We start from the raw sequence: 41,380 nt of genomic DNA on the forward strand, positions 1-41,380 counted from the left end.
GGGTAAGGCATCAACCAATTCGTTAGAGAAACAGCAACCAGTCACAGAATTGTCTTCTATTTCTTCCCAAGAACACCACAGCACAGGTAACGAGTGCTGGTGATTGTCGAGTTTAGGTAGGTTTAGTTTCAACAACAGCTGCTTCTGTTGAGCAATCATTGCTGTTGCCTTTTCCACAATGATGTAATTTACCGCACCATAGCAATCTGGGTAGTGCTGGTGCAAGTAAACTAGAACATCTGCGGCTAGGAGTCCCTGTCCTGCTCCCATTTCCATCAAGGTAAAGGGATTAGGTTGTCCGAGGATATCCCACATTTGGGCAAACTGTTCAGCAAGTAACTCCCCGAAGTCTTTTCCTAGGTGGGGTGAGGTAAAAAAGTCTCCTGATGAACCAATGTTAACTGCACCACTGGCGTAGTAACCTAGCTGTGGATGGTATAGTGCTAAATCCATGTACTGGGCAAAGGTAATTCGCTGCTTAGGTGCTGTAGCAATGTGATTAGCAATTACCTTGGATAGGGGTTGAGTAGATGGAAGGTTTGAATTCAACAAATTACTGATTAGACTTCGCGGCAGTTGTTGGGAACAGGGAACAGGGAACAGGGAACAGGAAACAGGGAACAGTGAACAATAATTGACGGAAACACGATCAGAAAACTACTTTTGCAAGAGGTTTCTTATACATATATACCATTTCTGGTACTTATGAGGTACAGTCAATTTGTAAGCATTCAGCATTCAGCCGTCAGCCGTCAGCAGACGTAACAGAGATTAAACGAATGCTGACCTGTTTTATTCAAAAGCTGATAGCACCTCAAGTAGCGTGCGCATAGGCTGATAGCTGATACGCGACACGCTGATACGCGACACGCTGATAGCTTACGTCAATTTTATTCTCCCTACTCCCTACTCCCTACTCCCTACTCCCTTTGCTATAGCTTAGGTAGACACTTTTTTATTAGCCGTGAATACCCCATTGGGTTGAGTAATCACTGCTTGAGTCACAACCCCACCATTATCGGTAGTGAAGTTAATACTAAATCCTGATAAATCTTTAAGATTAAATTCGGTGCCTTGGTAAGGCACTAACTCTATCTCTGGCTGACCAGCTAATAACGCAACTAGTTTATTATCTTTGAGCAAGATAGTCAGAGATTGACCAGAAAAGTCATATTCACCCACAAATTTTTCCATAAAACTAGTGGTTAAAATGCTTTGGTCAGGCATCCGTTCAAATACAATATCCTTCACCTTCGGTTCTAGGGGTATGGACAGTCTCTGAATATTTCCTTTGGGGTCATTAAAGAAAGATAATAGTTCAAAATTACCCTCAAGCATTTCTGATAGTAATTCAAAACTATCATAGTGGTAGTGCTTTAGTTCGTAAACAATTGAATTATGAGTTGCCGTTAACTGCTGGTCTTTGAGCGCAATGGAAACTATTCCGTATCCGGGATGCTCAAAATCTCCTGTGTAATCTTCTAGGGGATGTGAAGGTTGAGTGCCAGTTTTACGCTGTGCTTCGGTGTTTTGTTTGCCTTGTTCAGCTGCTTGTTTAGCTTCCTCAACCTTACTCTTAATCCTTTCATTCCAAGGAACTTCGTCGAGACCGAGTAAGCGATCGCAAATGTGATAAGTGATAATACTTGGCAATGGGGTTCTTTCGAGATTGGTGAGAACTACCACACCAATTTTATCTTGAGGCATCAACGTTGTTAGGGCAGAAAATCCGTCAATACCACCCCCATGCTCAACGTGATTATGACCTCGGTAGGCAGTGAGCATCCATCCTAATCCATAAGAGGAATGCCAGATTTCCGGATATTTAAGGGATGACGGCATCACGATTTGTGGCGTATACATCTGAGTCAAAATACCAGGGTTGATAATCTGCTTATCTTCATAGTTTCCCTGGTTTTGATGGAGTAGAAGCCACTTCGCCATATCAGTAACATTAGAATTAATAGAGCCAGCAGGACCAATGGTGTCGATATTGCGAAATGGGATGGCTTTAACTACGTCATCTTTCTCTCGATAAGGAAGGGAAAAATTCTCAGTATCCTGGGATTTTACAACGGAAAAATTGCTGTCTCCCATCGACAAGGGATTAAAAATTTCCTGCTGAACAAATTCTTCCCAGCTGCTCTCGGCAATTTCACCAACTAAGTAGCCAGCCGTCATGTACATCAAATTTTGATACTGAAAGACACTTCGAAATTCATGATTAGGTTCTAGATATTGTAAGCGCTCAACTATTTCTTTACGAGTGAAAGGAGTATTATACCAGATAGCATCGTGACGGGGTAAGCCAGAACGATGAGTGACTAGGTCACGGAGAGTCATGTGTTCACTAGCATAGGCATCGTATAGTTTAAAGGTGGGCAGATAATGTCTAACTGGTTTATCCCAATCTAATTTTCCTCGCTCAGCCAAGATGCCCATAGCCATTGTGGTAAACCCTTTAGTGCAAGACCCAATGGCAAAGAGGGTTTTAGAGGTTACTTTTATGCCTTTTTCTACATCCCTAAAACCAAAGCCTTCACAAAAGATGATATCGCTATCGTGAACAATAGCGACAGCCAGCCCTGGGACTTTCCACTCTTCCATTCTCTCGTTGATAAAATCACTAAGACCTTCCATTAGTGGCTCTCCATTGATGTTTATTTCAGAAGTTTCGACGCCAGTTGCTCATCTGACTCCCCACACTTCCCACACTTCCCACACTTCCCACACTTCCCACACTTCCCACACTCCTCCCACTCGCCTTTCCCCAATTCCTCTTTGTCCGGTTTACTGATAATCTATTCATTCACTCATAGCAGATATCGTGAAGCGGTTCACCGTTGGCGGTAAAATTAGATAAGATAGGTATATCTACTAGAGAAAAATTACTTATGGCTAGTGGTAAATCCCAGACTACCGCAACTCTCTCTCAGCGGGAAGTGCAAATCATCGAACATGTAGCGGCTGGTTTAACCAATCTCGAGATTGCTCAGGAGCTGGCAATCAGTAAGCGCACTGTTGATAATCATATCAGTAACATTCTGACCAAAACCTGCACTGATAACCGGGTTGGTTTGGTTCGTTGGGCCTTATTGTGGGGCAAAGTTTGCTTGAATGATGTCAATTGCTGTCCTTTACCAGCCCCTGGTCAAACCAAGTGATACCAATCACTTATCCAGTCCCGGAGACTATTGAATCATTAACTTAACTGATAGTTTTCAGAGTCGGCTTGAAGCTAGGATTAGCCAGTTTTGCTCAGGTTGCTTTGGTCAAGTCACCAGTTCATTACATCGGTGCCACTCGCAACCGCCCAGCGACTGAGCAAGAAACCCATGATTATATAAGTCACACTGGCATAATTAGTTTACTTGTCCAGAGTGACTTCTAGGCTTTTGGCTGACTGCTGATCACTAAAAACTGATATCTAAAAGTTGATCACTCAAAGTTGACCGCTCAAGGTATATCTTAAGTATATCTTAAGATATTTTTAGCGATCGCGCGCAATCTTTCTCTAGGATCTCCCATAGCTGTTTAGGCGTTAGGGTAGATATCGTCGATATCTAGACCACTATTCCTTTCGTTCTACCACTACTTTCAATCGAGCCGCCAATGCCCCGATCGCTCCGAGGGCGAGTAACCAAGGAGCCAAGAAAATAGCAGTCACTCCTCCTAATACTCCAAAAGTTAGCGGAATCTCCAACAAAATCCGCTCCTGGTCATTTTTGATGATAATTCGGCGAATATTACCCTGATCAATTAGGTCTTTAACTTTGTCAATCAGGTCATTACCACTAATACTGAATTCTTCGACACTGACCTTTGGCTGAACATCTGGCTCTACAGAATTGGAGTGATTGTTAATTTGTTGATCAGTTGGTTCATTCATGGTAATCTACTTAGGCACCGACTTGGTCATTATGGTGATTACTTTTCTACATTAACTCAAAAATAATTGTTAATGTTGATACAAAATGCTTAAGGACTGGTGGTAAGGGATTTTGGGTTTTATAATAAATAGTCGAGATGTTCGTTCTAGAAATTGTGTAACACCGCTGTGACTAAAACACCCCTACCCCTTAGTATCGGTGACCAATTGGATCACCAGACCCAACAACCGGACGCTTTGGGACGTTTTGGGAAATTTGGTGGCAAGTATGTTCCAGAAACCCTGATGCCTGCTCTAAGTGAACTAGAGCAGTCTTTTGAACAATACCGTAATGACCCGGATTTCCAACAGGAACTACAACAACTGCTGCGAGACTATGTAGGACGTCCTAGTCCTCTCTATTTTGCTGAACGTCTGAGTAACTACTATACCAAATCTGATGGTAGTGGACCACGGATTTATTTAAAACGGGAAGATTTAAATCACACCGGTGCTCACAAAATTAATAACGCTCTCGCTCAGGTATTGCTAGCCCAGCGCATGGGTAAGCGGCGCATCATTGCTGAAACGGGAGCGGGTCAGCATGGTGTGGCTACCGCAACAGTATGTGCTCGATTTGGTCTAGAATGCGTCATTTATATGGGCGTTGAGGACATGGAACGGCAATCCCTGAATGTGTTTCGGATGCGGCTACTGGGAGCAACGGTGCAACCAGTATCGGCAGGGACGGGTACTCTCAAGGATGCCACCTCGGAAGCGATTCGAGACTGGGTGACAAATGTCGAAACTACTCACTATATCCTCGGGTCAGTGGCAGGTCCTCATCCTTACCCAAGGATGGTACGGGATTTCCATGCTGTGATTGGGCAAGAAACTCGCGCTCAATGCTTAGAAAAGTGGGGAGGTTTGCCGGATATATTGTTAGCTTGTGTTGGGGGTGGCTCCAATGCCATGGGCCTGTTCCATGAGTTTGTTAATGAACCCTCTGTGCGGTTGATTGGCGTGGAAGCAGCAGGCGCTGGTGTGGATTCTGCTAAACATGCGGCTACCCTAACTAAGGGACGACCAGGAGTGTTGCACGGGGCAATGAGTTATTTGCTGCAAGACCAGGATGGTCAGGTGCTCGAAGCTCACTCGATTAGTGCTGGCTTGGACTATCCTGGTGTCGGTCCTGAGCATAGCTATTTGAAGGATAGCAGTCGGGCAGAGTATTATAGTGTTACAGACCAAGAAGCGGTGGCTGCGTTTCAACGGTTGTCTGAGCTGGAGGGAATTATACCGGCACTGGAAACATCTCATGCGATCGCATATCTCGAAACTCTGTGTCCCCAACTCAGTGGTAATCCCCAGCTCGTGATTAACTGTTCGGGTCGGGGTGATAAGGATGTGCAAACTGTTGCTAAATTTATCTCAGATCAGACCTCGAAAGATTAAAAAAATAAAAAATAATTAGGACATGTGGAATGTCAAGGGTAAATTGTAAACTACGATACAGTAATTCCCAGAAATTATAAATTCCCAGACATTAGAGCCCAGCTTTTAGCCAGCCTGCTCATGCCAACACCATTGGTCAAGATTAGTTTGGGAATGCTGATCTTTACTGTGGAATTAACCCAAGTTTTTATCAAGGGTCGTTAACTATAGTAACCACTGTGATTTAGTTGCTAGTTATGGTGCTATAACATCACTTTAAAGCGATAACTAACACTACTAACTAACACTACTAACTAACACTACTAACTAACACTACCGGTAGTGGTTAGTCTCAGTGGTTACTCTCATCTTCACGAATAACTATGCCGTAGACTTTCTGATCATGGGAACAGAAACGGTACCCCATAGGAGCATCGAATAAACCAAATTCTGGGAGTTATCCCTAACAATACTATCCCATCAAAAATTATCCCATCAAAACTATCGCATCAAACACTATCCCATCCAACAAGCTTCTAGAAACAACAACCCATAACCTTTGAAACAATGACCAACACAACTGTAATCGAAGAATTGAAGGATTTTCAAGTTTGCGATCGCGATTTACCCGAATCTATATGTCAACAGTATCTAACCGCAGATTCCCTCGCCGTGGATACGGAAACCATGGGACTGATTTACCAACGCGATCGCTTATGTCTTGTACAGCTGTGTGATCCACGAGGACGAGTCACCTTTGTCCGTATTGACAAAGGACAAACAGAAGCACCCCGATTAAAACAGTTGTTAGAAGCGACTAATGTGCTCAAAGTCTTTCACTTTGCTCGGTTTGATGTCGCTATGCTTAGGCAAAATCTCGGTATTGAAGTCAATCCTGTCTTCTGCACCAAGATTGCTAGTAAATTAGCCCGCACCTATACTAGTAGCCATGGTCTCAAAGAATTGGTCAAAGAGCTAGAACGGATAGATTTGGATAAAAGTGCTCAGAGTTCTGACTGGGGTAATGTTGCTAACCTCTCCGATCAGCAGTTGGAATACGCTGCTAATGATGTACGCTACTTGTTAAATGTGCGGCAAAAACTGATCAATATGCTGGAACGGGAAGACCGTTGGGAACTAGCTCAACAGTGCTTTGAGGCGTTACCAACTATGGTATCTCTCGATTTGTTGCACTATCGAGATGTATTTGAACATTGAATAATCAGAGACTGTTTACAAAGTAAATCTAATCACCGCTTAAGTAGCTCAATATTGGTGGGTTACGGTGGACAGCTCTGTGAAAAGCTCAGCTTTTCTCTTGGTGCGCGTTCATGCTTGTCGGGAAACCCGACCGGGGTCGCACCGCTAAAGTACTCACCGCCTAATCCACCCTAAGCGGCTGATTTAAGCAAAGTTTAACAAACAGTTTCCAAGCTCTAAAATCCAACTTAAACTAGTAGAGGGGGGTGTGACCCATAGCCCCTCCAGGAGATACCAGTGAAACGTATGTTTAGTTGGAAACGTGCCCAAATCCTCTTGTGTTTGGGCGCTTTTTTGATATCAGTACTGATTAGCCTATTAACCATCGCACCTAGTCAAGCACAATCTCAGGCATCTAAAACCTTGCCGCCATTGGAGATTACCAAAGGATGGCACTATCTCTGGGGTGATGTTTCTATCAATAACCTCCGGAATGCCAAGCTTTGTACTAAGGTCGAGATTGCCAAGAGCGACCCTTGCTGGCAACCATTTACATTTCCAGAAAGACTATGGAAGTCACAGCAAGATCAACAGCAAAACAATGTTTGGTTAGGGGTTAGGTTACCAGAGGGTAAATGGCAATATCCCACTCTTTATCTCGGAGCAGTTCCGAATATACTAGAAGCTTATTTAGATCAGCAACTGATTTATACCCGATTATCCCCCAACTCATTGCCTCCAGCTAATGGTGACGGGTATCAATGGCCAATTGTTCCTCTTGATTCAAATTTTTCCGGCAAATCATTGTTCATTAATGTTTACGTCGGGACTGAACAGTCTATTTACATCGGATTTTTCGACCGGATAGTTATTGGTTCTAAATTTAACGTAATTCGGTGTTTGTTCAAAGACGAAATAAGCACCGTGTTAGGATGTATTTTTATTTTAATTGGCCTCTGGTTTAGTTTAACCTGTTTATTCCGGTCTCAAGATAAACGATTAATTCTAGCCTTTGGATTATTAGCCATAGCTGGTGGGGTTTACAACATTAGCCAATCAACCATTGTTCCCTTATTATTTAAGGATTCAATGAATTGGGAGCATACTCGATATACGGCTTTTTGTTTTCTTCCTATTCTCACCCTTATTGGTTTTGAACAAATATTTGGCTCAGGCTATTTTTCCATTATCCAGCGGTTATGGCAAATTCACCTAATTTATTCCGTAATTTCTTTAGGATTAATTGTTATCTACAACAGTTCCTGGTTGTATGACATATATATTGATCACTACCTGCTCCTGGCTAGTACAATAATTTTATTGCTCCATGCTATTCCTATAGCTATCACTCAGAAAAACTATTATGCGAAACTATTTATTTCAGGATTATCTATCCTGGTTTTAGGAGGAATGCATGATATTTTAGTTTATCGCTTTGAACTGGAAAATTGGTATCAGCGATTCTATCCTTGGGGAATGTTGCTGTTTATCTTATCCTTAGGATTAATTTTAGAACTACGATTTGCTGAAACCAGGCGACTGCTACAGGAATATAACCAGAAGCTAGAAACTAAGAACGCTGCTCTTCAGGAAATGGATCAGCTCAAAAATGAATTCTTAGCCAACACATCTCATGAACTTAAAACGCCTCTGAATGGGATTATTGGCATTGCTGAATCCTTGATTGATGGAGCAACAGGTGAGTTATCCCATTCAACAGCATCGAATCTTTCTCTGATTGTATCTAGTGGCAAACGGTTAACTCAGCTTGTTAACGATTTACTAGATTTTTCTGCCCTCAAGCATAAACAAATTAACCTTAAAATAAAGCCAGTGGGGATGCGAGAAATAACAGAAGTTGTTTTATTGCTATCTCGTCCCCTTCTTGCTAATAAAAACTTACAACTGATTAATCAAGTTTCCTCATCTATTCCCCCTGTGGATGCTGATGAAAACCGACTCCAACAGATTCTCTATAATTTAGTGGGTAATGCCATTAAATTTACTGAACGTGGTATGATTAAAGTGTCAGCAGAGGTGGTAACGTCTTATATTAAAATTACCGTTTATGATACAGGGATTGGTATACCACCTGATAAATTAGACCGAATTTTTGAAGCTTTTGAACAAGGAGATGGCTCCATTAATAGGAAATATGGAGGAGTGGGGTTAGGTTTAGCCGTTACTAAAAAACTGGTGCAGCTCCACGGCGGAGATATTGATGTGGAGTCTACCCCAAACCTTGGCTCACGGTTTAGTTTCACCCTACCGATATCAAAGGGTAAAGTAGAGAGGAAACAGCGAGAGGAAGTTTCCAAGGTTCAGAATTATTTGGCGATGGCAAGTGACTCTGAACATTTGATATCTGATCACCTGATGTCTAATCACCTGATGTCTAATCATCTGATGTCTGATCACCTGATGTCTAATCAGAACTTATCATCACCAACTATGAAAGCCTTGAAAATCTTGATTGTAGATGATGAACCAGTAAATCTTCAGGTTTTGGTCAACCATCTTTATCTGCAAAACTATAAGATTACTAAAGCAGTTAATGGCGAAGATGCATTCACAAAAATTACCCAAGGATACAAACCAGACTTGATTTTACTGGATATTATGATGCCGAAAATGACCGGCTATGAGTTCTGTAAAAAAATCCGTGAGAAATATCTACCGAATGAACTACCCGTAGTCTTGTTAACCGCTAAAAATCAGATTTCAGATTTAGTAGCTGGATTTGCAGCTGGAGCGAATGATTATTTAACTAAGCCCATATCCAAGAATGAATTGCTAGCACGAATTAAGACCCATCTTCAGTTAGCGAAAATTAATGTAGCTTATGGACGCTTTGTGCCTCGGGAGTTTCTGCAATTTTTAGAAAGGGAAAGTATTCTTGATGTCCAATTAGGGGACAATGTCCAAAAAGAGATGACGGTACTTTTTTCGGATATTCGCTCCTTTACTACTTTATCAGAGAGGATGTCACCGGAAGAAAATTTTAATTTTATCAATGGCTATTTAAGTCGAGTCAGCCCAGTGATTCGTAATTATAACGGCTTCATTGATAAATATATTGGTGATGCGGTGATGGCTTTGTTTCCCGACAAAGCTGATCATGCCCTAAAGGCAGCCATTGAGATGCAAAAGCAAGTTTATCTTTATAACTTCCATCGGCATAATAGTGGTTATGAAGCGATTGCGATTGGTATTGGTTTGCACAAGGGGAGTTTAATTTTAGGCACAGTGGGGGAATCTCAACGGATGGATACAACTGTAATTGCTGATACTGTAAATTTGGCATCCCGTTTGGAAAGTTTAAGCAAGATTTATGGAGCAGAAATTTTAATTAGTAAACCAACCTTGACTGATTTGGATAATCGAGACAGTTATCATTATCGGTGTCTAGGGCGAGTTAAGGTTAAGGGTAAAAGTCAACCAGTGGAAATCTTTGAAGTGTATGATGCTAATCCTGAGGATTTGATTGCTTTCAAGTCCGGCACGACTCCTCGCTTTGAGGAAGCAGTTGCCTATTATGTAGAAAAAAAGTTTGCTCAGGCGCAACGGATTTTTGAGGAACTTTTAGAGAGTAATCACCAAGACCGGGTGGTTGAACTTTATATTGAACGGTGTGTTAAAGCCCAGCGCTTTGGGGTCTCGGAATTGGATATTGTGATTACTTGAATTGGTATTAGAGGGAACAGGGAATAGGGAGTAGGGAGTAGGGAGTAGGGAACAGGGAACAGGGAACAGGGAGATGTAGGGTGGGCAGTAGATGTAGGGTGGGCAGTGCATCAGACAGATTGATGTGCTTACCATCGGCTGGCTCGGCACTGCCCACCAAGGATTAACCACAATAGATGTAGGGTGGGCAGTGCAGCAGACAGAGTGATGTGCTTACCATCGGCTGGCTCGGCACTGCCCACCAAGGATTAACCACAATAGATGTAGGGTGGGCAGTGGATCAGACAGAGTGATGTGCTTACCATCGTCTGGCTCGGCACTGCCCACCAAGGATTAACCACAATAGATGTAGGGTGGGCAGTGGATCAGACAGAGTGATGTGCTTACCATCGGCTGGCTCGGCACTGCCCACCAAGGATTAACCACAATAGATGTAGGGTGGGCAGTGGATCAGACAGAGTGATGTGCTTACCATCGTCTGGCTCGGCACTGCCCACCAAGGATTAACCACAATAGATGTAGGGTGGGCAGTGGATCAGACAGATTGATATGCTTACCATCGTCTGGCTCGGCACTGCCCACCAAGGATTAACCACAATAGATGTAGGGTGGGCAGTGCAGCAGACAGAGTGATGTGCTTACCATCGGCTGGCTCGGCACTGCCCACCAAGGATTAATCTAACCCAAAAAAAGTAGCCGCAGAAATACCTTCCACGGCTAGCAATTGTTACTTATGTCTTAACTTTGTAAACCTAATCAAACATAATCCGATCACACCGTCAGCTAATGCGCTACCTCACAGGCTAGAAGCCTGTGCCACACATGCTACACGAACAGATCTGATGCTTTTGCCAGGGGGCAAAGCCCCCTGAAATTTAAGCCCTTAACCCAGCATTAAGTATTTTGTCATTACCGTGATGAATTCGCCAGGAATGTCAGTCGGCTGAAGGGGGCTCCACTCATCAACTTGGGCGTAACCCCGCGCATAAAGGGTATGGATGGTGTTGGTTATTGCCCGGCGGGAGCCCTTCAAAATGTGCTTAATGGGGTATTTTTTTTTGAAAGGTTCTTGAGGAGTATTACTAGGAGTGATATCCTCAGGATTGTTTTCTGGATTAGGGCGAAAGTTGTCAGACATAGTAAAAAAAACGTTTTCAGTTTTACAGCTATAATTATAACGATTATTATTGATTTTGTCAAGGAATTTTAGAATTTTTTTTGAGAGGGATAATTGAAATAAATTGTACGGATTAAGGAAGGCGATCGCGTTTTTTTAGGGAGTAGTAAAAAGATGGAATTTTGGGAAGCGCTCGCGTAGCGTGACCATAGGTCAATCGCATAGATATATTTCAGATAATCGCATTTTTTTGGGATTAATTTTATCGATAGCGCTGGGAATATTAAATCAGGAAAGTAATAAATTATGATAATTTTTGTTCCCTGTTCCCTGTTCCCTATTCCCTACTCCCTGCTCCCTGGATTTTTTTGTTAGACTAAATCGAGATTGGGTTTCAAGCATCTACTGGTTAATGCTATATAATTAACTGGAGGCTAATCGGTGAGTGATTCAACGAGCTTGATCAAAATCTCAGGTCACGAGGACTCATTGCCCAGTGCAGATGTGGTGTTTGTTCACGGGCTGGGAGGGGATGCTAGAAGCACGTGGCATCCCCAGGGAAAACGGGATGATGATGACTGTTGGCTAGGATGGTTAGGAAACGATAATTTATGCGTTAATATCTGGTCTTTTAGGTATAGCGCTGAAGCGACAAAGTGGAAAAGCCACAGCAGTATGTCCCTTTTCGCTCAAGCTAGTAATTTATTAGATTGGTTAGATATCCGCGAGCTCGGCCAACGTCCATTAATCTTTATTACTCACAGTATGGGCGGACTTTTAGTCAAAAAAATGCTTAACAGTGCGTTGACGTTTCAAAAGCAAGCTATTCTTGAGCAGACTAAAGGGATTGTATTTCTGGCTACTCCCCACACTGGGTCTCATCTCGCTAATTTAATTGATAATATTAACCTTCTGACACGAACTACAATAAATGTAAAGGAACTAAAAGCTCATTCCCCTCAGTTACTGGAATTAAATGAGTGGTATCGAGAACATGTTCGGAGTCTAGGAATTGCCACAAAGGTCTACTATGAAACTCAGCCTGTCAAAGGGATTTTGGTGGTAGACCCAGTTAGTGCCAACCCAGGCATTGAAAAAGTGAAACCGGTTGCCATACCAAAGAATCACATTGACCTATGTAAACCAGAGTCTAAAAACAGTCAGGTCTATCTTGGTGTCAAGAAATTTATCAAGGAATGCCTCAAAACTCCTGTACGCCTAAAAGATGACAGCAACAGAACAGTTTATGTTGGCGAGATTTCTATTCATGAGCATTAGCTGAAGTCGTCCGACCGGGAACGGACAAAGCTAAATCCCCCCAATAAGACAATAAACCGACTACCTTGGGTATTAACTGGCCTAGGCTTATTAGCCCCTATTTTTTTACTTGTTGTTGTGCATAATCTCATGACTTCATTTAATACAGGAAGTAAACCGTCTGGCCAATCTCCAGAGACTTTTCGATTTCCTCCCCAAGAGTGGTGTCAAGGTTCCAATCATAGCCCAATTAAAGACAAATGGGGTTGCGACTGATATTAATAAAATTTCCTTGAGGCAAATGAGAGCTATCTTTACTTTTTCCAAAGTAACTGCTGGACTCACAGCTCTTACTAGACACTGGCCACCTAAGATTAATCACAATAGTAGTTCAGTTAGAGTTGGCAGTGAACCAGACAGATAAAATCAGCAAGCTAGTCAAGTTATTAGACACTGCCCACCAAAGGATAAATCCCAATAGAACAAATCTAAGATTAGCAAACAACCTTGACTTCCTCAACACCAAGACGATAAACATAAAGAGTTATTATCACTATAGTGTTGATCAAATTATATGAAATCCGGATGTAGAATAGATGCAAGTAAAACCAAGGTGCAATGGGAATTATGGGAAAACGTCTCACCATAGCTGACCATCTGACAGAAGAAGAAATTGAGCAGTACTATCGCATCTCAACAGACGGCATAGAAAGGTCTCAGTGGCAGATAATCTGGCTACTCAAGAAAGGAAAAAAGAGCGAAGAAGTAGCACAAGTTCACGTAATTAACGTAGGGTGGGCAGTGGTTGAGACAGATCAAATCAGCAAGTCAATCAAGTTACTAAACACTGCCCACCATTGATTCATCACAATAATTAACGTAGGGTGGGCAGTGGTTGAGACAAATCAAATCAGCAAGCCAATCAAATTACTAGACACTGCCCACCTAGTAATTCACGTAGGGTGGGCAGTGGTTGAGACAAATCAGATCAGCAAGCCAATCAAGTTACTAGACACTGCTCACCAAGGATTAATCCCAATAGAACCGGCAACAAATCTAGGATTAGCAAACAACCTTGGCCTTTGGCCACGCTACGCGAACAGCACAAAACCAGCTAAAACCGACTCACCACTAACAGTAGCAGGGTTGTCTAATTCCTCAACCTCAACACCAGGGCGATAAACATAAACCCGTCTATGGTTGCTGTCGATCAGCCAGCCTAACCTTACCCCATTGAATCTATACTCCTCCATTTTGTCCTGGAGATGCTATAACTTATCACTTTTATAGCGTTTCTCGCAGTGATGAGGTACAGTCTTCTTTGACTTTGATTACCTGTCTTGATCCAGCGCATCGCTATTCCCTATTCCCTATTCCCTATTCCCTATTCCCTATTCCCTAGGTGCGACCCGTGGCGAATTTAATTCTTAATGGGTGAAGCGCACCTTAAGATTTTCGTAACTGGTTTGCTCCTGATTGTTACTGTACTTCTTAGTTATGCAAACCGCCGTAAATTAACTTCACTTAATCTTTCTTAAGAAAAAGGTACCCTTAAGGGTACTATGAAGCCTAGATTCAATTAGATAGTCTATAAATGTGTTGGTCATCAAAACAGGGTGTGCCACACCGGAACTAGGATTAGATATCTATACACTGGCGGAAATTTGACCTCTACTGTGCTTGGTGACCTGTTGTGGCAAGTCAAATCCGTGAGCCAAAAATCACCCTTTTTTGAGAGCGGGGAGTATCAAAGTACGATTTCCGTACTATATTTAGCGTGTCAATCAGATGAAAGGAGTGCAAGTTAAATGTTTTCTCTAGGTTCAACAACTCAAGTCGGAGACTTTCGAGTCGATACTAAGTACTTAGTCACCGATGTAAATGGCGATGGTAACTCTGATCTAGTCGAGCTTTGGAATAATACAGATAAGTTCTTTGCTGCGACTTGGATTAGTGATGGTCAAGGTGGATTTAGCCTTGGGGGTAATACAGAAGTCGGGGACTTTCGAGTCGATACTAAGTACTTAGTCACCGATGTAAATGGCGATGGTAACTCTGATCTAGTCGAGCTTTGGAATAATACAGATAAGTTCTTTGCTGCGACTTGGATTAGTGATGGTCAAGGTGGATTGACCCTTGGCGGTAATACAGAAGTCGGGGACTTTCGAGTCGATACTGATTACTTAGTTACCGATGTAAATGGAGATGGTAACTCTGATCTAGTCGAGCTTTGGAATAATACAGATAAGTTCTTTGCTGCGACTTGGATTAGTGATGGTCAAGGTGGATTGACCCTTGGCGGTAATACACAAGTAGGGGACTTTCGAGTCGATACTGATTACTTAGTTACCGATGTAAATGGAGATGGTAACTCTGATCTAGTCGAGCTTTGGAATAATACAGATAAGTTCTTTGCTGCGACTTGGATTAGTGATGGTCAAGGTGGATTGACCCTCGGCAGTAATACACAAGTAGGGGACTTTCGAGTCGATACTGATTACTTAGTCACCGATGTAAATGGTGATGGTAACTCTGATCTAGTCGAGCTCTGGAATAATAATAATAATTTCTTTGCTGCGACTTGGATTAGTGATGGTCAGGGTGGATTTAGCCTCGGCAGTAATACACAAGTAGGGGACTTTCGAGTCGATACTGATTACTTAGTCACCGATGTAAATGGTGATGGTAACTCTGATCTAGTCGAGCTCTGGAATAATAATAATAATTTCTTTGCTGCGACTTGGATTAGTGATGGTCAGGGTGGATTTAGCCTCGGCAGTAATACACAAGTAGGGGACTTTCGAGTCGATACTGATTACTTAGTTACTGATGTCAATGGTGATTCTAAGTCTGATCTAGTTGAACTTTGGAATAATACAGATAACTTCTTTGCTACTACTTGGTTAAGCATTTAAGCTTAAACAATGTTTAAACACTAACGTAGTTCCAATGCTAAGTTACTAGACACTGTCCACCTAGGATTAATCACAATAGTTCACGTTTGCTGGGCAGTGCACCAGACAGATCAAATCAGCAAGCCAATCAAGTTAGTAGACGGGTGCATCTCAATGCATGCAATTAGACAAAAATTCTATAGGACTTACGCAAATCCCTCAATTTAACGCTACTTGTAGGGTTGGCAAAACCTTGCCCACCCTACCCATGGAGTCTGTGCGTAAGTCCTGTTCTAATAAAATTCCGACACTGCCTACACTACCCACTCTCCCTAAAATCCCCACGCTTCCGACACTTCCGGCACTTCCCTTCTTTTTTACAAAGATCAGATGCACCCTAGTAGATACTGCCCACCTAAGATTAATCCCAATAGAACTGGGAAGAAATCTAGGGTTGGCAAACAACATTTACTTCCTCAACACCAGGACGATAAACATAAAGAGTTATTCTAACTATAGTGTTGATCAAATTAGTCGGCGAAAATTCGATGGTCTAAAGAGACGCTACGAGATTCTCCCTAGGAGACGCTACGCGATCGCATGTTTCACTATCAAACCAGTGAATCGACTGGGTTCGTATGGCCACAGTAACCTCTTCGGTTTCCCACGTTAAATTATTCGGTAATAACGCCCGGATGCTTAGAGAGTCTGACCCTTTCACCCGAATACTAATTAAATTATGCATGCCTAGATTTTCCAGCAGGTAAATTCTACCCTCAATCCTATATTTATCCTCTGGTTGAGCTAGGGCTACATCTTCTGGACGGATACCTAGAACAATCTGTGGCGGCACTTGAGGCAAATTTGGCAAAGAAATTTTGACCTCACCCAAGAGGGCATAATTCCCCTGACAGTTAAGTGTCAGTAAGTTCATTTGGGGAGAACCGACAAAACTAGCTACAAACTGATTTGCTGGGTGGTTGTAAATGCCCTGGGGTGTATCTAGCTGTTGCAGCTTACCATCAGATAACACCGCAATCTTAGTTGAGAGGGTCATCGCTTCCGTTTGGTCATGAGTCACATAAACCACGGGTGCCTTTTGAGAAAGAAATAGCTGCTTCAAATCCGCCCTAACTTGCTCTCGCAGCAAAGCATCCAAGTTACTCAGAGGTTCGTCCAACAAAAATACAGCCGGTTGCCGCACCAATGCCCTGCCCAGAGCCACCCGCTGGCGCTGACCACCAGATAGCTGACTAGGCTTGCGGTCCATCAAATTTTCCAGTCCCAGTTTATTCGCTACCTCCTGCACCAGGCTCCGAATTTGCTCAGAAGGAACCTTATGGAGTTTTAGACTAGCAGCCATATTGTCATATACGGTCATATGAGGATAGAGAGCATAGCTTTGGAAAACCATAGCGATATTGCGATCGCCTGGTCTGACATCAGTAACATCCCGTCCATTGATAACTACTTTGCCATGGGTGGGTTGCTCTAACCCAGCAATTAGTCGCAGCATAGTAGATTTACCACATCCGGATGGCCCAAGTAAGGTCAGAAATTCTCCTTCATCGACTTCTAAGCTAATCTCTTTAACTGGGATTACATTACCCTTGTTAGTCTTGTAGATTTTATTAATATTATGTAGTTCTAGTTTTGGCATACTATTTGGAGGTTGAAGGTTGGGAGGTTGAAGGTTGAAGGTTGGGAGGTTGAAGCTTAGCTGGTTGAAGGTTGAAGGTTAGCTGGTTGAAGGTTGGGAGGTTGAAGGTTGAAGGTTAGCTGGTTGAAGGTTGAAGGTTGGGAGGTTGAAGGTTGAAGGTTAGCTGGTTGAAGGTTAGCTGGTTGAAGGTTAGCTGGTTGAGAGGTTGAAGGTTAGCTGGTTGAAGGTTGAAGGTTGAGAGGTTGAAGGTTGAGCGTGGAACTCACTGTCTTGATGCAGTGGCTGATGGTTTTGGAAGTATGTGGGGAAAAGCGCGATCGCATTACTTCCCCAATACGGCATTACCTCCCCAAGACCGCGCTAGATGGCTTTTGCAATTAGGCAAAATTCGCGGGAAAATTCTACTCTCCTTCCATCTACCCATCAATGTTTACAATTCAGATGCAAATAGAAACGATCTTAGGGGAGTCAAGTTTCAAAACTGTCAATCAATACGATAATCTCCTTCGTCCTCGCGGAGTCGGTTTTGATCAGGGTAGGTTTTCAGATATGCCATGAAGCCTGTAATTTGTCGGCTGCACTTCTGGCATAGATCAAATAGTTGTGTAAACTGAGATTGATGAATGTAACCAGCATCAAGAGCAACATAGGCTTGAGAACGTAGTTCACCCGCAGAGCCTCTAGCTCGACCTAAGAACTCAATAAAAAGACGTTGTGTCCGACTCTCAAAACCCTCAGCAATATTTGACATAATCGAAACCGCTGCACGACGCATCTGGTTACACAAACCCAAATCACGGGAAAACTCTCCCTCCTTTGACAGTGCGTAAAGCAACCTTGTTAACTCCCGTGCTGTCTGCCATCCCTGAATTTCTTCAAATCGTTTTATCGTTCCCATACTCTTCCAAACTGAAAAGATTCAATCTTAAAAAATTCAATCTTATACCGAGTTGCATTCAAAGAGAGTAGATTGGTTGGATAGGGAGATAGGGAGATAGGGAGATAGGGAGATGGGGAGATGGGGAGATGGGGAGATTGGCGGAAGAGAAAGTTGTAGGTTTGACCCCAACTTGGTATTAAAACCTACCCTACAAAGAACCCTAAGGGCGAACAACCTCCAACCCTCGAACCCTCCAACCCTCCACCCATCCACCCCTCCAACCTTAAACCTTAAACCTTAAACCTTAAACCTTAAACTTTACACATTAAACTTTACACATTAAACTTTACACATTAAACTTTACACATTAAACTTTACACCTCTAACCTCCAACCTTGGCCTATTGGCCACGCTACGCGAACAACCTTCAACCCTCCAAACCTTGGCCTATTGGCCACGCTACGCGAACAACCTTCAACCCTCCAAACCTTCAACCCCCAACGAGTCAACCCTTAACTGCTCCCGATGTTAAACCTTGGACAATTTTACCTTGGAAAAACATTACTAATACCACTAGGGGAAATGTTCCTATAACTGTCATAGCCGCAATGGAACCGTAGGGAATTTCTTTTCCCAGAGAACCACTTAACTGAGCCGCAGCAACCGGCAAAGTTTTCATAGATTCTTGGCTAATGAAAGTTAGGGCTAAAATAAATTCATTCCAAGCAAAAATAAAGGTAAGTATTCCTGTGGTTACTAAAGCTGGAACCGTTAGGGGTAACAGAATTTTGATTAGCATTTGCCAGGTGCTATAGCCATCGACTTTAGCAGCATCTTCTAGCTCTCGCGGTAGCTGTTGAAAAAAGCTGCGCATCACTAATACGGTGAGAGGAAGATTGATAGCTGTATAGGAAACAATCAGGCTTATATAATTATTTCCTAGTTTAAGAATTTGGATAATTTCCAGGAGTCCTAGGACAATCAAAATAAAGGGAAATAAGGTAATAATAATAATCCCAGCAAGGATGATTTTTTCTCCTCTTAGGGTTAACCGTGCTAAGGCGTAAGCAGCGGGAGTTCCTATCCCTAAACACAATAGTGTAGAAGTAATTGATACAAAGGCGCTGTTGAAAATATAGTGAACTAGGGGACGCAGGGTAAATAAATTTATATAGTGGTCAAGTGTATACCTTGTGGGGAAATAAATATTAGGAAGGGAAGAGATATCTTGGTTAACTTTGAGGGAGGTGAGGAATTGCCAGAGGAGTGGTGCTAGGCAGAAAATGACCAGTAAGATGATTCCTAAAGGCAGGATGATTGGTTTAATAATGTTAATTTGGTTAATTTGTTTTGTTTTTGGTTGAGGGGATGATGAGTTAGGAATAGTAGTCATTAGTCCCGTAAACCTAGCGCTATAATTACCACCGTGGTTACCAGTATCAAAAAGGTTACTACCACAAGGGCAGCACCATAACCGAAGTCTAGATAATCCATGACAGTGGTATAGATGTAGAGAGATACAACTTCTGTAGCTCCTCCCGGACCACCTCCAGTCATGACTTTGATCAGGTCGAAGACTCCGAAAGCTTGGGCAAAGCGGAACAGTAGGGAAATTAGGATTTGGGGCGTCAATAGCGGTAGAGTAATGTGCTTGAAACTTTGCCAGGGTGTAGCACCGTCTAGGGCATAGGCTTCGTATAGGTCTTGGGGAATAGACTGCAAGCCAGCTAGGAGCAAAATGCTGATGAAGGGTGTCGTTTTCCAAACGTCTGCGGCAATGACTGCCATCATTGCTGTTGTCGGGTATCCTAGCCAGTTGATTCCGTCTTGAATAATACCTAGACGCAGTAAGATATCATTCCAAACTCCAAACTGGTCATTAAACATCCAAGCCCAGACTAGACCAATCAAAGCAGTTGGCAAGGCCCAAGGCAGGATGGCGATGGTGCGCACAATACCCCGTCCTTTAAAGGTTTGATTTAAAATTAATGCGATCGCAATTCCTAACACCAGTTCCAGAGCAACAGATACTGAAGTGAAAATCACAGTATTCCAGAGACTGTGCCAGAAGCGACCATCCCCCATCATTCGCCCATAATTATTCAGACCAGAAAAGACCGGTTGTAGCTGTGTCCCTAGGTTCTTAGTGAACAAACTTAACCAGAACGAACGCAAAATAGGATAGCCATAGACTAGCAGGAGTAGTAACAACGCTGGTGTTACCAACAACCACCCTGTCCTTTGCTCCTGTGCTGCTATCGGATCAGTTTTCATTCTAAATTTTAAATTCTTAATTCTTAATTCTTCCTTCTTAATTCTTCCTTCTTAATTCTTAATTCTTAATTCTTAATTCTTAATTCTTCATTCTACCGACAACAGCCTACGGGTTTCATCAGCTGCTGCTTTCATCATTTTTTCAGGACTAAGTTTGGGATTAGTTAGCACAGCGTTGAGGTACCGTTGTAAAATATCAGATACCTGGGAATATTGGGCAACTGGTGGACGCAAGACAGCCCCCTCTAACACCTCTAGCAATTTTGGATAGTGGGGATATTTTGCAACAATGTCTGGGTCTGCAAACAGCTTCCGTCGGGTTGGCAGATAGCCAGTTTCCAGAGTATACCGACGCTGGGCTTTCTCACTGGTGAAATACTCAATAGCCCTCCAGGCTTCCTCAGGATGTTTGGAAGATTTAGCAATTCCCAAACCCCAACCTCCTAAGCAAGCACCAGCTTTGCCACCAGGACTATGAACCATAGGGCTAATGCCAATCTTGCCTTTCACCTTTGAAGCCTCTTGATTTGCTAATGACCAAACATAGGGCCAATTCCTCAGAAATACCGCATCCCCATTTTGAAACAACAGTCGTGTTTCTTCTTCCTGATAGGTAGTGACACCAGGGGGTGAAATCCCTTGTTTGATGGTGCTGCGCAGAAACTCTACAGCTTTAATCGCTTCCGGTTGATCCAAACCCACGTCCAAGGTTTCCGGGTCAACCCAGAAGCCACCAAAGCCTGCAAGTATCTCCACAAACATGGCTGACAAGCCTTCATATTGACGACCTTGCCAAAGATAGCCCCATTTGGAGTCATGATTTGCCTGCAATTGTTGGGAAATGTTGACCAACTGCTCAAAGGTTTTTGGGGCTTGGAATCCAGCTTGCTCTAGCAAATCCTGACGATAGTAGAGGATACCACCATCGGAACGGAATGGTATGCGGTATAGTTTCCTCTGGTAGCGTCCTGAATCAACTGCTTTATCCAGAAATTCCTTTAAATACTCCTTACTAACCCGGTCTGATAGGTCTAGTAACCACCCTGCAGCAGCAAATTTAGGAGCCCAAATCACGTCCATGTTAATCAGGTCATAGGGTGAGTCTCCTAAGATGAAAGCAGAGGTATAGAGGTCTTCTGTTAAGTCAGAGTTTAATGGTCCTTCGATCAGTTCGATTTGAATATCTGGATTCTCTAGCTCAAAATTCTTAACCAGTAGTTCCTGCCAATCAGAAAATTCCCCCGCTCCCATCAATAGGGTGAGTTTAACAGGGTGCTGGGTCAGTGCTGGTAATGCCCAAAACTGGGACAGGAGCACACTGGGAATCAGGATTCCCAAAAGAATCAGGATTATGACAGGTCTTAGCAGTTTCGTGAAACCTTAATCAGCGCGTCGCAGAATTTATCAGTTTACCATCAACTATCCGACTCTGTAGGAGATTCATACAGATCGGCTTTGCTCCGAGCAAAACTATGGGCAAGCTCAGAAGAGCAAAGATAATTGTTGATAACACGATTGGTGTCAGGAAAGATTTATCGAATGTAGATTGGTTCATGATTAAATGCTTACCTTAAACAAGTTATAGTACTGGTCGTGAACTCAATGGCTAGGTAAAATTACAGCTCCCGTAGCAGGTATTTTCCTGCTTTTTGCTCCGTACACAAATAATCTACCGATCTCACCAAGAGCAGTCGATAACTAAAAGTTAAGGAAAGTTATGGAGTTACCTTAGGATTCGACTTAAATCAAACATGAGGTATACCCAATCGCTCACATAACGCAAATGCGATCGCAAACCCCTGAGGTTCAAACTAGGACAAAACGCTGGCAATAAAGCTACCGTTCAAAACCAACGAAAAGCTGACATGATCAGCGTTTTTAAGTTGGCATTTTTAATTTGGCTATCAGCTATCAGTTATCAGTTATCAGTTATCAGCTTTTGAATAAGCGATGCAGCGCCGACCTGGGGGGGTTTCCCCCACTCGCGCTTTGCATGGCTGACAAGAGGTAAGCATTGGTTTAATCTGTGTTATCTCAGCTTATGGTATTTTACCCAGACTTTCAATTTTCATTAATCTCGAACTCTTAAATTCTCTCCTTAGAGGTTGATTTGAAGCTGACTGCTGACTGCTGACTGCTGACTGCTGACTGCTGACGGTACTAATCATTGAGTTTTAAGTAGCTATCCTAAGGGAGTAATTGTGAACGGCTCTACAATCCACAAATTAATCTTAGCACCAGTATTCATTTCCACTACACTCTTTTGTGTCTTCACCTTACCTGTAGCCATATTTGGTGAAGAGTCCCTCACCATCCGCATCCAAGATGAACTATTTTTCCATGGTAAGGTCAAGGATGCGGCAGCTCCTTACTTGGGACTAGCGATGTTAATCAGTTTGGGAGTAGGTATCTCTAATGCTACTTTAGCTGGGTGGCACGACTCTTCCCTGAAGTCAGCTACCATTGAGTCTGAGTTAGACACTATCGAGAAAGCTCTTCAGGAAAAGGAAAAGTTAATTCAACAACTACAAGTTTCAACATCTGAGCTGAACACACAGAAGCAACAGAAGCTAGATAATGTAGTCGCTTATGAAGAAGTAAAATTTGCTGAGGCTGCCAGCGTACCGATGGCAAAGGAGGTTTCTCGGACCGTGGTCATGGAGAAACCGATAACAGTTATGGAACCGTTAGTAATTACCGAGGAACCAGTGCTTGAAAACCTAGGGATGTCATGGCAACAGAGTAAGGTAAAAGCTGGAATCTATCAGTTTGCCTCTGCTCAAACTTTCTTAGGCTACACCAAGGGATGCAGTCGGCCAAAGGGTTGGAACCCCATTCGCGATGGCATCAAGAATACTTCTTCTGCTTCTGAACAATCCACAAGCATCAGAAATCCTCAAGTTCTGGCCAAAGAACTTGTGCTAGTTGAAGCACTCCAAAGTCAAATCCAAAACCTATCGGCTCAGTTAGAATCTGTCCAAACATCTCTAAAAGCAGCACCCCAAGTATCTGACCAAGCTCAAGTGGCAGCCTAGAAAATAAGTAAGCATTCAGCATTCAGCATTCAGCATTCAGCATTCAGCTATTTGGTATCAGCTATTTGGTATCAGCTATTGGCCAAGCTACGGAAACAGCTTTTTAATAAAAGAAGCTGACGGCTGACCACTGACGGCTGACCACTGACGGCACCTCAAGCAGGGTGCGCGTAGCGCGTAGCGCATAGGCTGATGGCTAACAAGCTATCAGCAGAACTTTATAGGCGGTCTTTACTTTAAAAAGACCGCCTATGACTATAAGAAGCATGTGATGTTAATTACAGTTAATCACTTTTCAAGTCAGTTATTTTATGACAGTTAATTGTTAATTAGTAATTGGCAATTTTATTTTTAGATATAGCGTTGATCATACTGTTGTTCATGCTTATGAGGTAAATTCAATTTATTTACCCCTACTCCCTACTCGCTACTCCCTGCTCCCTAAAACCCAGCATTTTGTACCTCACCCCATTGATAATTACTATATTAAACTTTGCTCAGAGGCATTTTACCATCCTTAAGCTCAAGCAGATGTGACCTAGAGGATTCCACTAGCTCAATTGCCAGACCTTCCCGCGCCATAACCGTATTAGAAAACTCCTTAACAGCCTGTTCTCCGATATGGTCCAAAAAATCATCATTATGCAGGGGATCATGATGGAAAATGACTAATTTTTTGGCATTAGCAGCTCGAGCAACTTTGATAGCTTCCTGCCAGGTAGAATGTCCCCAACCCATTTTGCTCGATATTTCAGAGTAGTATTCTTCATCGGTGTAGGCAGCATCGTAAATCATCACGTCCGCATTATGAGCCAGCTGCAGGACATTTTTATCGAAACCCTTTTCGAGATGTTCTGTGTCAGTGATGTAAGCAGCTGAATAGCCTCGCCAGTTAACTCGATAGCCAACGGCTTCACCTGGATGGTTCAAGGGTGCATTTTCTACCGTAATCTCACCAATGTTGACTGTTTCTCCAATCTCAAGGTCATGGAACTCCTTTTTTGATTGCATAATTTGCAAGGGAACCGGAAAATTTGGGTGGGTCATCTGATCAGTTAGACGATTCTCGATGGTGGCACCGTTAGGAGCACGGGTGCCATAAATATGAAAACAATTCCTTTTAATAAAGGCAGGGGTAAAGAAAGGGAAACCCTGAATATGGTCCCAATGGGAGTGGGTAAAAAATAGATGAGCTTCTACTGGCATCTCCTTGAGTAGGGACTGTCCCAAAACTCGCAACCCTGTACCACCATCAAAAATTAGACGCTCACTACCAACTCGCATCTCTATACAAGGTGTGTTGCCTCCATACCGAACTGTTTCTGGTCCTGGACAGGCAATACTACCTCTGACGCCCCAAAAACGAATAGTGAATAAGTTGTGGGTATTAGACATAATTTTTCCTTGCAGGCTTTTGCAGTTAGTTCATCAGTGAGGGTTTTCTGACGAAGAGGGTGTCAGTGTATGGTAATCCAGGAAGGGGCTTGCGGTAAAGCTAGAATAGTCAAGTACCCTTAGCCGAACTCCTATTTCCCCTTACCTTTTCTAGCTAGAATTCAAGCACTTTGCACAGCACACCTTAGCACAAGAGTCACACTAAAAATCACCAACGATCTCAGCTGGATTGTTACTGGTTAGAGGTGATTAGCTGACTGAATTCCTCTGTTGTTGTAGGGTGTGTCGATTATACAAAGTAGCTCAAGTTTACCAGTATAGTTCATCAATCTGGAACTATTATGGCTGCTAGCAAGTACTTCTTATTCCTAAGATTCCCAAAAGCGTAGCAATATTCACCTTAATGTCGTGTAAGTTACACAACCAAATCCTGTGATTTTGGTCACATACTTGGCAGTAGTACCAGAGGAAGACTACCCCTGACATTGATTCCCCCTCGGAGGTATGATCAACAGAAACCAGAGTAAAGACCAATGACCAATCAAAAGATAGTTGTCAAAGTCGGCACATCTAGTTTAACTCAACCAGCAACAGGTCAGTTGGCCTTATCTACCATTGCTGCCCTAGTGGAAACACTGACTCGGCTGCGTTCTGAAGGTCATCAAGTGGTACTGGTTACCTCTGGTGCTGTAGGGATTGGCTGTGGGCGACTGGGGTTAACATCACGACCGAATACACTCCCTCTCAAACAAGCGATCGCAGCGGTTGGTCAAGGACGGCTGATGCGGATATATGATGACTTATTTAGTAACCTCAACCAACCTATTGCTCAGATTCTCCTCAGCCGCCGAGATTTTGTTCAGCGTAGTTGCTATGTTAATGCCTATGCTACCTTTCGGGAACTACTTCAGCTGGGGGTGATCCCAGTGGTGAATGAAAATGATACTGTTGCCGTAGATGAACTGAAATTTGGGGATAACGATACCCTTAGCGCCCTAGTAGCTAGTTTGATTGAATCGGATTGGTTGTTTTTACTAACTGATGTGGATAGACTTTACTCAGCAGACCCCCGTAAGGTACCGGATGCTGAACCAATTATTTCAGTCAACAGCATTGAGGAGTTAACTGAACTAGAGGTACAAGCTGATGACTCAGACTCTGGTTGGGGGACTGGTGGGATGGTAACCAAAGTTGCTGCTGCCCGAATTGCTACCAATGCTGGGGTTAGAACTGTAATCACTGAAGGACGATGTCCGGATAACATTGAAAGAATTTTACAGGGTGAATCCCTGGGCACCCAGTTTGCCCCCCAAGCTCAAACCAATAAAGCCCGCAAGCACTGGATTGCTTACAGTTTAGTGCCAGCAGGGAAACTCTATCTTGATAATGGAGCGCTCAAGGCAATTTCTGATGGGGGCAAATCTCTATTAGCAGCTGGCATTACTGCTATAGAGGGGGATTTTCGCTCATCAGATGCTGTAGAGCTATGTGACAGCAATGGTACGGAAATTGCTAGGGGATTGGTGAACTACAACAGTAATGAATTACATAAGATTCGAGGGCATAAATCCGAACAAATCCTGACTATTTTGGGTTACAAGGGGGCCGAAACTGTGGTTCATCGGGATAATTTGGTATTGATGAATTAGGGAGTAGGGAGTAGGGAGTAGGGAGTAGGGAGTAGGGAGTAGGGAGTAGGGAATCGGGAATCGGGAATCGGGAATCGGGAATCGGGAATCGGGAAAAAATCTTGTTTACCTGATAACTATCAGAAACGCTATATAGCGGTGTTTTGAGGATAGTTTTAATTCGTGGCTGCCTCTTTGGCTGATTCTACCCAACTATCAAAGAGTTCCTGGTTTTTATTCACCCATTCTTCGGCATGGCGGCGAATATCTTTTGGGCTACTTTTACCATCTTGTACCAGTTTTTGTTGAGCATTCACATCGTCAATTGGAACCGTCATCAACTCAAACAGGCGTTTGGCAGCTGGATTGGCTGCTAAAAATTTCTTGTTTGCCATCACCCGAACTTGATCGACAGCAAAACCGACATTTTTTCCGTTAATAGTAGTATCTTTTTCTGTTATATTTTCCTGTTCTTTAGGTAGTGAAATAAAAGGAACCTCTAATCTAATGGTATCTTCTCCTGGCTTTAATACTGTCACTGACCAGTGGGGACTATAGCTATAAAATAAAATCGGTTGTCCTTGTTTATAGCGACCCAATGTGGCGGCCAAGAGCACATCATAGTTGCCTTGGTCATGTTCAACGGTATCGCGCAACTTGTAAGCATCCAGCTGATGTTCAATTACCAACTCACACCCCCAACCAGGATTACAACCAGTTAAGTTGGCTTTGCCATCTCCATCAGAGTCAAACAGTTTGGCAATTTTGGGGTCTTTTAGTTGTCCCAAATTAGTGATTTTGTATTGTTCAGCAGTTTTTTTATCTATCTGATAGCTTTGCAAACCATCAGCAATAAGTACTCCCACCTTTTCTAATTTTTGGTCACCACCGTTTTGTAAAAAGAATTTTTTGTGTATATTTTGCCAATGAACACTGTAAAAATCTACGTCGCCATTCCTGACAGAAATGTGTGCCAGGGGAATACTAAGTTGTTTTATTTCTGCCGGTTTATAACCAACCTTTTCCAAACCAATATTGATGATTTCGGAAACAAATAAGGCATAGGTGGAAACGGAGGATGCAGAACTGACTTTGACTCCTTTACCTGCTGTGGATTGACTCCCATTTGGGGTCTGTGCTCCACAGGCGATTAAACTGAGGCATAAAGCTGCTGCTAAGATAGCACAAATAAATTTATTGATTTTCCTGATGGTCATTTCTTTGATTCTATTTGATCAGGTGCTCTGGAGATGTTACAGCTAGATTTTCCATGAAATTCTGGTAAGGCGCAATGCTGACTACGGACCATAGGGTGGCATGGGCATGTTGGTGGCATGGGCATCTTGCCTGTTTCATTTCCGGGCGGGCAGGATGCCCACTCTACTGCGTTGCTGAATTAAGGAATGAAGCGCGATCATCTGGTTTTATTAAGCCCAGAATTGGGGGGCTAGGGGGGCTAAACCATACCCAGAATCAGCAACGCCCTCTTTTAATTCAATATCAGGATTAGGCGTTGCACAGTGACGAATGATTAGGAGAATTGAGGAATTTGCCGATGTTTCAAATAATAGAGCAGCAAGCGAATTGACTTGCATAACATATCAATTGACTTGGAGTAGCATAAAGTTTTACGATGTAACCTAGCTAAGTAGTTTCAATGACGGCAGTTTTCTCCTTCTACTCTCGTCATGGCTGTTTTAGAGCTGATTTATAAAGTAAATCTAAATAGAGGAAGTACATAGCAATAGTGCCGATATCATACGTTGATGTTGCCTACATCTCACACCATGACTAGAAAAGCCTATAAAAGTGATATCACAGATGCACAGTGGCAGCTCATTGAAGCCTTTATTCCACCAGCCAAAACTGGAGGACGTCCTCGTACTGTCAATGTACGTGAAGTTGTCAATGGTATTTTTGCCCGTTCTACGCACTGGATGTTCTTGGGAGATGCTCCCTCATGACTTACCTCCCTACTCAACAGTGTACTTTTACTTTCGTCGTTGGCAGAAAACTGGAGTGTGGCAGATGATGAATCATTACCTGCGGGATTCATGTCGTCAACAAGTGAATAGAAACCCTCAACAAGCGTGCAGCAATTGCTGATAGCCAGTCGGTAAAAACGACGGAAAAAAGGGGGAAGTGTATGGCTTCGATGGAGGTAAGTTAGTCAAGGGACGTAAGCGTCATATCATTGTAGATACCCATCGATTGCTGTTAAGTGTGGTAGTCACAGCAAGCCAACGGTCAAGATCGAGTCGGAGCTGGGGCCGCATTGATGGAAGAAAGTTTTGACTGTTCTAGTTTGCAATTAATTTGGGTTGACCTACGGCTTTGTGGCCAACGCGCAAGCTGGTGTTGTAGCCAACCTTTGCGGTGCTGAGGAAGAGGAACGTTAAGCGTACGGAATCTGAATTTAAGGTTAACCCGCGACGCTGGGTAGTAGAACGTACCTTTGGTTGGTTAGGACGCGCTTCGTCGTCTGAGCAAAGATTATGAACTCCTGCCTGAAGTCAGTGAGGCCATGATTTATGGCGCTATGGTACGACTTATGCTCAGCCGTCTCACCTCTTAATATCCACTTTATAAATCAGCTCTTAGACCTGAATCCTTAAAAAATTTTTGGTAGTCTTAAATATGATAAGATATGAGTTAATATATCTATTGAGTTATCAAGAGCTAAACTCATTCATTATAAATAAATCTGAAAGGTAAAACCAATGGAATTAATTAAAAATAGCAATGTACATCAAGAATATCAAGTTTCTAAATTGGATAGTAAAATGCTAAGTGTCCCCTATATTGGTTTAATAAGTTGGTATAAACATCCAATTAATCATCTAAGATTAAAAGTAGCCATTCAACAAATAGTAGATAGTGTACCAATTTTGGGAGGTAGATTGGTCAAGGAATTGTTATCTCCATTAAAAGTTGTATGTAACCCACAAAAATCTGGTATTGGTTTTATTGATATTGATCTAGGGGAACAGGAAATAAATATTGATAATTTATTAGATGCAAAAACTTATGTAAAAAATCAATTCAATATTCCCACAAAATGTGTGGGTGCTCTTAATAAAGATACTCCATTAGTATATGTGATTTTGAATCATAATCACAATTATTATGGCATAACTCTGCTGGTTAATCATGTCATAGCAGATGGTGCAACATATTTTAAATTATTAGAATATCTTTCTCAAGCATACGAAGACCCAGAATATGTTGCTAAATCTGAACCATTATTTACAATAGATTTTAACAAAATGGATAATTATATTGCTGCAAGTTTGAAAAAAATATCATGGAAAGATAAACTTTTAATGTCAATATTCCCTATTGCTCAACCCTTGAATATTTTTTTGCGAAATAAAAATAACTGGAGTTATATGGAATGTATTTTAACCAAAGAAAAGTTAGATTTAATTAAAAGGAAAATTCAAAATATATCAAATGAAAGTGTCTACAGCACAAATGATGCTTTCTTTCAATTTTTGTCAGTTGTTCCTCTCAAACAATTTGCATTTGCTTGTAATCTAAGAGGGAGAAACCTTGGCATACCAGAAAATTATTTAGGAAATGCTATATCCATTGTTTTAGATTTTACTAAACCAGGAAACAATTATCTGTTAAAACACACTGATGTGAGAAAAGCAATCAATCAACTTCCAAGCAGATACGGTTTTATATCTACTATCACTTTTAATCTTAGAGGTCATATTTCATGGGTTAAATTACAAAACTTACCTAGTTTTAGTGGCAAATTAATTCTGCAAAAGTGGTTTGATTTTGATGATGCACCAAACAAAGCTCTGGCATCAGTTCCTACAAGAAGTTCAGTAATGTACAAATTAACAGAAAATCAATATGTATGGCATTATACAAATGTAACAAATGTTGTTTTGCAAGTTGAAAAGAAGTTAAGAAATTTGGGTGTAGAAGAGATTATTGTTGAAACACTTTCATCAAGTAGATGAACATTACAACTTATATTATGTCCGGTTGAACAGTTATAAATAAATAACTAGGTCGGAGTCAGGAGTCAACCCACTCCTAACCTCTCCCAACCCACCTCTAATATCAGATCCGGTTGAATAGTTACAATTCAAGCTTGCAGTAAAGCTTTAGCTCTAATAATAGATATTTCAAGGATTAAAGCCCTGCTACAAACCGTATACTTTTTAAGCCCTAATTATCCGGACATGATATAACCCCTCCGGTGGAGGGTAAGACAGAAGAACAGGAGAAGAAGGAGAAAGTTTTTTTATAACTAATGGCTTTGTTGTACGAATATCCTGGAATCCTTGCAGTACAATACTTTAGCATTAATAAGATTTATTGATAAATCCTGATTTCATAATGCTTCTAGCACTTTCACGCAACAAAGTCATAACTAATAGACATCTCCAGAAAAGGTTCTCAACCCCTTGCCCCGCCGTTCAAAAATCGGCATTTTCGGAGAGGTCTAATGATCCGGACATGATATTACACTATATTCCAGTGAATCAATCCAACAGTACCAATAAAGTAGCATCAAAGTTTTGAGCCTATAAAATCTCACTTCCCCCCTTGGTGGGTAAGGGGGGTTGACTTTTGACTTCCGTAAAACGGTGTTAAATGTCAGGGAAACCCAAAACAACTATCTGACTTGCGCGTAGATTAGCATCTGCTGTTATCATTGGTATCATTGGTAGGCGATATATATACATGGGAGTCCCTCGATCGCTTCTGAGCAATTTTACGTTCCGTCTCATTGTCAGTTACTGGGAAATGGGCTAAGGCTACTTCGTCTACTTTTCCTTCGTGAGTCAAAGGTAAACTTGATACAGGAACATAAGCTCCTGGCATCATGTATGGAGGTAACTGTTGTTGAATTTGGGAGTCTAATTGTTGGGGGTTCCAAACTCCGGCCACCACAACATAAGCTACTAGGAATGTTTGATGGGCTAATACATAAGCTTGTTCTACTTCGGCAACTGATAACAGGGCAGTTTCTATGTCTGTTAGTTCTATTCGCTGCCCTTGGAGCCATATCTGCCGTTGTTTTGTTCCGACTATTTCTAGATAACCTTTGTTGTGATAACGACCTATGTCTCCTGTTTGGAATAGTTTACCTAATTCAGGGTGTTCAATAAATTTCTGTGATGTCTGTTGCTGTTGATGCAGATAACCTATGGCTAAACTGGAACCTCCAATATAGATTTCTCCTGGTACTCCTGTGGGGACAGGGTCTTGGTGTTGGTCTAGTACATAAACTGATAACCGACCAGGGTTGCCTACGGGTACATTTTCTCTAGGAGGTTCTTCTAGCCATTGCCAGTGGGTGACTTCTCCTCCTGCTTCTGGGAGACTGTAGAAGTTGTGTAATGAAACTGGGTAGCTTTGGAGAAATTCGTTGGCTATTTCTGTTGATAGGGTTTCTCCACTGCTAAGGAGCGTACGCCAACTGTTCAAAGATGCTGCCTGGTTAGTTATGTTTAACCAGGTAGGTAGTTCTGATGGATACAGGTGAACTATGGTAACTTTGTGCTGGCTAATTAATTTCTGTAATTCTGTAGGCTCGTCATTTGTAGCTATAACTACACTACCACCACTGATTAGAGGTAAACCTATTTCTAGAAGAGCGACATCTTGAGTCAGAGATGTTTTATGCAGTAGAATATCTTGGTTAGTTATTTTCAGCGTTTCTTGTAGCCATTTTAAACGTTGAACCACAGCCTGATGTTCTACTAAAGTTTGATTGAGGATATAGGCAAGGTTGGTGGCTGTTGTTCCTGTATTTGGGTTGTCTGTATTCTGTTTGGTTATTGATTCCCACTCCGTGTCTAGACACAGAATTTGAGCATTGGAGTCAGGAATTTCTGATTTGAGGTGGTGTAGGGTTAATATTACCGAAATTGACTGCAAATCCTGTGATTTGTCGGTTGGATCTATTGCTACATAAGCTCCTCCTGCTTTGAGTATTGCTAATAAACCAACGATTCTTTCTACAGTAGGGTCAATATATATGCCTACTGGTGTTTCTGGACTTATCCCTAAAGTTAATAGATGGTGGGCGAGTTGGTTAGCTTTTTGGTTGAGTTGGCCGTAGGTTAGTTGTTTGCCCTCAAATATTAAGGCTACTGCATCTGAGTATTTTTCGACAACGTTCTCAAATAACTGATGGATACATTTGTCTGTTGGATAATCTGTTTTGGCATTGTTCCATTCGTGTATAATTTTCTGTTTTTCTGCTGCTGTAATTAGGGGAAGTTTCGAGATTTTTTCTTGGGGGTTGGCTACTATTGCTGTTAGTAAGGTTAGGAAATGTTCCATCAATCTAGCGATGGTTGCTCTGTCAAATATATCTGTGTTGTAAACAAAATGGCCTTCTAGACCTGAGCCTGATGGTGAGTCCCATAGATATATTTCTAAATCCACTCTAGCAGTGTCTTGGAAGTCTGTAGCCCTCTGAGTCACTCTTAATCCTGGTAGACTCAAATAGTTCATTGATTTTACATTTACGAAGTCAAAGTACACCCGCACTAGAGGGTTTTCATCGAAGTTACTTTCTGGAAAAAGTTCCTCTACTAGCTTTGTAAATGATAAATCCTGATATTCATAAGCCTCTTCAGTTATTTGTTGAACTTGAGTTAACAATTCGGTAAAGCTAGAGTCATCTAAGCACTGAGAACGAATTGGAAATTGGTCTGCAAACAGACCAATTAATGGTTCAATTTCAACTCGGTTGCGCTTAGCAGTTATTGTACCTACTATTAAGTCAGACTCGCCACTACAACGATACAGTAAGACAAAAATTGCACTCAGCATAATTGTAAAAAATGTTGTGCTTGATTTTTGACCTAGTTGTGTCAGTTTCTGTATCAAGTTCTGACTAAGATTAAATATTTCTGCTCCTCCCTTGAAGCTTTGCACTTCTGGACGTCGGCGGTCTGTTAGTAGGGGTGATATTGAGGAAGTTCCTGCTAGTTTTTGCCTCCAGTAGCTCAGATATTCTTCTAATATCTCTGCTATGTTCTGTCGTTCCCAGTGGGCGTAGTCAGCATATTGAATGGGTAGTTCTGATAATGAGAAGGGGCTTCCTTGACTGTAGGCTCCATACAATTTATATAGTTCTGAGGCTAGTATGCCCATAGACCAACCGTCATATATTATGTGGTGTATGCTTAACATTAATACATGAGTTTCTGGGCTGAGCTGTACTATGGTGACACGCAGTGGGGGGCTTTTGGCTAACTCAAAGGGTTTTTTGGCTTCATTTCTGGTTAATTGTTTGAGTTGGGTTATTTGTTCTGGTGATGGTGGTAACTCTACTATTGACAGATTGATTTTGGCGACGGTCGAAATTACTTGTATAGGTTTTCCGCCTACGGTGGGGAAATAAGTCCGTAGGCTTTCGTGTCGCCTGATTATTTCGTTGAAGCTTTGCTCTAAAGCTGATAAATTTAGAATACCATCCAGGGTAAAACTAAACATACCGTGCCAGTATGGATGTTCCGGCAATAACTGAGACCAAAACCACATCGCTTCTTGACTGTAGGAAAGGGGAAATTCCTGTTCCCTAGAAACCCTAGGAATAATTTGACTTTCCTTTTGTTCCAACTCTTGTTCAACTAAAACTTCTGCTAGTTGAGCGATAGTAAGATTTTGAAATAGCTTACTTACAAATAACTCTACTGAAAATGCTTGTCGCACCCGAGACACCACCTGAGTTGCCATCAAAGAATGACCACCCAAATCAAAGAAGTTATCATGTATTCCCACCTTTTCTATTCCCAACACTTCGGCCCAAATCTCTGCTAAGACCTTCTGTGTCTCCGTCTCTGGGGCTACATACTCCGTCAACACACTACTGGCCACATCTGGGACAGGCAAAGCCTTACGGTCTACTTTACCGTTAGGAGTCAGAGGCAGTTGCGACAACACCATTAACTTCGATGGCACCATATACTCTGGCAACCTCGACTCCAGATACTCTCTCAACTTTGGTATCAGTTCCTTTCTCAACTGGGAACTCAACGGATTGTTCCCATAATTCTCCCAGTTACCTGCTACCACCGATTTTTGAGTTAGGGGTGTTAACACTATCCCTTCTTGGGCCAACTCACTGCGCACAAATACCCCATCCATCAATTCCGGACCTCCCCGAGCAGACCAACACAACTCTAAGCTATACCCTAAAGATGCACTTAGTTCATATAACCTCTCTGGGTCGATGCTCTTGGTTTCCTTTGACTCTAACTTTTGCCTTAACTGCTGCACATTCTGTTTTGACTCTGGCTGTGATAGCAACTCTACCAACTCTACATCATTAGCTACTCTGCTATTGACTAAACCACTAAAGCAAACTGATTCGGGCTCTTGTTCTCGCAGATAAGTTTCTATCTGTTGAACACTCAGAGCCGCTCCACTTTCTACAGTCGGTGTTATCACTGTTCCTGGTTGAGCTTCTATATGCAACAGTACGCTATACCTATATTTATTCAGTTCATTGTGTTCTCTTCCCCTCTGTAAACGTATTTGTACATGAGTTATTTCTGGATGTTTTTCTTTGAGAGCGACAAACAACTCTGGTGACACTAACAACTCGGTCTCCTGCTCCATTTGTCTGTCTATCTTTGAGTTGAGTTGTTCTACTGATAATGATGGAGTTCCTTGATACAGTTGCACCGAAGAATGAAAGGCTTTCATTAATGGCCGACTCCGGATATCCCCTAAGAAAATTATCCCTCCTGGTTTGACTACCCGGATACTGTTTTCTATTACTTGCAACAGATACTCCACACTCGGGAAATACTGGACTATGGAACTCAGCAATACGGCATCGAAACTGTTAGGAGCTACATCAGCCATGTCTTCAGCTCGTTTCTGTGCTAAGGATACATGACTATATTTGTCTGGTTCCTGTTCTATTTGTTGTTTTGTGTATTCTAATGAGATGTTAGAAATATCTGTTCCTAAATATTTTTGTGTCTGGGGTGCGATTTGAAACAGGAGCATTCCTGTGCCACAACCTATTTCCCACACACTCTCTGGTTTCTGGGCTAAGATTTGAGTTACTATATCCCCTGCCCAGATGCGCATTTGCTCTACTGGTATGAGTTGGTTGTCGTAACTGCTGCGCCAACCTGAGATGTTGAAGAAGGGGTCAGTAATTTCACTCTCCCCATTCTTTATTTGTTCATTGAATACTTCTTGCCAATTACTCAGTTGATCATTTGATAATTTTAAGTTCAAATTAGTGGCAGTTTCAGTTGTAGCTACTAGGTATGCTACTAAACATTTATCTCCTGGCTGATCCTCTCTGGCAATTACGACTGCTTCTTTGACTTGGGGATGTTCATTTAAAATCCCTTCAATTTCTCCTAATTCAATCCTGAATCCTCGAATCTTCACTTGATTATCAATTCTCCCCAGATAATCAATATTGCCATCAGGTAAGTATCTAGCTAAATCTCCTGTTTTATATAATCTTGAGCTTTGACCTTCTGAGTCTTCAAAAGGGTTAGGAATAAATTTTTCTATAGTTAATTCTGGTCGGTTGAGATAGCCACGAGCTAAACCCATACCACCAATATGTAATTCTCCAGGAACTCCAATGGGGACTGGTTGCAGATAACTATCTAGGATATAAATTTTAGCATTAGCAATGGGGCGACCAATTGATATAACGAAATTGTTATGTTCGGTTTGTTTTAACTGATTTTCTACTTTTTTAATTGTTGACCAAACTGTAGCTTCTGTCGGGCCATAAAGATTCCATACTTCTTCTGTTATCTCCAGTAGTTGACTAGCTAATTGAGTAGGTAAAGCCTCACCGCCAGACAATAATTTTATTTTTAACTTGTGATTAGATAAACCTGAATTTAGCAACATTTTCCAAGTTGCTGGAGTTGCTTGCATTACTGTTGCTCCAGACTCTAATAGTTGGGGTAACAGCCTATTGCCATCCATTGCTATTTCACGAGAAACTATTATGACTGATGCTCCTACTATTAGTGGCAAATACTCCCAGGCTGCCATATCAAATGATATTGTGGTAATTGAATTAAAAGTATCCAAGTTTGTCAACTTCAAATAACTATTCATGGATACTAACAAATTAACTAGAGATTGATGTTGAATTTGAACTCCTTTAGGCTTGCCTGTTGAACCAGAAGTATAAATTACATAAGCTAAATTTTGAGGACTAACATCAATCACAGGATTTTGCGGAGAATGTAAAGATATAGCTTGCCAATCCCTATCTAAACAAAGAGTTTGTGCTTGATGGTTGGGAATCAACTCTAGTAATGATTCTGTTGTTAGTAATATTGATACAGCAGCATCTTCTAACATATAAGCCACCCGTTGTTGGGGATAACTGGGGTCTATAGGAATATAAGCACCTCCTGCCTTAAGTATTCCTAATAATCCTACTATCATTTCGAGAGAACGGTCTACACACAAACCTACTAAAGTTTCAGGTTTAACTCCCAAACTTTGCAAATAATGAGCTAACTGATTAGCCTGCTGGTTTAATTCTGCATAAGTCAAACTTTGCTGGCCAAAAATTACTGCTACTGCATCTGGGCTTTTCTCTACCTGCTCCTCAAATAACTGATGGATACATTTATCTTTTGGATAATCTGTTTTGGTATTGTTCCACTCCACCAGTATTTGGTGTAGCTCTGGCTCTATCATTAATGGTAGTGCTGTTACTCTCTGTTGCGGATCGTTCACTATCCCTTCTAACAAGTTCTGGAAATGACCAGCCATTCGGACAATAGTTTGCTCATCAAATAAGTCAGCATTGTACTTTAACAACCCAACGAGAGATGAGTCCTCTTTAAACATTTCCAGGAATAAATCATATAGACTGTCATATTGATCTAGTAAAAATGGTTCTACTTCAAGTCCTGCCCATTTCATCAAGTTTTTTTCGCTGCTCAAAAACATCTCTTGTTGATCTTGAGATTCCAGGAATTTTTGTAGTACAAAGTAAGCCTGAAAAAGAAGAGAACGACTGGAGTCACGTTCTACCTTTAACTTCTCTACCAATAAAGCAAAGGGATAATTTTGATGGGCTAACGCTCCCAGAACTGTTTGGCGGACTTGAGAGAGGAAATCTCTAAAAGAGAGACTCCCTGACAAATCTGCCCTCATCACTACTGAGTCAACGAAGTAACCAACAATAGAGGCAAACTCATCTTTAGTCCTACCGGATGTAGGCGATCCTACCAATATATCCTCTTGACCTGTGTAACGATACAAAAGCACTTGAAAAGTAGCCAACAGAATCATATAAATAGTTATCCCCTCTGTTTGAGCTAGTTCCTTCAGTTGTTCAGTCAACTTTTCTGATAACTTGAAGGAGTAGGTGCCACCATTCTCAGTCTGTATAGGGGGTCGTGGTCTATCTGTGGGCAAATTCAATACAGGTAATTCCCCGCCCAATTTTTGTTGCCAATAGTTCCATAGTTTTTCTCCTTTTTGTCCTTCTACTAACTCCTTTTGCCAACTAACATAATCTTGATAAGAATACTGTAGTGGTGGTAAGGATGCCTCAAGTCCATTTAGTTGAGCTTGGTAGAGTTGTTGCAGCTCTTTAGCAATTAAATTGTATGACCAACCATCTGAAACAATGTGGTGTACTGTCAGTAACATAATATGGTTTGCTTCCGAGCAAGTGAACCACCTAACTCGCATCACTGGTTCTGTTTCTAGGTTAAAAGGATGTCTGTGAGCTGCAACTACCTTTTTATTTAACTCCTCTTCACTCCAACTAGAAGCATCTATCTGTAAGAAGTCTAACTCTTGATGTTGATGTAGTTGTTGGATTGGTTGTTCGCCCAACTTCGGGAATGTACTCCGTAGCAACGGATGCCTTTCCCTTAGAGCTTGAAAAACTTGTTGCCAAATAGTTATATCTACTTTGGAGTAGATCCTAATCGAAAATGACACATTATAATTATGGCTCTGGGGTGATAGCTGCCACACAAACCAGAGACCTTTTTGACCATAAGACAGGGGATGAACTTGGCATATATCTGGATTTTCCTTTAGTAACCGTAAGATTTCTGGTTTGTACTGCTTTAGTTGGGCAATAACATCAGTGGTCAGTACTTCTTGGGAACCTCCAGTTCTTAACTTTTCTCCATCAGTCCATAATTTAACCCCTTTGAGAGAAAGGTCTTGTAAGAATTCAATTAAGTTCATAGTTCTACCTCTATCCAGTTATTTTCTTTAATGTTATCTGTGCGATCGCTTTCAGTTATTTGTTCATTGAGTTCATTTGAGAGAGCAGCAATGGTGATTCCTTCCATAAATTTTATAATTGGAACATCCACTCCTAACTCACTTTGAATTTTATTTCTTAGCTCGAGTGACATTAGAGAGTCTAATCCCACTTCATTTAAAGGTTTGTGTATATCGATTAGATGATTTTTCCTAGCTAATACTCGAGCTGCTTCATTTTGGATATGAGAAATTAATATCTTTTCTCGTTCCATGAAGGAAACTGATTTTAATTGTTCTAAAAGGGAATTATCTTTTGTAGCTGTAGCTGCTGAAACCAACCCTGATAACAATGGCATTTTTTCCAAACCAGGTACTTGTGTCAAAAACTGTGACCAATTCACCGGAAACACCCCTACCTGACTTTGAGACCTTGATAACAAGTTCTCCAATACCACCATTCCTTTCTCTGGCTGAATTGTCTTCATGCCACTACTTTCCATACGACTCTGATGCTGATTCCCTAAACGCGCTGCCATTCCTCCTGTTGCCCATGCTCCCCAATTAATACTCAACCCTGGTAAACCCAAACTACGGCGATAGTGGGCCATTGCATCCATAAAAGCATTGGCAGCAGCATAATTTCCCTGACCAGAATTCCCCAACATCGAAGCCATAGACGAGAAGCAAACAAAGAAATCTAAGGGTAAATCCTGAGTTAGTTGATGTAAATACCAAGTTCCTGACACCTTGGGAGCCATAACCTTCGTAAACCCATCCCAGCTCATCTTTTGTAATACTCCGTCATCCAACACCCCAGCAGCATGAATTACTCCTTTAAGTGGAGGTAACGACCCAGATATCCCCTCTAAGATTTTGGTAACAGACTCTTGAGTAGAAATATCTCCTAACAACACACTTACCGTAGTTCCTGCTGCTTCTAACTCCCCTAGAATTTTCCCTGCAGTTTCATTTGGACTCCGACGCCCAGTTAATACTATATGCTTAGCTCCCTTTTTCACCATCCATTTGGCTACTTCTAGGCCTAAAGCTCCTAAACCTCCTGTAATCAAATAAGTTGCTTCTGCTTTGATAGACTGTTGACTTTCTAATATGGGCAATTTTTCTTGTTCTACTAATCTAGCTACATGGCGTTTTCCTTGTCGATAGACTACTTGGTCTTCAGCATCAGCAGCACTTAACTCTTGCAGTAGCATTTGTACTTCCCCAGCAATGCTAGCATTCTCCGGATCCAAGTCGACACGGTGACATCTCAACTCGGGATGCTCCCACCCAATCACCAGACCCAGACCCCACAAAGGAGATTGCTCCACATTTATGTTAGTTGACTCGGTTACACATTGAGCACCCTGGGTTACCAACCACAGAGGAGGTACTGCATTGAGCACTTCGACTAGAGCTTGGACTAGGTGCAGTGTACTTCCACAGACAAGCTCTTGGGCTTGCTTCAAATCTTGGGAATCACTAAGTAGACTCCACAAGTGAACCACACCTTGTAGTTTAACTCCCTGCTCAACTATCTTCTCCAATAATTTTTGGAAAGATTCCTTTTGAGTAGGACAAACTTGGTAGTGATGTTCCTTCAGATACCGAAAATCCTCTCCTGCCGATACCACAACAAACCGCTGTCCACGTTGAGCCAGAGAATCTGTAAGTTCCTCTGTCCAAGCTCCCTCAGGCACAAACAACAACCAGATACCCGATGCTGTCAGGGAGGCTACTGTCCCCTTCATCTCTGAGCGTTGCCACTGTATCTGATACAGCCAATTACTTATATCTGACTGTAAACTCTTCAGAAATAGCTGACTCGGAGCTCGCTTCACCGTAAAACCGTCAATACGACCGAACGCCTTGCCTGTTTCATCAAGTAAATCAATATCATAGGCGCGAGTTTGCAATTGCTTGTTGATGCGGGGGAGTTGCTCAACATAGGCATAGAAGCGATGCGGCGCTGGACGGGAGAGCCTCATTCCCTCAATCCGCCATGGAGCCCAAAAAACACCTGATTCAGAGCCCGAATCCCACATAATATCTGCCGTTAGACGTGTGCAAGCATCAATTAGCACTGGGTGGAGCGGTTCCCCAGCTAACTGGGATAAGAGCGCCTTTGGGACTTCAATTTCGCTGAGGGCAGTCTCCTCACCCACCCATGACCGTCGGACAGCCTGTAACATTGGGCCATAAAATAGGGAGACACTGGCGTAGATATCAGTGAGGGTATCAGTGTTCACCGGTCGCAGCCGCTCACATAGGGCAGGAATATCTATGGTTAGAGTAGACAGTGGTGACGAATTATTCTGAAGGGTAATACTAGCGTGCTGTCGCCATTCATCCTGCTTGACAGCATCTCGACTGAAGATTTGCACAGGTTGTTGGCCAACATCGTTGGCGGGGTGAATCACTAGCTGTGTTTCCCGTGTGGTGTTGGTATCAACGAGAAATAGTGGTTGCTGGAAGTTGACATCCTCAACTGCCGCTGGCACTCCAACCGCTGCTAAGGTCATGGCAATATAACTCACACCTGGAATGACTGCCATGTTGTAGACGCGGTGATCGCCAATCCACGGATGGTTGCTCAAGTTGATGTGCTGGTGATAAACCATTTGCCCCATTGAGGCTAACTCCAGCTTACTCCCCAACAAAGGATGTACTTGTTGACCAGACAGCACAACAGGCTTGAGAGTTTCTATCCAATAACGTTCCCGTTGGAATGGATATGTGGGTAATGCTACTTTCTGACGATTATAATCAGAGTCAAACCCTGACCAATCTATTTTGGCTCCTTTTACATACAATTTTCCTAAGCTTGATAGCATT

The 41,380-nt window shown here is 42.1% G+C and carries 32 protein-coding genes and 3 pseudogenes; 17 read left to right on the forward strand and 18 right to left on the reverse strand.

From position 1 onward, the window contains the following. Together F6J99_RS11700 and F6J99_RS11705 are read right to left on the reverse strand one after the other, a co-directional pair. A partial coding sequence (locus tag F6J99_RS11700) for an SAM-dependent methyltransferase (RefSeq protein ID WP_293113067.1) occupies positions 1-549 on the reverse strand: 549 nt, incomplete at its 3' end. A 390-nt stretch (positions 550-939) separates the two neighbouring features. Continuing rightward, a complete protein-coding gene (locus F6J99_RS11705; RefSeq protein WP_293113068.1) occupies positions 940-2,640 on the reverse strand; it encodes a serine hydrolase in 1,701 nt (566 codons plus the stop codon). A 254-nt stretch (positions 2,641-2,894) separates the two neighbouring features. Here F6J99_RS11705 and F6J99_RS11710 point away from each other — a divergent pair, with 254 nt between their 5' ends. Further along, positions 2,895-3,164 carry a LuxR C-terminal-related transcriptional regulator gene (locus F6J99_RS11710; protein ID WP_293113069.1) on the forward strand — a complete coding sequence of 90 codons (270 nt, stop codon included), beginning with the start codon at positions 2,895-2,897 and terminating at the stop codon, positions 3,162-3,164. 407 nt (positions 3,165-3,571) lie between these two features. On the opposite strand, the gene F6J99_RS11715 is transcribed toward F6J99_RS11710, so the two are convergent. Next, the gene (locus F6J99_RS11715; RefSeq protein ID WP_070393480.1) at positions 3,572-3,889 is read right to left on the reverse strand and encodes a DUF4342 domain-containing protein; all 318 of its coding nucleotides are present in this window, start codon (positions 3,887-3,889) and stop codon (positions 3,572-3,574) included. Between the two features lie 195 nt (positions 3,890-4,084). On the opposite strand from F6J99_RS11715, the gene trpB reads away from it, so the two are divergent. The 3 genes from trpB (at position 4,085) to F6J99_RS11730 (ending at position 10,186) form a co-directional block, all read left to right on the forward strand. Further along, complete coding sequence (trpB, locus tag F6J99_RS11720) at positions 4,085-5,323, forward strand: tryptophan synthase subunit beta (protein ID WP_365973140.1); 1,239 nt, start codon at positions 4,085-4,087, stop codon at positions 5,321-5,323. Between the two features lie 546 nt (positions 5,324-5,869). Next, entirely contained in the window at positions 5,870-6,520 is a 651-nt protein-coding gene (locus F6J99_RS11725; RefSeq protein ID WP_070393481.1) for a ribonuclease H-like domain-containing protein, read from the forward strand. Positions 6,521-6,808: 288 nt separating this feature from the next. Further along, the gene (locus tag F6J99_RS11730; protein ID WP_293113093.1) at positions 6,809-10,186 is read left to right on the forward strand and encodes an ATP-binding protein; all 3,378 of its coding nucleotides are present in this window, start codon (positions 6,809-6,811) and stop codon (positions 10,184-10,186) included. Positions 10,187-10,193: 7 nt separating this feature from the next. On the opposite strand, the gene F6J99_RS11735 is transcribed toward F6J99_RS11730, so the two are convergent. Together F6J99_RS11735 and F6J99_RS11740 are read right to left on the reverse strand one after the other, a co-directional pair. Continuing rightward, entirely contained in the window at positions 10,194-10,343 is a 150-nt protein-coding gene (locus F6J99_RS11735) for a hypothetical protein (RefSeq protein ID WP_293113071.1), read from the reverse strand. 726 nt (positions 10,344-11,069) lie between these two features. Further along, on the reverse strand, positions 11,070-11,324 hold the full coding sequence (locus F6J99_RS11740; protein ID WP_293113072.1) for a hypothetical protein: 255 nt from the start codon (positions 11,322-11,324) through the stop codon (positions 11,070-11,072). Between the two features lie 420 nt (positions 11,325-11,744). Between F6J99_RS11740 and F6J99_RS11745 the strand changes: the two genes are divergently transcribed. The 3 genes from F6J99_RS11745 to F6J99_RS11755 all read left to right on the forward strand — a co-directional run bounded on the left by F6J99_RS11745 (position 11,745) and on the right by F6J99_RS11755 (position 13,742). After that, positions 11,745-12,581: a hypothetical protein gene (locus F6J99_RS11745; protein WP_293113073.1), complete on the forward strand. Its 837-nt coding sequence runs from the start codon at positions 11,745-11,747 to the stop codon at positions 12,579-12,581. Between the two features lie 597 nt (positions 12,582-13,178). After that, a complete protein-coding gene (locus F6J99_RS11750; protein ID WP_293113074.1) occupies positions 13,179-13,421 on the forward strand; it encodes a hypothetical protein in 243 nt (80 codons plus the stop codon). Between the two features lie 30 nt (positions 13,422-13,451). Further along, on the forward strand, positions 13,452-13,742 hold the full coding sequence (locus F6J99_RS11755; protein WP_229424424.1) for a hypothetical protein: 291 nt from the start codon (positions 13,452-13,454) through the stop codon (positions 13,740-13,742). Here the strand turns inward: F6J99_RS11755 and F6J99_RS11760 are convergent. Beyond that, positions 13,652-13,843, reverse strand: a pseudogene (locus F6J99_RS11760) (Uma2 family endonuclease); the annotation flags it as partial. The gene F6J99_RS11755 and the pseudogene F6J99_RS11760 sit on opposite strands and share 91 nt — an antisense overlap. Before the next feature lie 525 nt (positions 13,844-14,368). Here F6J99_RS11760 and F6J99_RS11765 point away from each other — a divergent pair. Further along, positions 14,369-15,475 (forward strand): hypothetical protein, encoded by a 1,107-nt coding sequence (locus F6J99_RS11765; RefSeq protein ID WP_293113075.1) that lies wholly within the window; start codon positions 14,369-14,371, stop codon positions 15,473-15,475. Between the two features lie 198 nt (positions 15,476-15,673). Here the strand turns inward: F6J99_RS11765 and F6J99_RS11770 are convergent, their stop codons facing one another. The 4 genes from F6J99_RS11770 to F6J99_RS11785 all read right to left on the reverse strand — a co-directional run bounded on the left by F6J99_RS11770 (position 15,674) and on the right by F6J99_RS11785 (position 18,012). Continuing rightward, entirely contained in the window at positions 15,674-15,922 is a 249-nt protein-coding gene (locus F6J99_RS11770; RefSeq protein ID WP_293113076.1) for a hypothetical protein, read from the reverse strand. Between the two features lie 85 nt (positions 15,923-16,007). Continuing rightward, entirely contained in the window at positions 16,008-17,114 is a 1,107-nt protein-coding gene (locus F6J99_RS11775; RefSeq protein ID WP_293113077.1) for an ABC transporter ATP-binding protein, read from the reverse strand. Positions 17,115-17,303: 189 nt separating this feature from the next. Further along, positions 17,304-17,456, reverse strand: coding sequence for a hypothetical protein (locus tag F6J99_RS11780; protein WP_293113078.1), 153 nt, complete (start codon positions 17,454-17,456; stop codon positions 17,304-17,306). A gap of 142 nt (positions 17,457-17,598) precedes the next feature. Next, complete coding sequence (locus tag F6J99_RS11785; protein WP_293113079.1) at positions 17,599-18,012, reverse strand: four helix bundle protein; 414 nt, start codon at positions 18,010-18,012, stop codon at positions 17,599-17,601. Between the two features lie 112 nt (positions 18,013-18,124). On the opposite strand from F6J99_RS11785, the gene F6J99_RS11790 reads away from it, so the two are divergent. Together F6J99_RS11790 and F6J99_RS11795 are read left to right on the forward strand one after the other, a co-directional pair. Continuing rightward, entirely contained in the window at positions 18,125-18,295 is a 171-nt protein-coding gene (locus tag F6J99_RS11790) for a hypothetical protein (protein ID WP_293113080.1), read from the forward strand. A 102-nt stretch (positions 18,296-18,397) separates the two neighbouring features. After that, complete coding sequence (locus tag F6J99_RS11795) at positions 18,398-18,526, forward strand: hypothetical protein (protein ID WP_293113081.1); 129 nt, start codon at positions 18,398-18,400, stop codon at positions 18,524-18,526. Here the strand turns inward: F6J99_RS11795 and F6J99_RS11800 are convergent. The 3 genes from F6J99_RS11800 to F6J99_RS11810 form a co-directional block, all read right to left on the reverse strand. Beyond that, the gene (locus tag F6J99_RS11800; protein WP_365973142.1) at positions 18,500-19,378 is read right to left on the reverse strand and encodes a carbohydrate ABC transporter permease; all 879 of its coding nucleotides are present in this window, start codon (positions 19,376-19,378) and stop codon (positions 18,500-18,502) included. The two genes, F6J99_RS11795 and F6J99_RS11800, sit on opposite strands and share 27 nt — an antisense overlap. Before the next feature lie 8 nt (positions 19,379-19,386). Beyond that, positions 19,387-20,268, reverse strand: a complete 882-nt coding sequence (locus F6J99_RS11805; RefSeq protein ID WP_293113083.1) for a sugar ABC transporter permease — start codon at positions 20,266-20,268, stop codon at positions 19,387-19,389. 87 nt (positions 20,269-20,355) lie between these two features. Then, positions 20,356-21,606, reverse strand: a complete 1,251-nt coding sequence (locus tag F6J99_RS11810) for an ABC transporter substrate-binding protein (RefSeq protein WP_293113084.1) — start codon at positions 21,604-21,606, stop codon at positions 20,356-20,358. Between the two features lie 863 nt (positions 21,607-22,469). Here F6J99_RS11810 and F6J99_RS11815 point away from each other — a divergent pair. Beyond that, positions 22,470-23,303 (forward strand): hypothetical protein, encoded by an 834-nt coding sequence (locus F6J99_RS11815; protein ID WP_293113085.1) that lies wholly within the window; start codon positions 22,470-22,472, stop codon positions 23,301-23,303. A 486-nt stretch (positions 23,304-23,789) separates the two neighbouring features. Here the strand turns inward: F6J99_RS11815 and F6J99_RS11820 are convergent, their stop codons facing one another. Continuing rightward, entirely contained in the window at positions 23,790-24,698 is a 909-nt protein-coding gene (locus tag F6J99_RS11820; protein WP_070393495.1) for an MBL fold metallo-hydrolase, read from the reverse strand. A 533-nt stretch (positions 24,699-25,231) separates the two neighbouring features. On the opposite strand from F6J99_RS11820, the gene proB reads away from it, so the two are divergent. Beyond that, on the forward strand, positions 25,232-26,347 hold the full coding sequence (gene proB, locus F6J99_RS11825; protein ID WP_293113086.1) for a glutamate 5-kinase: 1,116 nt from the start codon (positions 25,232-25,234) through the stop codon (positions 26,345-26,347). Positions 26,348-26,502: 155 nt separating this feature from the next. On the opposite strand, the gene proX is transcribed toward proB, so the two are convergent. Both proX and F6J99_RS11835 read right to left on the reverse strand, forming a co-directional pair. Next, the gene (gene proX / locus F6J99_RS11830) at positions 26,503-27,543 is read right to left on the reverse strand and encodes a glycine betaine/L-proline ABC transporter substrate-binding protein ProX (protein ID WP_293113087.1); all 1,041 of its coding nucleotides are present in this window, start codon (positions 27,541-27,543) and stop codon (positions 26,503-26,505) included. A gap of 314 nt (positions 27,544-27,857) precedes the next feature. Beyond that, positions 27,858-28,034: pseudogene (locus F6J99_RS11835) on the reverse strand (IS1 family transposase); the annotation flags it as partial. Positions 28,035-28,113: 79 nt separating this feature from the next. Between F6J99_RS11835 and F6J99_RS11840 the strand changes: the two are divergent. From F6J99_RS11840 to F6J99_RS11855, 5 genes and pseudogenes are all read left to right on the forward strand, one after another. Further along, positions 28,114-28,290, forward strand: a complete 177-nt coding sequence (locus F6J99_RS11840; RefSeq protein WP_293113088.1) for a transposase — start codon at positions 28,114-28,116, stop codon at positions 28,288-28,290. Next, entirely contained in the window at positions 28,277-28,432 is a 156-nt protein-coding gene (locus tag F6J99_RS11845; protein ID WP_293113089.1) for a transposase, read from the forward strand. The genes F6J99_RS11840 and F6J99_RS11845 overlap by 14 nt, the downstream gene beginning before the upstream one ends. A 36-nt stretch (positions 28,433-28,468) precedes the next feature. Beyond that, on the forward strand, positions 28,469-28,621 hold the full coding sequence (locus tag F6J99_RS45545) for a transposase (protein WP_365973137.1): 153 nt from the start codon (positions 28,469-28,471) through the stop codon (positions 28,619-28,621). Positions 28,622-28,741: 120 nt separating this feature from the next. After that, positions 28,742-28,901: pseudogene (locus tag F6J99_RS11850) on the forward strand (transposase); the annotation flags it as partial. A gap of 145 nt (positions 28,902-29,046) precedes the next feature. Beyond that, on the forward strand, positions 29,047-30,303 hold the full coding sequence (locus F6J99_RS11855) for a hypothetical protein (RefSeq protein ID WP_293113090.1): 1,257 nt from the start codon (positions 29,047-29,049) through the stop codon (positions 30,301-30,303). A gap of 682 nt (positions 30,304-30,985) precedes the next feature. Here the strand turns inward: F6J99_RS11855 and F6J99_RS11860 are convergent. Beyond that, positions 30,986-38,524 (reverse strand): non-ribosomal peptide synthetase, encoded by a 7,539-nt coding sequence (locus F6J99_RS11860; protein ID WP_293113091.1) that lies wholly within the window; start codon positions 38,522-38,524, stop codon positions 30,986-30,988. Beyond that, positions 38,521-41,380: type I polyketide synthase (locus tag F6J99_RS11865; protein WP_293113092.1), on the reverse strand; the 2,860-nt coding region annotated here is incomplete at its 5' end. The genes F6J99_RS11860 and F6J99_RS11865, both read right to left, overlap by 4 nt.

The sequence above is a fragment of the Moorena sp. SIO4G3 genome (genome assembly GCF_010692305.1).
GTDB lineage: Bacteria > Cyanobacteriota > Cyanobacteriia > Cyanobacteriales > Coleofasciculaceae > Moorena > Moorena producens_A.

Bases quoted from the DNA above. Each gene is read 5' to 3' on its own strand.
- F6J99_RS11705 (WP_293113068.1), bottom strand. From the start codon at position 2,640: ATGGAAGGTCTTAGTGATTTTATCAACGAGAGAATGGAAGAGTGGAAA.
- F6J99_RS11710 (WP_293113069.1), top strand. From the start codon at position 2,895: ATGGCTAGTGGTAAATCCCAGACTACCGCAACTCTCTCTCAGCGGGAA.
- F6J99_RS11715 (WP_070393480.1), bottom strand. From the start codon at position 3,889: ATGAATGAACCAACTGATCAACAAATTAACAATCACTCCAATTCTGTA.
- F6J99_RS11725 (WP_070393481.1), top strand. From the start codon at position 5,870: ATGACCAACACAACTGTAATCGAAGAATTGAAGGATTTTCAAGTTTGC.
- F6J99_RS11730 (WP_293113093.1), top strand. From the start codon at position 6,809: ATGTTTAGTTGGAAACGTGCCCAAATCCTCTTGTGTTTGGGCGCTTTT.
- F6J99_RS11740 (WP_293113072.1), bottom strand. From the start codon at position 11,324: ATGTCTGACAACTTTCGCCCTAATCCAGAAAACAATCCTGAGGATATC.
- F6J99_RS11750 (WP_293113074.1), top strand. From the start codon at position 13,179: ATGGGAATTATGGGAAAACGTCTCACCATAGCTGACCATCTGACAGAA.
- F6J99_RS11765 (WP_293113075.1), top strand. From the start codon at position 14,369: ATGTTTTCTCTAGGTTCAACAACTCAAGTCGGAGACTTTCGAGTCGAT.
- F6J99_RS11770 (WP_293113076.1), bottom strand. From the start codon at position 15,922: ATGTTGTTTGCCAACCCTAGATTTCTTCCCAGTTCTATTGGGATTAAT.
- F6J99_RS11775 (WP_293113077.1), bottom strand. From the start codon at position 17,114: ATGCCAAAACTAGAACTACATAATATTAATAAAATCTACAAGACTAAC.
- F6J99_RS11780 (WP_293113078.1), bottom strand. From the start codon at position 17,456: ATGCCGTATTGGGGAAGTAATGCGATCGCGCTTTTCCCCACATACTTC.
- F6J99_RS11785 (WP_293113079.1), bottom strand. From the start codon at position 18,012: ATGGGAACGATAAAACGATTTGAAGAAATTCAGGGATGGCAGACAGCA.
- F6J99_RS11790 (WP_293113080.1), top strand. From the start codon at position 18,125: ATGGGGAGATGGGGAGATGGGGAGATTGGCGGAAGAGAAAGTTGTAGG.
- F6J99_RS11805 (WP_293113083.1), bottom strand. From the start codon at position 20,268: ATGAAAACTGATCCGATAGCAGCACAGGAGCAAAGGACAGGGTGGTTG.
- F6J99_RS11820 (WP_070393495.1), bottom strand. From the start codon at position 24,698: ATGTCTAATACCCACAACTTATTCACTATTCGTTTTTGGGGCGTCAGA.
- proB (WP_293113086.1), top strand. From the start codon at position 25,232: ATGACCAATCAAAAGATAGTTGTCAAAGTCGGCACATCTAGTTTAACT.
- proX (WP_293113087.1), bottom strand. From the start codon at position 27,543: ATGACCATCAGGAAAATCAATAAATTTATTTGTGCTATCTTAGCAGCA.
- F6J99_RS11840 (WP_293113088.1), top strand. From the start codon at position 28,114: ATGACTAGAAAAGCCTATAAAAGTGATATCACAGATGCACAGTGGCAG.
- F6J99_RS11845 (WP_293113089.1), top strand. From the start codon at position 28,277: ATGCTCCCTCATGACTTACCTCCCTACTCAACAGTGTACTTTTACTTT.
- F6J99_RS11855 (WP_293113090.1), top strand. From the start codon at position 29,047: ATGGAATTAATTAAAAATAGCAATGTACATCAAGAATATCAAGTTTCT.
- F6J99_RS11860 (WP_293113091.1), bottom strand. From the start codon at position 38,524: ATGAACTTAATTGAATTCTTACAAGACCTTTCTCTCAAAGGGGTTAAA.